Here is a 56489-nt window from a genome sequence, read left to right on the forward strand (position 1 = left end):
CGAGGCGCTGGCCGATCTCGACCTCTACGGTGTCGTCAATTGCGGCGGGTTCGGCGGAGAGATCGCGACGCCGATGGAGACCGATATCTCCGTCTTCGACAAGGTCATCTCGATCAATGCGCGCGGCGCGCTTCTGGTGACGAAATACGCCTCTGCCTCGATGATCCGGCTGGGCAAGGGCGGCGCAATCGTCAACGTCTCGAGCCAGGCCTCGCTCGTAGGATTGCGCGGGCACATCTCCTACGGATCGTCCAAGGCCGCACTCGACAACATCACGCGCGTCTCGGCACTGGAGCTCGGGCAATACGGCATCCGCGTCAACAGCGTGAACCCCACCGTGGTGATGACCCCGATGTCGGCATGGTACTGGGGCCGCCCCGATGTGCAGGGGCCGTTCCTCGAGACGATGCCGCTCGGGCGGTGGGCGACCGAGGACGAGATCGCCGCCCCGATCGTCTTCCTGCTGTCGGACGGCGCGTCGATGATCTCGGGCGTCATGCTTCCGATCGACGGCGGCTTCACCGCCGTCTGAGACCGCCAGCCCCGCGCGCTCAGTCGCGATGCGCGGGGCTGATCGGCTCCGATCCGACCGGCGATTTCGGGGCACCGGGCCGGTCGCCCGAAGCCTCCTCCGGCATACGGATCAGCGGCACCGCCCGCCGCACTAGGTCGCGCGCCGGCAGGTTGTCATGCGCAGAGAGCGCATCGAGGAATTGCCGCCGCATCCGCGGGTCCCAGAAATCGTTGATATGCGCGGCAAGCCCCTCCAAGGCCTCGGTTTCATCCGCCTTGCTCTCCATGAAGAGGCTGATCTGGTTCGCCATGCCGACGAGCTTTTCGGGTCGCATGCCTCCCTCCCTATTCGGCCGCGTGAGTGATGCGCCGGGCCGCATCCGCGTGGTCGGAATAGCTTTCCTGCCAGTCGCTCGGCCCGTTCGAGGGCGCGACCTGCACCGCCGTCACCTTGTATTCGGGACAGTTCGTCGCCCAGTCCGAATTGTCGGTCGTGACGACGTTGGCCTGCGTGTCGGGATGATGGAAGGTCGTGTAGACCACGCCCGGCGACACCCGGTCGGTGATCTTCGCCCGCAGCGTCGTCGCCCCCGCGCGGGACGCGATCCGCACCCAGTCGCCGTCCCTGACGCCGCGGGTCTCGGCATCGTGGGGATGGATCTCGAGCACGTCCTCGTCGTGCCAGACGACATTCGCCGTGCGCCGGGTCTGTGCGCCCACATTGTATTGCGACAGGATGCGGCCCGTCGTCAGCAGCAGCGGATATCGCGGCCCGCTGCGCTCCTCGGTCGCGACATAATCGGTGCGGATGAACCGCCCCTTGCCGCGCACGAAGCCATCCACATGCATCATCGGCGTACCCTCAGGATGCGCCTCGTTGCAGGGCCACTGGACCGATCCCTTCTCCTCCAGAAGATCGTAGGTCACGCCCGCGAAGGACGGCGTCGTCGCCGCGATCTCGGCCATGACCTCGCTCGGGTGGGTATAGCCCCAATCGGTGCCCATCGCGGCGGCGAGCATCTGCGTCACCTCCCAGTCGGCATAGGTCGCGCGGGGGGCCATCACGCGGCGCACCCGGTTGATCCGCCGTTCGGCATTGGTGAAGGTCCCGTCCTTTTCGAGGAAGGACGACCCCGGCAGGAAGACATGCGCGTAGTTCGACGTCTCGTTGAGGAAGAGGTCCTGCACGATCACGCAATCCATCGCCGAAAGCGCCGCGACCACGTGGCTCGTGTCCGGGTCGGATTGAACGATGTCCTCGCCCTGGCAGTAGAGCCCGCCGAACGACCCCTCCAGCGCGGCGTCGAACATGTTGGGGATCCGGAGGCCCGGCTCGGGGTCGATCTCCACGCCCCAGCGGCTCTCGAAGATTTCGCGCACATCGGCGTTCTTCACGTGCCGATAGCCCGGCAGCTCGTGCGGGAAGGACCCCATGTCGCACGAGCCCTGCACGTTGTTCTGGCCCCTCAGCGGGTTCACCCCCGCGCCCTCGATCCCGACGTTGCCGGTCAGCATGGCGAGGTTCGCGATCCCGATGACGGTGGTCGAGCCCTGGCTGTGCTCGGTCACGCCCAGCCCGTAATAGATCGCCGCCCGTCCCCCGGTCGCATAGAGGCGCGCGGCCTGCCGCAGCGTTTCGGCCGGAACGCCGGTGATGGCTTCGGTCGCTTCGGGCGAATGACGCGGATCGGCGATGAACTCCGCGTAATCGGCATAGGCGTCGGTATCGCAGCGCGCGTCGATATAGGCCTGGTTCTGCAGCCCCTCCGTCACGATGACATGCGCCATCGCCGAGACGACGGCGACGTTGGTTCCGGGCCTGAGCGGCAGGTGATGGGCCGCCTCGACATGCGGCGTCTTGACCAGATCGATGCGCCGCGGGTCCACGACGATCAGCTTCGCGCCCTGCCGCAGACGTTTCTTCAGGCGGCTGGCAAAGACCGGATGCCCGTCGGTCGGGTTGGCCCCGATCACCAGCACCACGTCCGTCTGTTCGACCGAGTCGAAATCCTGCGTTCCGGCCGATGTGCCGTAGGTCTGCCCGAGGCCATAGCCGGTCGGCGAATGACAGACCCGCGCGCATGTATCGGTATTGTTGTTGAGGAACACGCCCCGCGCGAGCTTCTGGACCAGGTAGGTCTCCTCGTTCGTGCAGCGGCTCGAGGTGATGACACCGATCGAGCGGCGACCCTTCTCGGCCTGGATGCCCTTGAGGCGTTTCGCCGCGAACCCGAGCGCCTCCTCCCACGAGACCTCGCGCCATGGCTCGTCGATGCGGTCGCGGATCATCGGCGACAGGATGCGGTCCGAATGTTCGGCATAGCCATAGGCGAAGCGGCCCTTGACGCAGGAATGGCCGCGATTGGCCTTGCCGTCCTTGTAGGGCACCATGCGCACCAGCTCGTCGCCGCGCATCTGCGCCTCGAACGAACATCCCACGCCGCAATAGGCGCAGGTCGTCACCACGCTGCGTTCGGGCGTGCCGATCTCGACCACGCTCTTTTCCACCAGCGTCGCGGTCGGGCAGGCCTGCACGCAGGCCCCGCAGGAGACGCAATCCGACGACAGCATGTCGTCGAGCGACGTGCCCGCCGAGACCCGGCTGTCCCAGCCGCGCCCCGCGATGGTTAGCGCGAAGGTGCCCTGCACCTCCTCGCAGGCCCGCACGCAGCGCGAGCAGACGATGCATTTCGACGGGTCGTAGTCGAAATAGGGGTTCGACGTATCCTTCGGCATGTAGAACGGGTTGTGCTCTCCGGCCGTGTTGCGGATCTGGAAATGCGTGCCCTTCTCGGCCACGCTGTCATAGCGCACGTCGCGCAGGCCCACGGCCCCCGCCATGTCCTGAAGCTCGCAATCGCCGTTCGCGGCGCAGGTCAGGCAGTCGAGCGGATGGTCGGAAATATAGAGCTCCATCACCCCCTTGCGCAGCTTCTTCAGCCGGTCGGTCTGCGTGCGCACCACCATCCCTTCGGCGACGGGCGTGGTGCAGGACGACGGCGTGCCGTTGCGGCCTTCGATCTCGACCAGACAGAGCCTGCAGGACCCGAACGCGTCGAGCATGTCGGTCGCACAGAGCTTCGGCACCTGGATCGAGGCCTCCGAGGCCGCGCGCATGATCGAGGTTCCGGCGGGCACCGTGACCTGCGCGCCGTCGACGGTGAGCGTCACCATCGTCTCGGACGTGCCGCGCTTGGTGCCGTGATCCGTGCTGCGGGACAGGGGAATGGTCATTCTGCGGCCTCCCTTCGGGATGCGGGATGGAAGTCGTCCGGGAAATGGCGCAACGCGCTCATCACCGGGTAGGGCGTGAAGCCGCCGAGCGCGCAGAGCGAGCCCGCCGTCATCGTCTCGCACAGATCCGTCAGAAGCTCGGTCGCCTCCGCATCGCCCGCGCGGATGCGGTCGATCGTCTCGACGCCGCGCACCGCGCCGATGCGGCAGGGCGTGCACTTGCCGCAGCTCTCGATCGCGCAGAACTCCATGGCGAAGCGCGCCATCTCGCCCATGTCGACGGTATCGTCGAAGACGACGATCCCCGCATGGCCGATCAGGCCGCTCTTCGACGAGAAATCCTCGTATCCGAACGGCGTGTCGAAGAGCTCGCGCGGGAAATACGCCCCGAGCGGCCCGCCCACCTGCACCGCGCGCACCGGGCGGCCCGACGCCGTGCCGCCGCCGATCGTGTCGACGATCTCGCCCAGCGTCATGCCGAAGGCGATCTCGAAGAGCCCGCCGAACTTCACGTTGCCCGCGATCTGCAACGGGATCGTGCCGCGCGATTTGCCGATGCCGTGCGCGGCATAGGTCTCGCCACCCTCGGCCAGGATATAGGGCACGGTGGCGAGGCTTACGACGTTGTTGACCACCGTAGGCCGCCCCATGAATCCCTCGAGCGCCGGAAGCGGGGGCTTCGCACGGACCACGCCGCGCTTGCCCTCGAGGCTGTTCAACAGCGACGTCTCCTCGCCGCAGACATAGGCCCCCGCGCCCACGCGGATCTCCATGTCGAAGGCCTGCCCCGATCCGAGAATGTCGCGCCCGAGCACGCCGTTCGACCTTGCGATTGCGACGGCGTCCTGCATCACGCGGATCGCGTCGGGATATTCGCTCCTCAGATAGACATAGCCCTGCTCCGCCCCCGTCGCGAGGCCGGCGATCGCCATCCCCTCGATCAGCGTGAAGGGATCGCCCTCCATGATGATGCGATCGGCAAAGGTGCCGCTGTCCCCCTCGTCGGCATTGGCCACGATGTATTTCCGGGGGCCTTCGGCATTGGCGACGGTCGTCCACTTGATGCCCGTCGGGAACCCCGCTCCGCCGCGTCCGCGCAGGCCCGAAGCCGTCACCTCGTCGAGGATCGCCCGACGCCCGGACCGGATGGCGTTTCTCAGGCCCTTCAGCCCCCCATGCGCCTCGTACTCCCGCAGATCCAGCGGGTCGATCACGCCGCAGCGCGCATAGGTCAGCCGCGTCTGCAGCCGCATCCAGTCGATCTCGTCCACCGGACCCAGCGCCTTGGGATGCGCGTCGGGATCGGCGAGCAGCGCCTCGACCTCGTGTGCCTCGACGGGTCCGAAGGCATGGCGCACTCCGTCGCGCTCCATCTCGACCAGCGGCTCGAGGAAGATCATCCCCCGCGTGCCGGTCCGCGTCAGCCGGATATCGGTGCGCGCCGCGATCGCGTCGGCCACCGCATCGGCCCCCAGCGACCGCGCCGCCATGTCGCCCGGCACGAAGATCCGGGTCACGCCCCCGAGCCCCGCCATCAGCCGAGCTCCGACAAGAGGCCCGCGATCCGGTCGGCATCAAGCCGTCCTGCGGGGCGATCGTCGATCGTCGCGTTGGGTCCGCTCGCGCAGAGGCCGAGGCAATAGACCGCCTCGAGCGTCACACGGCCATCCGCGCTCGTCTCGTTCCAGCCGAGCCCGAGGGCGCGCTGCGCCCCTTCCTCGACGGCGAGGCCACCGCGCGCCTGGCACGCCTCGGACCGGCAGACCCTCACGATGTGCCGGCCGCGCGGCTCGGTATGGAAATCGTGGTAGAAGCTGACGACGCCGTGCACTTCGGCCCGGCCGATGTTCAGCGCCTCGGCGATGGGCTGCATCGCCGTCTCGGGGATGTGGCCGAACCGCGCCTGCACGTCGTGCAGGATCGGCAGCAGCGGCCCCTCCTTCGTGGCGTGGGCGCGGACGATCTCGTCCACGGCAGCCGCGACCTCGGTCACACTGGGTTGCGTCATCTCTCCTCCCTCGATGACCGTCCGCGTCGGACAGGCTCCCGCCCCGCCCGAAGCGATTGTAAATTGAGCCTAGTCAGTCGCCCCCGCCTGCGCAATCGGCGGGGGCTCCCGTTCACGTGAAGAGCGCCGAGGCCCGGATCAGCGTCATCACCACCCCCCAGAGAAGCGGGATGCCGACAAAGGCCCAGGCCAGCGCGATCGTCGCGGTGCTCGTGGTATTGCTCTCGGACATGTCTGATCCTCCTCAGGCGGTCTTGGCGTCGGCGGGCAGGTGGTGCTTCTCGTCCACCGGACCCATCAGGAAGTTGAGCACGAAGCCCACGGCCAAAAGCCCGGCCATGATGTACATCGTGACCGTGTAGGCATCGGCCGGCGCCACGCCCGAATTGATCTGGAACTCGCGGATATAGTTGACGAGGACCGGACCCAGCACGCCCGCCACCGACCACGCGGTCAGCAGACGCCCGTGGATCGCGCCGACGTATTTCGTCCCGAACACGTCCCTGAGATAGGCCGGGATCGTCGCGAATCCGCCGCCATACATCGACAGGATCACCGCGTAGAACACGACGAACAGGAAGACCGACCCGACATTTCCCGTCCACGGCACCGCCGCGTAGAGCACGATGCCGAGCGCGAAGAAGATCATGTAGGTGGTCTTGCGCCCGATATAGTCCGAGGTCGACGCCCAGAAGAACCGTCCCAGCATGTTGAAGAGGCTCAGAAGCCCGACGAAGCCCGCCGCGGCGGCCGCCGTGATCGCGCCCGGGAACATCTCCTGGATCATCAGCGAGGCCTGGCCCAGAACCCCGATCCCCGCCGTCACGTTGAGACAGAGAACCCCCCAGAGCAGCCAGAACTGCCGCGTCTTCATGGCCTCGTCGACATGGACATGCGCCGTCGTCATCATCCGGCTCGACGTCCTGGGCGGCTCGTAGCCTTCGGGCTTCCAGCCTTCGTCGGGCACGCGCACGATGGTGGCCCCCACCATCATGTAGGCGAAATAGATGATCCCGAGCGCCAGGAACGCGCCCGCGACGCCCACCTGCGCCATGAGGAAGACCGACAGCGGCGAGGCGATGAACGCGCCACCCCCGAACCCCATGATCGCCATTCCCGTGGCCATGCCCGGACGGTCCGGGAACCACGTCATCAGCGTCTTGACGGGCGAGATGTAGCCAAGCCCCAGCCCGCACCCACCGAGCACGCCGTATCCCAGATAGACGAGCCAGAGCTGGTGCCACAGGATGCCCACCGACGCCACGACGAAGCCCCCGCCGAACAGCGCCGCGGCCGTCGCCATCGTCTTGCGCGGGCCGACCCGCTCGACCCAGGTGCCGCCGAACGCGGCCGCGAGCCCGAGGAACACGATCGAGATCGAGAAGATCCAGCCCACCGCCGGAATCGACCAGTCTCCGGGCGCCGATTCCGCCCCGCCGATCAGCCGCGTCATCGGCTCGTTGAACACCGAGAAGGCATAGACCTGCCCGATGCACAGATGCACGCAGAGCGCCGCCGGCGGCACGAGCCACCTGTTGAAGCCCGGCCCGGCCACAATCCTCTCGCGCGAGAGCCAGCCGCCCCCGCGATCCATCGTCGTCGTGCTCGTCATTCGTATCCTCCCCTGCGCCGCTCCGTCCCGTCGACGCGTGGGGAATGCTTGCCGGGAAAGATCCGCCCTAGCAAGCGCGCCATGGTCGGGCGATCCGTCGCATCGCCCGTCCGCGTGGCCCGCGGGACACGCTCAGGCCCGGGCGAGCTGCGCGCCCCGCTCGCGGAAGATCGAGACCGCGATCGCCGCACCGGCGAGTGCGGCGGCCGCGAAGGTCATGAAGGCGAGGTGGAACCCGCCCGCCTCGATCAGCGGCTGCGTCAGGATCGGCGAGATGAACTGCCCGATGAAGAGGCTGAAGGTCAGCGCGCCCGACGCCATGCCGTGATGGCGCGCCGGCACCGCGTCGAGCGTCGAGCTCAGCAGCGTCGGCACGATCAGCCCCGGCCCCATCCCCACGAGAAGCGATGCCGCCGCGATCACCGGGACCGGCTCGGCATAGCTCATCAGCAGGAAGCCCGCGGCCAGCAGCGCGAACCCCGCCCCGAGCACGCCCCCACGACCGAGCGCCACCCGCAGCTTCGGATAGACGATCGAGATCGCGCCCGCCGCGAAGGTCACGCAGACCATCATCAGCGCGGCCGTGCTCGGATCCGTATGGCCAAGCTGCGCAAGGTAGAACGCGATCTGCGTCGGCAGGATGTAGAAGGTCGCGAATGTCAGCGCCAGCAGGACGAGGCCGAGGCCCAGCACCATCTGCCAGCCCTCCTGCCCCGCATCGTCGGCGTGATCCGTCACGGCCGCGGCTCCGCCCTTCGGCTCCTGCAGGCAGGCATAGAGGATCGGAAGATAGACCAGCCCCACGAGGTAGAGCCCGAACGGATAGAAGGACGACATGTTGGCGAGCTGCCCCGCCACCGCGATGAAGACCAGTCCACCGAAATTGATGAAGGTCATCTGCATCGCCATGAACCGGCCGCGCTCGGCCCCGTGGAAGAACTGCGCCACCAGCGCGGTCATCGCCGTCATCAGCATGGCGACCCCCACCCCGAGGACGAGCCGCGTGCCCAGCAGGATCGGCAGCGTCGGCGCCCAGAGCCCCGAACTGCCGGCCGCGCCGAAAAGCGCCGCACCGGTGATGAGCATGGTCTTGCGGCCCATCCGGTCGACGAAGAACCCCGCGAAGGGGGCCGTCAACGCGACCGTCAGCGACGGGGCCGTGATCAACAGGCGGGTCAGAAGGTCCGCATTGGGCGTGGTCGAGAAATAGGACGCGATCCCCGGAAGGCCGGGGCTGATGATCGAATTGGACATGACCGTCAGCGTCGCGGCGAGCAGCAATGCGACGGCGCGACGGTCCTTGAGAAGGGAACCCATGAAGCACACCTGTATCGGAACGGATATTACAATTTACAAAATATGTAAGTTGTAGGAAAGAGCAATCCGCAAAGCCATGTGACCAGAGGGATACCGCCATGCCGCGAACGGGACTGGCCCCGGAAGAGCTCAGACGCCGCGCGATCGAGGTCGCCAACCGGCGCATCAAGGCCGCGGGCTACGCCAAGCTGCGCGTCACCGACATCGCGGCCGAACTCGGCGTGAGCCATGCGGCGCTCTATTCCCACTTTTCGGGCAAGGAGGACATCCTCGATGCCGTGGTGGGCCATTGGCTCGACGTCTCGCAGGACGACCTGCGCGCCGCCGTCACAGGCCCCGGCACACCCGAAGAACGTCTGGAGGCGTGGCTCATCCAGCGCTTTCGCCTGAAACGCGAAGCGGCGGTGAAGGATCCCGAACTCTACCAGGCCTATTGTCAGGCCTCCGACCGGCTGCGCGAGGTCGTGCAGCGCCACAAGACGATCTGGCGCGATCAGATCGCGGTGCTTCTGGTGCAGGCGATCCCGGATCTGGCCGATCCGACCCATGCCGCGCGGCTGGTGCAACTCGCCATGTTCGGCTTCGACCATCCGCGACTGGTGCTCATGCATCTCAACGCCGAAGCGGACGAGGTCGAGGCCAACCTGCGCGAGGTGCTCCACACGCTCATCACCGGCCTGCGCGCCACGGCATGAGCCGCCCTCAGCGCTCCTTGCAGAACGCCTCGTAGAGGGCGGCCATCAGCACCTCGAGATCGGGATCGCCGATCCGGTAATGGATCGTCTGGCCCTCGCGCCGGGTCTCGACCATCCCGGCCTCGCGCAGCCGCGCGAGGTGCTGGCTCAGCGCGGATTGCCCCAGCCCCACGGCCGACTGGAGCGACCCCACAGACCGCTCCCCCTTGGAAAGCTCGCACAGGATCAGCAACCGCTTCGCATTGGCGACAAGCGACAGCTTCGCGGCCACGTGATCCGCCCGCTCCCTCAGCAGGGCAAGGGAGCCTTCCGTGTCGATTCCGGTCATATTAGCATTGACTGATTTAGCATGCTCTAATACATATCCCCCGTACCGATCCGGGGCAAGCCCGATCGCGACAGGAGGACGAGGATGGATACCGGAACCGCGACCGCCTTCACGCCCTGGGCCTCTCTCGGGGGCGGCATCCTGATCGGCCTCGCCGCCGTGATGGTCATGGGCCTTTTCGGCCGGATCGCCGGGATTTCGGGGATCACCTCGGCCAGCCTCGGCGCGTTGCTGCGGATGCCCGGCGCGGCCGGGGACCGGGACTGGCGGATCGCCTTCGTCCTGGGGCTCGTGGCGGCCCCGCTCGTCCTTGCCCTCATGGGCGCGACCGTCACGCAGACGCTCCCCCCATCGCTTCCCGGCATGGCGCTTGCGGGTCTCCTCGTGGGGACAGGCACCGCGCTCGGCTCGGGCTGCACCTCGGGGCACGGGGTCTGCGGGCTCGCGCGGCTGTCGCGGCGCTCTCTGGCGGCCGTGGCGACGTTCATGGCCGCCGGGTTCGCGACCGTCTTCGTCCTGCGCCACGTCCTGGGGGGCTTCTGACGATGCGGACGCTGTTGGGCTTCCTCTCCGGGCTGGTCTTCGGCCTCGGCCTCGTCGTCTCCGGCATGTCGGACCCCGCCAAGGTCCTGAACTTCCTCGACCTCGCGGGCCCGTGGGACCCGAGCCTCGCCTTCGTCATGGCGGGTGCGACGATCACCGCCTTCATCGGCTACCGCATCGTCTGGCGTCGGCCCGCCCCCGCCTTCGAGCCCCGGTTCGAAATCCCCGGCCGCGTCCGCATCGACACCCCGCTGATCCTCGGCGCGTCGCTCTTCGGCATCGGCTGGGGGATCGGCGGCTTCTGCCCCGGCCCCGCCTGGACGGCCCTGCCGCTTCTGGCCCCCGGCACGCTGGTCTTCCTGCCCGCCATGCTCGCCGGGCTCTGGATCGGCGCGCGGGCCCGATCGCTCCCCATCCTGGCACCGAAAGAGGCCTTCCGATGAGCACGTCGTCGCACCGCCCGATCGTCCGCCATTCGCCCTCGCGCGGGGCCGAAAGCCCGGATGTCTGGGGTCTTTACGAGCCCGATACCGGATCGATCCAGTATGTCTGCGCCGATCCCGCCACGCGAAAGGCCGCGCTGATCGACGTGGTCTGGAACCTCGACCCCAGGAGCGCCCGCTTCTCGAGCCGGAGCATGGACCAGGCGCTCGACCTCGTGCATGAGAACGGGCTCGAGGTCGCCTGGGTGCTCGACACGCATCCCCATGCCGATCACGTCATGGCCTCCGCCCGGCTGAGGGACCGCACCGGCGCGCCCAACGCCATCGGCGAGAAGGTCCGCGACATCGCCCGCCTTTGGGCCGATCTCTACAACCTGCCCGACGCCTTCGATCCCGACCGCGATTTCGACCGGCTCTTCGCGGCGGGCGACACCTTCGCGCTCGGCGAGCTGACGATGCGGGTGACGCTTTCGCCCGGCCATACGCTGGGCTCGATCACCTATCATTGCGGCGATGCGGCCTTCGTCCACGACACGCTGATGCAGCCCGATACCGGCACGGCGCGTGCCGATTTCCCAGGCGGCAGCGCGGCCGATCTCTGGGACAGCATCTCCGACATCCTCTCCCTCCCGCCCGGGACGCGGCTCTTCGTCGATCACGATTACGGCTCCGAGGATCGCGACACCCCCGAATGTGAGGCGACGGTCGCCGAGCATCGCGCCCGCAACCGCCACGTGAGAGACGGCACCATCCGCGAGGACTGGATCGCCCTCCGGGAGGAGCGCGACGCCATTCTTCCCCTGCCCGACCGGATGCTCGCAGCCCTCCAGGTCAATCTTCGCGGCGGACGCCTTCCCCCCGCCGAGGCGGATGGCCATGTCTATCTCAAGCTTCCCGTGAACCGTTTCTGAGGAGACCCCGCAATGCCTCTCACTATGAAGGATCTCGTCGCCGAGGCCCGCAGCCGCATCTCGGCGGTCTCGCCCGAAAACGCCCGGGAGGGCGCGGCGAAGGGCGACCTCATCCTCGACGTGCGCGAACCCGCCGAGCTCGAGACGAACGGCCGCGTCGCGGGCGCGCATCATATCCCCCGCGGGGTGCTCGAGACGCGCGCAGACGCCACCGCGCCCACCGCCGATCCGCGCCTGACCGATCTGCCCGAAGGGGCCCGCATCCACGTGCTCTGCGCCTCCGGCGGCCGCGCGGCGCTGGCCGCCGACACGCTCGGCCGGATGGGCTACGACGCCGATCTGATCGAGGGCGGGATCGGCGGCTGGAAGGCCGCAGGCCTCCCCGTCGAAGGCTGACCGGCCCCCCGCCGATCCGCGATCGCAGCGGCGGGACGCCCTGCTCTCACGCCTTCAGCCAGTAATCCTCGGCGATGGACCGGTTCCGGTCGAGCATCGCCTCCATCGCGGTCCGCGCGGCCTCGGGGTCGCGCGCCGCGATGGCGTCCGCGACGGCGATATGCCCCTCGCGGCTCACATCCTCGGTGTCGGGATTGACCACGCCGAACTCATAGGACACGCGCAGCATCGTCAGGATGATCTGCCGCATCTGCCGCATCACGTTGTTGCCCGTCATGTCGAGCAGCGTGACGTGGAACTGGCAATCGGCCGCGAACAGCGCCTGGATATCCACGTGGCCGGGATGGATCGCCCGCGCGGCCGCACTCAGCTCGCGCAGCTGATCCGGTGTCGCCCGCAGTGCGGCGAGGGCCGCGGCCGCTGGCTCGATCGCCGATCGAAGCTCGGTCGTCTCCGCAAAGATCCGCCTGATCCGCGGATGGGCCGGGTCGTGCCATTCCACCACGTCTCCGTCGAGGAAATTCCACTCCTCGATCGGCCGCACCCGCGTCCCGTATCGCCGTGCGGTCCGCACCAGACCCTTTCCCGACAGCACCTTGATCGCGTCGCGGATCGTCGCCCGGCTGACCCCGAGCGAGGCCGCCAGCTCCTCCTCGGTCGGCATGACCTCGCCCGGCGGATAGGCGTCGTTGGCGATGCGGTGGCCCAGCACCTCGACCGTGCGCTTGGCCGCCCCCGTGGGCAGCGGCGAGGCGAATTCCGTCGGGATCCTCAGATCGAGATGCCTGCGCGCGGGCCCCGCCGCGGCGTCGCGTGAAATGTCCAAGGCGTGATCTCTCTTTACATATGATCTAGAAGGCGTCACCGTGCTTCATGTAGCGCCACAAGGCCTGCACTGGCAACGCACCGCCATCGAACGGGGGCCACACCCCGCGCCGGCCGTTGCCACCAGAGGGAGGAGGAACCCATGACCACCAAGAGCGCTTTCAGCGCCGCGATACTCGTCGCGGCCACCTGCATCGCCGGGGCGTCGCATACCGAGGAGATCAAGTTCGGCATCGGCATCCCCGAGGGCGATTTCCCGGAATACAACGCCCTCGTCCGCTTCAAGGAATATGTCGAGTTCAAGACCAACGGCGACATCACCGTCCGGCTCTTTCCCAACAACCAGCTGGGCGGCGAACGCGAGATGATCGAGATGGTCCAGCAAGGCAGTCTCGAGCTCAGCTTCCCCGCCGACGGCGCGATGAGCGGCTTCTACCCGCCCATGCAGGTCTGGTCGATTCCCTACCTCTTCGAATCCGCCCCCGTGGCCTGGAAGGTCCTCGAAAGCGACTTCGCCGAGGACATGAAGGACGACATCCTCGCGACGACGGGCATCCGCGCGCTCGCCTTCTCGCAGAACGGCTTCCGCTCCTTCACCAACAACGTCCGTCCGCTGATCGACCCGTCCGACATGGAGGGGCTCAAGATCCGCACGATGGAAAGCCCCGTCTACATGGAGCTCGTCAACGCGCTCGGCGCGACGGCGGTGCCGATCAGCGGGGCCGAGGTCGTCATGGCCCTGCGCCAGGGCGTGGTCGACGGACAGGAGAATCCGCCCGCGGTCGTCTATGGCGGCGGTCATGGCGAGGTGCAGCGCTACTACACCCTCAACGAACACACGTTCGGCCTCCACGTCATCATCGCCAACGACGACTGGTTCACCTCGCTCGATCCGGGACACCAGCAGGTGATCCAGGATGCCGCGATGCTGATGGCCTGGACCGAGAACCTCCAGAAGACCGAAGGCGACTGGCGCTTCAGCCGCCAGCTCGAGGACGAACTCGGCATGGAGATCCACGTCTCCACCCCCGACGAGAAGGCCGCCTTCAAGGAGATCACGCAGCCGCCGGTGCTGGAGTTCATCCGCGAGAACGTGGGCGACGACCTCGTCGACCGACTGATCGAGACGGTCGACCGGACCAAGTCCGAGATCTACGGCGGCTGACCGCGTCCGTCGTCCGGCTCGCCGGTCCCGCACCGGCGGTCCGGGACATGCGGGCCGGCATCACCCGAGGGGGCGGAAATGACGCGGATTGCCATCCTGATCGCGCGGGCGCTCGCCCGCAGCACCGAAATCGTCGCGGGCCTGCTGATGATCGCGGTGACGCTGCTCAATCTTACGCAGGTGGGCGGCCGGTATTTCTTCGGCACCGGCTTCAGCTGGACCGAGGAGGTCATGCGCTATTCGATGATCTGGCTGATGATGCTGGGCAGCGTCGCCTGCATCTTCCGGGTCGAGCATATGGGGATCGAGGCGCTCGAGACGATGGTGCCGCCCGCGCGCGCCCGCTTCGTGAAATCCGCGCTCTACTCGGTCGCCGCGATCTTCTGCGTGGTCATCCTCGCTTACGGGCTGCCCCTCGCGCTCAGGAACGCGGCACAGATCGCGCCCGCCTCCGGCATTCCGATGATCGTCCCCTACGCGGCCCTTCCCGTGGGCGCGGCGCTCATGCTGGTGCAGATCGCGCTCAGCTGGATCACCGGCTTCGAGCCCGAGGTCGACGGCCCGGTCACCGACGCCATGCGCGCGGACGACACCGGGGCCGCGCGATGATCTGGGTCGCCATACTGGGGCTCTGCCTGCTCTTCGCGGGCATTCCCGTGGCCTTCGCGCTGGGGCTCGCGGGCATGCTCGGCGTCTGGCTCGCCGGCATTCCGATGAGCGTCACGGCCACGCGGCTCTTCACCGGGGTGGACAGCTTCGTCTTTCTCGCCGTGCCGTTCTACATCCTCGCCGCCGAGATCATGAGCCAGGGCGGCATCACCGCCCGCCTCATCTCCATCGCCTCGGCCGCGACCCGCTGGCTGCGCGGCGGGACGGCCTTCGCCAATATCGGCACCTCGGTCCTCTTCGCCGGGATCTCCGGCTCGGCGGTGGCCGATGCCGCGGCCCTCGGGCGGGTCTTCACCGACGAGATGCCAAAGGAAGGCTACAGCCGCGAATATTCCGCGGCCGTTACGGTCGCCTCCTCCATCATCGGGCCGATCATCCCACCCTCGGGCCTTGCCATCATCATGGCGGCCGTGACCGGGCTCTCCGTCATCGACCTCTTTCTCGCCGGCATCCTTCCGGGCCTGCTGATGGCCGCGTCCTGCGCGGTCGTCGTCGCCATCGGCGCGATCCGCGGCACGGTGCCGAAGCCGCGCCCCATGGCTCCGACCCGCGACGGCGCGCTGCGGATGCTGGTCGAGGCGGTGGCCGTGGTGACGCTTCCGATCATCATCATCGGCGGCATGATCGCGGGGATCTACACCGCGACCGAGGGCGGCGGCGTGGCAGTGGCCTACGCGATCTTCCTGTCGGTGGTCGTCTTTCGCGCCATGACACTCGAGGGGCTCTGGCTGTCGTTCCTGCGCGCGGCGCGGACCTCGGCCACGATCTACCTTCTGGTGGCCGCGGCCACGATCCTGTCCTACGCGCTCAACCTGCTCGGCATCGCGTCGTGGGTGACCGCGGCGGCCGGCCTCTTCGAGGGCAATCCGATCGCCTTCCTCTTCGCGGTGGCCGGGCTGATGCTGGTGCTGGGCACGTTCCTCGACATCGGCGCCGCGATCCTCATCTTCGCGCCGCTGCTGATGCCGGTGGTCTACGATCTCGGGATCGACCCGATGCAGGCGAGCATGGTGATCATGCTGACCCTTGCCATGGGCCTCGTCACGCCGCCGGTGGGGGTCGTGCTCTTCGTCGTCATGCGTGTGGGCCGCGTGGGGATGTTCCCGCTCATCCGCGCGCTCGTGCCGTTCCTTCTGGCCCAGCTCGCGGCCATCGCGCTCATCTGCCTCATTCCCGGCATCTCCAGCCTTCTGCCCACCCTCCTGAACTGACGCTCAGCCCGTTCCCGACCCCATTTCCGAGAGACACCCATGAAGATCACCGGCATCAGAACCATCGTCGTGAACGCGATCCACAGGAACTGGATCTTCGTGAAGGTCGAGACCGATCAGCCCGGGCTCCACGGCTGGGGCGAGGCGACCCTCGAATGGAAGACCCGCGCCGTCCTCGGCACGCTCGAGGATCTCGAACCCTTCCTTCTGGGCGAGGACCCGCGCCGGATCGAACATGTCTTCGCCAAGCTCACCAAGGTCAGCTTCTGGCCGCTCGGCGCCATCGGCCTCAGCGCCGTCTCGGCCATCGACCAGGCGCTCTGGGACATCAAGGCAAAGGATCTCGGTGTTCCGGTCTGGCAGCTTCTGGGCGGGCGGGTCCGCGACCGCGTGCGGGTCTATACCCACCTGCGCCGCGCCCGGATCGGCGCACAGGTCGCCACCGACGACATCCCCGCCTTCTGCGACGCGGTCGAGGAAACGGTCGCGATGGGATACAGCGCGGTGAAGCTCGGCTTCGTGCCCTATTGCGCCCACGAGGCCCCCCTGCCCGACCTCCTCCATGTCGAGAAGCTCGCGGTCGCCGTGCGCGAACGGGTGGGCCCCGACATCGCCATCATGACCGATTTCCACGGCCGCCCCGCCTCGCCGGACGTGGCCAAGGCCTTCATCGACGTCATCGCGCCCATCCGCCCGCTCTTCGTCGAGGAACCGATCCAGCCCGGCGACGCGCGCGCCATGGCCCAACTCGCGCGCCGCGTGGACTGCCCCATCGCCACGGGCGAGCGGCTCTTCACGCCCGGCGAATTCGCCGAGCTCGCCCGCCACGGGGGCGTCGCGCATGTCCAGCCCGATCTCAGCCATTGCGGCGGCCTGACCGGCGGGCGCAGGATCGCGGCCATCGCCGAGGCGGGTCATATGGGCATCGCGCCGCACAATCCGATGGGCCCCGTGGCCGGTGCCGTCGCGCTGCATTTCGACGTCGCCACCCCGAATTTCGTCATCCAGGAAGAAGCCGTCGGCCTCGTCCCCTGGTTCGACGAGATCTTCACCCACCCGCTCGCGCTCGAGGACGGGTGCTGGGCCGTGCCCGAAGGGCCGGGCTACGGGCTCGAGATCGACGAGGCCGCCGCCGCGCGCCATCCGTTCGAGCCCGAGATCGTCCCAGCCCTCGACGCGGTCCTGCCCGACGGCACGATCGCCAACTGGTAGCCCGCCGAGAGGCCAGCCCAAGGTGACGAACCGGGGCCGGCCGCCGCCTCGCACCCGCGCGGCGCCGTAGAACGCCGCGCCCGTCGCGCTTTCCGGCTCAGCGGAAGTCCCACGCCTCCTGGATCGCCGCCGCCCCGTCCTCGGGCGAGATCGTGCCCTGGGCCAGGTCGGCCGACACGTCGTTCACGGTCGACCCGACGGACACCCCCAGAAGCTGATCGAGGAACACCTGGAAATGCCCCGCATCCGAGATCAGGCCCGAAATCTCGCGGTAGAACGGATTGACCAGATTTTCGGCCGCGCCCTCCACGATCGGCGTATAGACCTCCGCCTCGGCGGCGCGGGCCTGGTTCTCGGGGCTCAGCATGAAGGTCAGGAACTCGACCGCCGCGTCGTCGGCCGTGTTCGAGACCGCCCAGCCGTTGATGCCGCCCAGCACCGCATCCTCGCCGCCCGGCATCACCGGATCCTCGATCACGGGGAAGGTCACGATGGCCAGATCCTTGTCCGGAACGCCCTCCCCGCTGGTCGAACGCTGCTTCGAGGCCGCGTATTCCCAGTCTCCCATCAGGTGGAACGCGCCGCCGCCGTCGCCGAAGAAGCCGCTGGCCGAATCCGCCGTGGTCGCCATGAACCCCTTCTGGAACGGGTCGAGCGCGACCAGATCGGCCATGTCCCGCCCCGCCGCGACGAAGGCCTCGCTCTCGAAATCGTCGCCTTCCATGGCGCCCGCGACCACCCCCGGCCCCCCTTCGCGCAGCAGCAGGTAGCTCCACCAGAAATGCAGCGGCCACTTGTCCTGCCCGCCCGCGACGATGGGGGTGATGCCTGCCGCCTTCACCTCGCCGACCGCTTCCAGAAACTCGTCCCACGTCCCGATCGCCGTGTGATCGACCCCGGCCCGGTCCGTCAGCTCCGTATTCGTCCAGAGGACCACGGCCCGCGCGAAGACCGGCAATCCCACCAGATCCCCGTTCACCCTGTAGGCCTCGACCGCCGCCGGCGGAAAGGTCGCGAGGACCTCGTCCCCCACCAGACCGTCGATCGGCCGCGTGAACCCGGCACCGACCTGATCGACCAGCGTCTTCCCTCCCCAACTGAAGAAGATGTCGGGCCGCGCCTCCGATTGCAGCAGCGTCATCAGCTTCGACTTGTAGGCTTCGCCCGCGTAGTATTCGAACACCACCTCGGTTCCGGGGTGGCTCTCCTCGAAGGCCTCGGCCATCGCGCTGTTGAACGCGGCCTCCTCGTCGCTTGGCTGGACGCGGGCGACCTTGATCTCGGTCTGCGCCTGAACCGCGCCAGCCGCGATCGTCAGCATCGCCGCCCAGAGCGGGCTCGTGCAGCGTGTCGTCATGGTCTCCTCCTCCGCAGGATGTCGTGGGATGGTCCCGACGGCGCGGCTCGTGGCGGCTCCGCCCGGGGACGGCCCGCCCCACCCGGCGCGACCGCTCCTCCCCCCGGGGGAAACCGGCGGCCCGACCGGCCGCGCGTGTCGATGGCGGACGACCCTCCCGGTCTCCGCCACCGAATTTATGGAAGGTTCTAGATCCTACTTAAAGACCTTCTCGATCAGCCGCGCTTGCCGAAGCCGCCCGCCTCGATCGCATGGCGCACCGCAAGCGTGAAGGCCCGCGTCGCCGCCGACGGGGGCCGCGCCGCCGCGAACAGGAAGTTCACCGAACAGGGGATCTCGGGCAGGAAGGGCCGCACCTCCACCTCGTCGCCCAGCTGACCGACGATCGGGAACGGGTTGACCAGCGCCACCCCCAGCCCCGCCCGCACGAATTCGGCGGTCGCGACATTGGTCGAGGCCTCCATGATCGTCTTGCGCGGAACCCCTTCGCGGTCGAACAGCCGGTCCACCACCATCCGGCTCGAATGGCGCCGCGACAGCGAGATGAACGGCTCGTCCGCGAGGTCCTGCGCGTGGATCTCCTCGCGGGCGGTCAGGCGATGGCCGCGCGGCAGCAGGCACACGGCGCTGGTCGAGATCAGCCGCTCCGTCCGGATGCCGTCATGCGCGGGCACCGTGTCCGTCAGACCGATATCGAAGCGGCTCTCGGCGATCCCCGTCATCAGCGCATCGCTCGCGAGGACGTCGAAGACGACGTGCAGATCGGGGTTGCTCCGGGCGAATTCCGCGATCAGCGGTGGCAGGAACCGATGCGCGATAGTGGGCGGGGCGACGATGCCGATCTTGCCCGCATGGGGCTGCCCGCCCGCCCCCGATCCCTGCGCGATCCGGTCGATCGTGTCGAAGACCGGCTGCAGCTGCTCGTTGATCGACAGCGCTTCGACCGTCGGGACAAGACCGCCGCCCGCCCGATCGAACAGCTTCATGCCCAATCTTTGCTCAAGCTGGGACAGTCTGCGGCTCACCGCGGATTGCGAGATGCCCAGTTCCCGCGCCGCGTTGAGTGTCGTGCCGCTCCTGATAAGGGATTGAAGAACCTGCAGTTCCCGCAGCGTTATGCCGGATGGGCTGTCGCGTTCGATCACGTCCGGTCCCTCTTCGAGCGCACCCTATGAGTTAATAGCATAGCATAATTTATTGACATTCGTTTAACGCATAATAGCGTGATTCCAGGAATTTGGTTCCGAGCCGCATGGTTCCCTCGGGCCCGAGATAAAAAAAGACATTCCACAGGAAGGACATCGAAATGAAGGCAGTGGCACTTCCCATGCTGGCCGGACTGGCCGCGGCGGGCTTCGCCCCCGCGATGGCGCAGGATCTCACCGTCGGGCTGAAATCCGAGGCGACATCGATCGATCCGCAATACCACTCGCTCAGCACCAACAACCAGGTGCTCCAGACGATCTTCGAGCCGCTTACCAGCCAGAACGCCGTGCAGGAGCTCGAGCCCCTGCTCGCGACCTCGTGGGAGGCGATCGACGACACGACCTGGCGCTTCGAGCTGCGCGAGGACGTGACCTTCCACGACGGCACGCCCTTCACGGCCAACGACGTGATCTACACCTTCTGCCGCATCCCGCTGGTGCAGAACTCGCCCTCCTCCTTCACGCTCTACATGAGCTCGATTACCTCGATGACGGCCGAGGACGACCACACCATCATCATGGAAACCGCGGAGCCGAACCCGCTCCTGCCGACCGACATCGTCGTCCTGCCGATCCTTTCGGCCGAGACGCTGGGTGCAGAGGACGACATCACCTTCGCCCCGAACGGCGAATGCGAGGGCCTGGGCGACGTGCCGCAATCTCCGGCCTTCAACGACCCCGAGATCGCCGTCGGCACCGGCCCCTACACGTTCGAGAGCTGGAACCGCGGCAATTCCCTGACCCTTGCCCGGTTCGACGATTACTGGGACGGCACCCCCGATTGGGAAACCGTCACCCTCCGGCCCATCACCAGCGACGGTCCGCGCGTCGCGGCGCTGCTGGCGGGCGATGTCGACATGATCGAGAACCCCCCGATCCAGGACGTGCCCCGCATCGAGGAGGCCGGCTTCAAGATCGTCGACTCGCTGTCGAACCGGATCATCTACCTGCACATGTACCAGGACCCCGACGGCGAGGCGCCGAGCATCTCGGGCACCGACGGCGAGAACCCCCTCCTCGATCCGCTCGTCCGCGAGGCGATCTCGCTCTCGATCAACCGCGCGGGCATCACCGAGCGGATCATGGGCGGCTATGCCGAGCCCGCGGGCGAGCTTCTGCCGCCGCCGATGTTCGGCACCTCGGGCCGCGAGGTCGATGCCTACGACCCCGAACGCGCGCGCGAATTGCTTGCCGAGGCGGGCTACGAGGACGGGTTCACCATCACCCTCGGCACGCCCAACGACCGCTACATCAACGACGAGCAGGTGGCTCAGGCCATCGCGCAGATGCTGGCGCAGATCGGCATCACGGTGAATGTCGACGCGATGACGGCGAGCCAGTTCTTCTCACGCCGGAACAACCAGGAATTCCCGCTCTGGCTTGCCGGTTGGGGCGCCTCCTCCGGCGAGATGTCGTCGCCGCTGCGCTCGCTCGTGGCCAGCTGGAACCCCGAGGCGGGGCTCGGCACGACCAATCCCGGCCGCTACAGCAACGAAGAGGTCGACACGCTGGTCCAGCAGGCGATGGCCGAGCTCGACGATACCGAGCGCGAGCGCATGCTGCAGGAGGCCGCGACGATCGCGCTTGAGGATCACGGCATCATCCCGCTTCACTACGAGGTGACGGTCTGGGCGATGTCCGACGATCTCACCTACGAGCCCCGCCGCGACCAGTACACGCTCGTCTCCGAGATCAAGCCGGCGAACGGCCAGGACTGATCCCGCCACCGGCGGCCTGCCCGGGCCGCCGGTCCCTTCCCGATCCCGGTCGTCACAGGAGAGCGGCATGATCGTCTATCTCATCCGCCGCTTCGGACAGAGCCTTCTGGCCATCGTCGCCATGGCGATCCTCGTCTTTCTCGGGGTCTATGCCATCGGCAACCCGGTCGACGTGCTCATCAACCCCGACGCGACCCAGGCCGAGGTCGCCGCGACGACGGCGCGGCTCGGTCTCGACAAGCCGCTCTGGCAGCAATTCGGCATCTTCGCGTGGAACGCGCTGCAAGGCGATCTGGGAACGTCCTTCGTCTACGGGCGGCCCGCGGTCGACGTCATCCTCGAACGTCTGCCCGCCACGATGGAACTGGCGCTCGTGGCGCTGGTCCTGTCGGTGGGCATCGGCGTGCCGCTCGGTGTCTGGGCGGGCCTCAAGCCCGACAGCATGGCCGGGCGCACGATCATGGGCGGCTCGATCCTGGGCTTCTCGCTGCCGAATTTCTGGCAGGGCATGCTGCTGATCCTCGTCTTCGCGGTGCTGCTGGGCTGGCTGCCCGCCGGCGGACGCGGCCAGACGACGGAATTCCTCGGAATGCAGGTCAGCTTCCTGACGCTCGACGGGCTGGCGCATCTGATCCTGCCCGCGATCAACCTCGCGCTCTTCAAGATGTCGCTCATCATCCGCCTGACCCGTGCCAACACGCGCGAGGTCTGCCTGCAGGATTACGTGAAATTCGCCCGCGCCAAGGGCCTCTCCAGCCGACGGGTCGTCATGGTCCACATCCTCAAGAACATCATGATCCCGGTCGTGACCATCATCGGTCTCGAACTCGGCTCCATGGTCGCCTTCGCCATCGTGACCGAGACGGTCTTCGCATGGCCCGGAATGGGCAAGCTGCTGATCGACTCGATCAACCTGCTCGACCGCCCCGTCATCGTCGCCTACCTGATGCTGACCGTCCTCATCATCGTGTCGATCAACCTCCTCGTCGACGTGATCTATTCCCTCCTCGATCCCCGGATCCGCCTGTCGGAGATGAAGGGATGAGCGACGTGACCAACACCGCGATCGACCCCGCCGAAGCCCCCGCCAAGCTCCGCGTCGACAGCCCCCTCAAGCGCGTCGCGCGCGAATTCCTGGGCGATCCGACGGCCGTGATCGGGCTCGTCCTCTTCGTGGCGATCGCGCTCGTCGCGATCCTCGCGCCCTGGATCGCCCCGCAGAACCCTTACGACCTCGCGCAGCTCGACATCATGGATGGCGGCCTGCCTCCCGGCGAGGCGAGCTTCGGGACCGGCATGACCTACTGGCTCGGCACCGACACCCAGGGGCGCGACATGGTCTCGGCCATCATGTACGGCCTCAGGATCAGCCTCTTCGTGGCCTCCGTCTCGCTTGCTCTCGCCATCACGATCGGCACCGTGGTGGGCGTGACCGCGGCCTATTTCGGCGGACGGATCGACAGCCTCATCATGCGGATCGTCGATTTGCAGCTGTCGTTTCCCGCGATCCTCATCGCGCTCATCCTGCTGGCGCTTCTGGGGCGCGGCGTCGACAAGGTGATCCTCGCCCTCGTCATCGTGCAATGGGCCTATTACGCGCGCACCGTCCGCAGCTCGGCCATCGTCGAGCGGCGCAAGGACTACATCGACGCCGCGCGCTGCCTCGCCCTGTCGGACCGGCGCATCATGTTCCGCCATCTGCTGCCGAATTGCGTGCCGCCCCTCATCGTCGTGACGACCGTGCAGATCGCGCAGGCCATCGCGCTCGAGGCGACGCTGTCCTTCCTCGGCGTGGGCGTGCCCATCACCGAGCCCTCGCTCGGCCTGCTGATCGCCAACGGCTACGACTACCTGCTCTCGGGCCGCTACTGGATCTCGATCTTTCCCGGCATCGCGCTGGTGCTGACGATCATCGCCATCAACCTCGTCGGCGACCGCCTGCGCGACGTCCTCAACCCGCGGCTCGACACATGACCCGATTGCTCGAACTCGACGACCTGCAGACGCATTTCGTCACCCGTGACGGCGTGGCCAGAGCCGTCGACGGCGTCAGCCTCTCGCTCGACCGGGGCGAGATCCTGGGCCTCGTGGGCGAGTCGGGCTCGGGCAAGTCCGTGACCGGCTTCTCGATCCTGGGCCTCGTCGATCCGCCGGGCCGCATCGCGGGCGGCCGCATCCTCTTCGACGGCCACGACCTCGTCGCGGGCGGCGAGCGGGCGATGCGCAAGCTGCGCGGCAAGCGGATCGCGATGATCTTCCAGGACCCGATGATGACGCTGAACCCGGTCCTCAGGATCGACACCCAGCTGATCGAGACGGTCCAGGCCCACGATCCCGTCTCGCGCGACAGCGCCCGGCAGCGCGCGCGCGAGGCGCTCGTCCGCGTCGGCATCTCGTCTCCGGACGAGCGGCTGGAAAGCTATCCCCACCAGTTCTCGGGCGGCATGCGACAGCGCATCGCCATCGCCATCGCCCTTCTGCACAAGCCCGACCTCATCATCGCGGACGAACCCACGACCGCGCTCGACGTGACGATCCAGTCGCAGATCCTGTCCGAGATGCAGAAGCTCTGCGCCGAATCCGGCACCGCGCTCATCTGGATCACCCACGACCTCGCCGTGGTCTCGGGCCTCGCCGACCGTCTGGCGGTCATGTATGCCGGCCGCATCATCGAGGAGGGCACGACCGCCGGCATCATCGCCCGGCCGATGCATCCCTATACCAGGGGCCTCATCGAAAGCGTGCCGCAGGGCAAGAAGCACGGCGCGCTCCTCAAACAGATCAAGGGCATGACGCCCTCGCTCCTGAACCTGCCCGCGGGGTGCAAGTTCGCGCCCCGCTGCGGCCGCGCCGATGCCGCCTGCACGCCCGAACCGCCGCTCGCGGACCGCGCCGCGGGCCGCCGCGTGCGCTGCGTCCACCCCCATCTCGACCCCAGCCCCGAGGAGGCCTCCGCATCGTGAGCCCGTCCGCAATCCTCGAAATCGACGACGTCTCCAAGCGTTTCGTGCGCGAACTCGACGCCGCGGAGCGCGTGGCCCGCAAGCTCGGCTCCTCGGTCAAGCCGCAGACCGTCCACGCAGTCGACGGCGTCAGCCTCTCGGTGCGCGCGGGCGAGGTGCTGGGCCTCGTGGGCGAGTCGGGCTGCGGCAAGTCCACGCTCGGGCGCATGGTCGCGGGGCTTCTGACCCCCAGCGACGGCCAGATCCGCTATCGCGGCCGCGACACCGCCTCCCTTTCGGGGGCCGAGGCGCGCAAGGCCGCGCTCGCCGTCCAGATGATGTTCCAGGACCCCATGTCCTCGCTCAACCCGCGCCTGCGCGTGAACGAGATCGTGGGCGAGGCGCCGCGCGTCCACAAGATCGTGCCGCGCGCCGACATCCCCGCCTATGTGGACGACCTGCTCGAACAGGTTGGCCTCGATCCGAGCGTCTCCAGGCGCTATCCGCACCAGTTCTCGGGCGGCCAGCGCGCCCGGATCGGCATCGCCCGCGCGCTCGCGGTCAAGCCCGACTTCCTCGTCTGCGACGAATCCGTGGCCGCCCTCGACGTGTCGATCCAGGCGCAGGTCCTGAACCTCTTCGTCCGCCTGCGCGAGGAATTCGACCTCACCTACATGTTCATCAGCCACGATCTGGGCGTGGTCGAACACGTCTCGGACCGCATCGCCGTCATGTATCTCGGACGGCTGGTCGAACTGGGCGAGGCCGAGGATCTGCTGAAGCGTCCCAACCATCCCTACACCCAGGCCCTCGTGGACGAGATCCCGACATTCGAGACCGAAAAGCGCATCTATTCCGCCATCGAGGGCGAGATCCCCTCCCCTCTCGATCCGCCGCCGGGCTGCCATTTCCACCCGCGCTGCCCCCATGCCCACGAGCGCTGCCGGATCGAGATCCCGGCCCTGAAAGAGGTCGCACCGGGCCGCCTTTCGGCCTGCCACCTGAACGACGCCGCCTGACCCGCGACGAAACACCAAACTCCCCGAGGATTGTCCGATGCAGAATGAAAACCCGATCTGGTCCCATGTCGATGCCCGCGCCGAGGCTTTCAAGGGCCTCGCCGACCGCGTCTTCGACACGCCCGAGATCGCCTATACCGAGACCCGCTCCTGCGCGGCCCATACCGAGATGCTGCGCGAACAGGGCTTCCGCGTGACGGAGAACCTCGCCGGCATTCCCACCGCCGTCATGGGCGAGGCCGGAGAGGGCGGACCGGTCATCGCCATCCTCGGCGAATACGACGCCCTTCCGGGCCTGAGCCAGGCCCCCGGCGAGGCCGCGCCGCGCGCGATCTCCGACACCGGCATGGGCCATGGCTGCGGCCACAACCTTCTGGGCTCCGCGGCCCTCTCGGCCGCCACGGCCGTCAAGGACTGGCTCGCGGCCGAAGGCATCCCCGGCCGCATCCGCTATTACGGCTGCCCCGCCGAGGAAGGCGGCGCGGCCAAGACCTACATGGTCCGCGACGGCCATTTCGACGATGTGGACATCGCGATCACCTGGCATCCGGGCAGCTACAGCGCGGTGGACGACATGCGCTCGCTCGCCAATACGCGGATCGACTTCACCTTCACCGGCCGCGCCGCCCATGCCGCGGGCGCGCCCGAACTCGGCCGCTCCGCGCTCGATTCCGTCGAGCTGATGAATATCGGCGTCAACTACATGCGCGAGCACATGCCGGATGCCGCGCGCGTCCATTACGCCTATCTCGACGCGGGCGGTGCGGCCCCGAACGTCGTTCAGTCCAAGGCGACCGTCCGGCAGCTCATCCGCAGCCCCGATCTGGCCGGCCTCGCCGATCTGGTCGAGCGGGTCCGCGCCATCGCCGACGGCGCCGCGCTGATGTCGGGTACTGAAGTCAGCTCGCGCGTCTTCTCGGCCGTCTCGAACCTCGTCGAGAACCGGCCACTGTCCGAGGCGATGCAGCGCGAATTCGACGCGCTCGGCCCCGTCCCCTTCGATGCCGAGGACATCGCCTTCGCCCGCGAGATGCGCAAGACGATGACGCGCGCCGACATCGCCGACACCTTCCGCCAGGTGGGGGCCAAGCCCGATTACGACCTTCCGCTCTTCGATTTCGTGGCCCCGCTCGACCGGCCGATGACGGGTGGCATGGGATCGACCGATGTGGGCGACGTCAGCTGGGCGGTGCCCACCGTGCAGGCCCGCGTCGCCACCTGCGCCATCGGCACCGCGCTCCATTCCTGGCAGCAGACCGCGCAGGGCAAGACGCCAACCGCGCACAAGGGGATGCTGCACGCCGCCAAGCTGATGGCCGCGACCGCCCGCGCCGCCCTCACCGACGAGACGCTGCGCGCCAATGCCCGCCGCGCGCACGAGGAATTCCTGGCCGAGTCCCCCTACGCCAACCCGATCCCGGCCGAAACCCGGCCCCCGATCGCCGCGGAATAGGACAGGAGGGTCGCGCATGGCCGACACGGACAGCCAGCTCCCTGCGGCCATGGCGCATCTGGCCGACCTCATCGCCTTCGACACGGTCAGCCGCAACTCGAACCTGCCCCTCATCGACCATGTCGAGGCGCATCTCGCGCGCCTCGGCGGCGTCGCCACGCGCCTGCCGGACAAGACCGGCACCAAGGCGAACCTCGTCGTCCGCTTCGGCCCCGAGGACGCCCCCGGCATCGTCCTTTCGGGCCATACCGACGTCGTGCCCGCCCGCACCGGCAACTGGACCACCCCGCCCTTCGAGGCGGTCGAACGCGACGGCCGCATCTACGGTCGCGGGACCTGCGACATGAAGGGCTTCCTCGCCTGCCTCATGGCGATGGCCGAAACGCTCGACGCGACCACCCTCGCGCGGCCCCTCTATCTCTGCTTCTCCCATGACGAGGAGGTCGGCTGCCTCGGTGCCCCCGCCATCGCGCGCCACCTCAAGGCCCTCCCCCATCCCCCCGACCTCGCCATCATCGGCGAGCCGAGCGGCATGGCGCTCGTCACGGGCCAGAAGGGCAAGATCGCCGTGCGCGCGACGGTCACCGGGGCGGGCGGCCATTCCTCCTTCGCGCCCGAACATGTCAACGCCGTCGCATGGGCCGCGCGGGCCATCGCCATGATCGACGACCGCGCGCGATCCTATGTCGAGGACGGCCCCTTCGACCCCGATTTCACCGTCCCCCACGCGACCTGCCTCGCCACGATGATCGAGGGCGGCGTCGCCACGAACGTCACGCCCGACAGCTGCGACTTCACGTTCGAGCTTCGCAGCATCGACGAGGCCGCCGCCCGCGCCGATCTCGAGGCGCTCCAGACCCGCATCCGCGACACGCTCGAACCCGCGATGCAGGCCATCCACCCCGGCACGGGCATCGCGTTCGAGACGCTCTTCTCCTATCCCGCGATGGGCGACGCGACCGGCACGCCGGGTTTCGAGCGTTTGCGCCCCCTCCTGCCCCCCTTCGGCGGCAAGGTCTCCTACGGCTCGGAGGGCGGCGTCTTCGAGATCGAGGGCGGCATCCCCGCGATCATCGTCGGCCCCGGCTCCATCGCGCAGGCCCACAAGGCCGACGAATATGTCGAGATCGACCAGCTCGCCCTCTGCCTCGCCTTCCTCGAGCGCCTGATCGCGGCCGCGAGCAATGGCGCGCGCGCCTGACCCCCCTGCCCCGCCCGTCCGGCGGCTTTCGCGCAATGGGCGATTTTCGCTTGCACGAATCTGCCGCCTTGCCGATAGTCACGGAAACGGGCGATAAAACGCCCAGATCCGTGAACACGGCGCACCCAGCCGGAGCGGATCGCGAGCGGTGAGAGGACGATATGAACCGAAAAGGCGCGCCGAGCGACCTAAATGGAGAGATCCGCGATCACGCGGAGCGTCTCGCGGCGCAGCTTCACGCGCAGCGCGAAAGCCTCTTTCCCCCCGATGCCGACAAGTCCATGCGCAAGTTCACCTCGGGCGAGGCCGCGGCCCTTCTGGGGATCAACGACAGCTACCTGCGCAAGCTCCACCTCGAGGGACGCGGCCCCTCGCCCGAGCTTACCTCCGGCAATCGCCGTCTCTATTCCGCGCATGATATCAAGGACTTGCGCATCCTTCTCGAAAAGACCGCCCGCCGCCCCGGGGATTACCTTCCCGGCCGGCGGGAGGGCGACCACATGCAGGTCCTGGGCGTCATGAACTTCAAGGGCGGCTCGGGCAAGACCACCACCGCCGCCCATCTCGCGCAGCGTCTGGCGCTCAGGGGCTACCGCGTCCTCGGCATCGACCTCGACCCGCAGGCCTCCTTCACCGCGCTCCACGGCGTGCAGCCCGAATTCGACCTCTCGGATGGCGGCACGCTCTACGACGCGATTCGCTACGACGATCCGCGCCCGATCTCCGACGTGATTCGGCCCACCTACATTCCCGGCCTCGACCTCGTGCCCGGCAATCTCGAACTCATGGAGTTCGAGCACGACACCCCCCGCGCCCTGTCGAATGGCGGCGCGGGCCTTTTCTTCTTCCGCGTGCGCGAGGCGCTGTCGCAGGTCGACGACGATTACGACGTCGTGGTCATCGACTGCCCGCCGCAGCTGGGCTTTCTCACCATGTCGGCGCTGTCGGCGGCGACCGGCGTCCTCGTCACGATCCACCCCGAGATGCTCGACGTCATGTCGATGAGCCAGTTCCTCAGGATGACGGCCGACCTCATGGACGTGATCGCCGAATCCGGCGCCGACATGAGCCATGACTGGATGCGCTACCTCCTCACCCGGTACGAACCCACCGACGCACCGCAGAACCGCGTCGTGGCGCTGCTGCGCACGATGTACGGCGATCAGGTCCTGAACGCGCCGATGCTGAAATCGACCGCCATATCGGATGCGGGCCTGACCAAGCAGACCCTCTACGAGGTCGAGCGCAGCGCCTTCACCCGGTCGACCTATGACCGCGCACTCGAAAGCCTGAACGCGGTCAACGACGAAATTTCTCAACTGATTCAAATGTCTTGGGGGCGTTCATGAGCGAAAGCCGCAAGAAGCGCATGTCGATGCTCGACGATCTCGCGTCGGCCGGTCACAAGCAGGCCTCTCCTGCCCCCGCGCAGGCCTCGGGCAACCGCGCGCTCAGGGCCGCGCGCGATGCGGTCGACGGACACAATGTCTGGGACCTCGACCCCTACAGCATCGAGAACCAGCGCCTGAAGGACCGGCTCGAGCCCGGCGACCTCGACACGCTCCGCGATGCGATCGAGACCAACGGCCAGACCGTTCCGATCCTCGTGCGTCGCCATCCCGAGAACTCGCAGCGCTATCTCCTCGTCTACGGGCTTCGCCGCCTCATGGCGATCCAGACCTCCGACAAGGTCAAGACGGTCCGCGCGATCATCGCCAACGTGGACGAGGATGCCGCGACCCGCGCGCAGATCTCCGAAAACATGGCCCGTCGCGACCTGACCTATATCGAGCGCGCCCTCTTCGCGCGCGAACTCATCGACAAGGGCTTCGGCAATCAGGCCCACGTGGCCGAGATCCTGACCGTGACCAAGTCGTCGGTCTCGATGGCTCTGGGGATCGTGGATGCGGTGGGCCGCGACTTGGCCGAGGCAATCGGACCCGCCCCGGGCATCGGCCGCCCCAGATGGGAGGTGCTCGCCAATACCATCTCCGATCACGATCTCGACCGTGATCGCCTGGCCTCCGTGGCCCACCGGGCCCATGGCGATGCCGACCGCGCCGAGGTGCTCGCCGACGCCGCCCGCGAGGAGGAATCGAGCGTCGCGGCCTTCGAGGCGGTGATGCGCGCCCTGCCCCGTCAGGCCCCGCCGCCCAGGCGCCCCACGGCACCCCGGTCGCAGAAGGTCGCGCTCGACTCCGGGGGTGCCGCCACGATCCGGCGCTCCGACAAGGGGTTGCGCCTCGACATTCCCGACGGTCCTTTCGCCGACTGGCTCGAAAGCGACCTGCGGACGATCATCGACGAGCTTCACGCGCGCTACAAGAACCGCGCGGGAGACTGAGCACATGAGGTAAACAGCAGGAGGCACGAACCAGACAGGAAAAAGGTCCCGCAAGACTTTCGCCCCACGAGACCCTCACTTGACGTGTCGCAGCTTCAAGGTAGGGCCGGGCGCTTTCCCTCGCAAGTCCAGAGTGGTTTGCGGGCCCGGATTTTTTTGTCCGTCGTGACATTTTCATGATCTACGAACCCATAACGTCGTTCCGGCGACCGGTGGAGGCTGTCCACCTGCCCAAGGCCCCTGCCCCCGCGCCGGGTGCCCGCGCGGACAAGTGGCAGATCCTGCGCGACCTGACGACGGCGCGCCTCGCCTACGATCTGGGCGACCGCCCCCTGGCCGTTCTGCAGGCGCTTCTAAGCTTTCATCCGGCCGGCGAACTCACCGGCGACGCGCTCATTGTCTATCCCTCGAACAGCACGCTTTGCGAACGATTGAACGGCATGGCCTGTTCGACCATGCGCAGGCACCTTGCGACGCTGCTCGATCGTGGCCTCATCGTCCGCCGCGACAGCCCCAACGGCAAACGCTTCGTGCGCCGCTACCGCGCGGGATCCGAGGCCTTCGGCTTCGACCTCGCCCCCCTCCTCGCCCGCGCAGCCGAATTCCGCCACGCCGCCGAGGACGCCATCGCCGAGCGTGAAGCCCTCGACCGTCGCCGGAGGCAGGTCAGCCTGATGCGTCGCGACCTCGCGGCGCTTTCCGATTTCGGACTCATAAACGCTCCGGACGCCGCGAACTGGACCGAGCTCGCCGACTTGGCCCGCCTCGCCGCACGCGACCTCCGCCGCCGCAACGACCTGTCCGCCCTCGACCGGATCGCCGCCGATCTGCAAGCGGGACTTTACCTCGCAAGGACCGCCCTCGAGCCGGAAACAACAAATCCGAGCATCAATGACCGCGAGATTGAGCACCACCATCAGACATCAAATAAAGAATACTCTGATTTTGACTCTGAGAAGATTGCCAAAACCAATGACCACGATGAGGAAAGCGTCTCTCAACCGGAGACCGAAAGCATAAAGCAAAACGACGAGCGCAGTGCGACACCGGAAGCGATCCCATTGAGCTTCGTACTATCAGTTTGCCGAGAGTTAAGAGCTTTCACCCCGGACCCGATCCGTAACATGGCCGATCTCATCCGCTCGGCGCAGGTGATACGACCCATGCTCGGGATCACGGAAAGCGCGTGGAACGAGGCAATTTCGGCGATGGGCCCGGATATCGCCTCGATAACGGTCGCAGCAATGCTGGAGCGGTTCGAAACCATCAAATCTCCGGGTGCCTATCTCCGTCATCTTTCGCGGAAATGCGCAGGTGGGGAGTTCAGCCCCATCGCGATGCTGGGTGCCATAGAACGATCGCGATGAGGGTCTGGGAAAGTTCACAGCTGTGAACATTTACCCTGATTCCAGAAGTTCACAGCTGTGAACTCTCAGTATCCCGCCGCCCGAGGAACATCTAGACGGCGGGGATGTCTTCAGATCGACAGGCAGATCTTGCCGAAATGTTTGCCGGATTCCTCATGCGCAAAGGCATCCGGGATCTCTGTCAACGGAAAGCTACGGTCGATGACGGGGCGAATGCCGGTACGTTCCATCGCCCTGACCATGTCTTGCTGCATCGTGCGGGATCCGACAATGAGGCCCTGCAGACGTTGCTGCTTGGCCATCAGCTTCGCCGTCGGAACTTCTCCACCGCGGCCGGTCAGAACGCCGATCAAAGAGAGGTGACCGCCAATGCGGGCGGCGTCGATGCTCTGGTCGAGGGTCGCGGGGCCACCGACCTCGACCACGTGATCGACGCCACGGCCGCCGGTCATCTCGCGGATCGTGCTGCCCCATCCGGTATCGTCGCGATAATTGACCGTCCCGGCTGCGCCCATCTCTTCGAGCTTCGCGCGTTTGTCGTCGGAGGACGAAGTCGCGAAGACCCGTGCGCCCATCGCGCGGGCGATCTGCAGTGCCCAGATCGAGACGCCACCCGTGCCGAGGATGAGCACGTCGTCACCGGCCTTGAGGCCGCCATCGACGATCAGTGCGCGCCACGCCGTTAGGCCGGCGGTGGTGATGGTCGCTGCCTCTTCGTGGGACCAGCCTTCGGGGGCGCGGGTGAAGGCGGTGGCGGGCGCGGTGACCATCTCGCGCGCATAGCCGTCTACGCCATCGCCGGGGGTGGTCGAGAAGTCCCCGATCCGGGCCGGGCCATCGAACCATTGGGGGAAGAAGGTCGAGACGACGTGATCGCCAGGAGCGAACTCCACGCCGTCTCCGACGGCCTCGACCACACCGGCACCGTCGGACATGGGAATGCGGCCGTCCTCGGTCTTCATCGCGCCGGAGACGACGCCGTAGTCGTGGAAGTTCAGAGACGATGCCTTGAGCTGGACACGGATCTCGCCGGGGGCGGGGTCGCGGGGGGTGTCGATCTCGTCGATGGACAGGCGGTCGAGCCCGCCGGGGGCTGCTACGCGAATGGCTTTCATGATTTCTCTCCTTGCGGTTCGGGTTGGATATCTATGGCGCGGCGGGGCAGGGGAAAGCATCGTGGCCGGTCGCCGTGGGGTCAGGGACCGGTGGCGTGCGATTGGCGTGAGCCTGTTGCGGGGCTGCACAGGGGCGCAGCAAGGCATCGCGATATGCTGTAGATCACGAAAGCGTTACCACGGGGATTGGCTGTACCGAACCGTGTCATTCGGACCGGTGGAAGATCGACCTCCTCAAATGAACCCCGGTAGCGCTATCAATCCTCTGACTCCGGTGCGGCATCCTGTTCATGGATCGCGGCTCCGTTTCGCGTGTTGTGGCCGCGATGACGGCCGCCGATTGCGTGCCGGAGAGAAGAGGAGAGACCGAGATGAGCGACATGAAGGACAGCCTGAAGACCCTGCACACGCGGGTGATCGACAGCCGCGACGGGTACCGCAACGCGGTCGAGGATATCGACGACAAGGAGGTCGGCGCATTCCTGCATCGCATGATCGAAGAGCGCGAGACCTTTCACGCGCAGATCCACGAGACGCTGCGCGCCGAGGGGATCGAGTTCGGGGAAGGCGGGTCCACGCTTGCTGCCGCGCATCGCGGCCTGATGGACCTGCGCGGGGCGATGTCTTCGGGTGGAACGGGCGTCTATGCCGAATGCGCGCGGGGCGACGAGAAGCTTCTCGAGAGCTACGACGCGGCGATCGAGGCGACCGGCGGCCACCCCGAATGGTCGTTCCTGACCGAGCAGCGCGCCAAGGTCGCGGCCGCCATCGAGGCCGCGAAGGCCAAGGCCTGAGACGGACGGGAAGGGCAGGGGACCTTGGCGGCCCTCAGCCCTTCTCGACGATGCGGACGGGCGTGAAGAGGGGCGTCAGCGCCACGACGAGGGCCACGAGGCTCGCGTAGGAGATCGCGCCCAGCATGGCGGAGCGGTAGGCCCCCGCGTCGCCCACGGGGGCCCCGCCGAGGATCGCGAAGAATATCCCGCCCATGATGGCGATCCCGAAGGCGATGCCGACCTGCCGGATCGCCTGCACGGCCCCCGAGGCCGAACCGGCATCGTCGTCGTCGGCCGCCGACAGCGCCACCTGGAAAAGCGGGGAGACCGTGTTGCCAAGGCCGAAGCCGCCGAGGAAGAACCACGGTGCCATGCGGAGCCACGAGATCTCGTCCCCCATGCCGGCGATGGCCCATGCCTGACCGACGAAGCCCACGCAGATCAACAGTCCGCCGCCCATGACGCGGGGCCGCACCCAGCGCGAGCCGAACCAGCCCGTCGTGGCCGAGGCGAGCAGGACGCCCAGCGGGAAGGGCGTGGTCGTCAGGCCCGATTGCAGCGCGCTGAGCCCGTAGCCGGATTGCAGGTAGAGGGCCATCGTGAAGAAATAGGCGGGCACCGCCGAGAAGAGGATGGCGTTCAGCGTGCCGCCGCTGAGGAACGGGCCCGACCGCGCGAGGCGCATCGGCAGGAGCTGCGGTGCGCCGCGGGCCTCCTGCCGGCGCTGCCATGCGAGGAAGGCCCAGGCGAGGGGGCCCGCTGCGATCACCATGGGCCACATCCATGTGCGCCAGCCGAGGGACGGTGCCTCGACCAGCGGGACGAGGACCGCGAGCATCGCGAGCGCCGCGAGGACGATCCCCACGATGTCGATGCCGAGCCTGCGGTTGCCCTCGGTCTCGGGGACGAAAAGGAACGCGCCGATGAGCGCGAGCGCCCCGAGCGGAATGTTCACGAGGAAGATCGGCCGCCAGGTGAGCCCCATGATGTCGGCCCCGATGAGCAGGCCGCCGAGGATCGGACCCGCCACCGAGGCGAGACCCGCCGTCAGCGCGAAGAGCCCGAAGGCCGCGCCGCGCTGCGCGGGCGGAAAGAGGGTGGGAACGAGGGCCAGCGTCTGCGGCGTCATGATCGCGGCACCGACCCCCTGGGCCACCCGCGCGGCGACGAGCGTGCCGATGCCGGGCGCGAGCCCGCAGGCGAGCGAGGCCGCCGTGAAGAGCACGATACCCCCGACGAAGAGCCGTCTGCGCCCCACCAGATCGCCCATCCGGCCCGAGGGCAGCAGCAGCAGAGCGAAGGAGAAGGTGTATCCCGCGACGATCCATTCGATGAGGTTCGGCGGCGCGTCGAGCTCGGCCTGCATGGAGGGCAGGGCGACGTTCACGATGGTGATGTCGACGAGGTTCATGAAATTCGCGAGCAGGAGGACCGCGGCCGCGGCCCATTTCCTGCCGGAGGAGGCGGCCGCTCCGGTCGCGTCTTGTGTCATGGGGCTATCCGATAATGGGGGGGCGTCCGGGGCCCCTCGGGATCGGATGTGCGCCGATCGGCCCCGGATGGCAAGCCGAGGGCCCCCCGGCGGGGCGGGACCGGTTGTCGCGAGGGCGGGGCAGGGCGGGGCGGTTGCGGTGGAAATCGCGGGATTGCTGCGCCGGACATGATGGGCCGGTCCAAGGTCATGTTTCCGCACAGGTTTCCGGCGAACTCCACAAGGAGCGGTCGGCTTGTGCACAAAAGTATCCCCGCGATATGGGGATAAGGTCGCATGATACGCGAGTAGCCGTGCGGTAATACACGCTTAGCGCGAGTATCGTTCGCGTCGCGGTGATCCGCATCGGCGGGACGGGGATGTCAGCGCGCGGGGCCGGTGCTGCCGCGGATGACGAGCTCGACGGGAATCACCTCGTTATCCTCGTCCTTCTCGTCGAGCGTGCCGGAGAGAATGGCGATGAGACGGGCGGCGGCGGCGCGGCCGACGATCCGACGCGGCTGGCGGATCGTGGTCAGGGCGGGCGTCAGGTGGCGCGAGAGTTCGATATCGTCGAAGCCCGTCACCGAGATGTCGCCGGGGATCGAGAGACCGGCGCGGTGCAGCGCGCTCATCAGGCCGCAGGCCATCTCGTCGTTGTCGCAGACGATCGCGCTCGGCCGGGCGGAAAGGGCCAGGATCCGGGCCGCGGCCGCCTCGCCGCCGGCGAGCGTGAAGTCGCCGCGGAAGCTCCATTCCGCGCGGGGGGCGAGGCCGTGCCTCGCCATCGCCGAGGAGAAGCCCCGTTCCCGGCCGCTCGTCAGGCTGTTCCTGTCGGGACCCGAGAGATGCGCGATCCGGCGATGTCCGAGCTCGACGAGGTGATCGACCACGGCGGCCGTGCCGCTGGCATTGTCCACCACCACGCGCGGCGAGTGGAGGCCCTCGACCACCTCGCAGACCTGCACGACGGGCGGGCATTGCGGCCGCTGGAAGAGGGTCGGGTCGAGACGCCCGTCGAGAATCATCAGGCCGTCGGCCCGCGAGCGGTCGGCGAAGCCGATGAGGCGCCGCCGTGAGCGGATATCGACCTGCGTATCGGCGAGAATCAGGTTGATGTCTTCTTCGTGAAGGACGTCCGACATGCCCGCGAGGATCTCGGAGAAGAACGGATTGGCGAGGTTCGGGGCCAGCACCATGACGCCGCCGGTGCGCTGGCGGCGCAGGTTCCGGGCGACGACATTGGCCGAGTATCCGGTCGCCTGCACCGCCGAAAGCACGGCCGTGCGGGTCTTTTCGGAGACGATCGCCGGATTCGACAATGTCCGGCTGACGGTGGCGGTCGAGACTTTCGCCAATCGGGCGACGTCGCTGATGCGCGCCGTCGGGTGGGGTGTCCGGTCGTTCATCATGCTGGCCCTCGGAAGTTCGTCCCGCACAAGCCGCATAATACCCCCCTTGTAAAGAATTTGGTCCTGTGTCTTGATGATGAAACCGATTACATTTGGCCTGCGGGAGGAAAACGCGGGCCATAGACCTGGGGGGGTTACATGAAGACGATGAAGGGCCCCGGCCTTTTCCTGGCGCAGTTCGCGGGCGACGACGCGCCGTTCGACAACCTGAGCGGGATCTGCCGCTGGGCCGCCGATTACGGATATGCGGGTGTGCAGGTTCCGACCTTCGATGCACGGATGGTCGATCTGGACACGATCGCGCAATCGCGCGGAGCGGCCGAAGACCTGCGTGGCCAGGTGCAGGAGGCGGGTGTCGAGATCACCGAGCTTTCGGCCCACATGCAGGGGCAGCTTGTGGCCGTGAACCCGGTCTACGACCTGGCCTTCGACGGGTTCGCCCCCGAGGCCGTCCGGGGCAATCCCGCCGCGCGGCAGGACTGGGCCGTGGATCAGTTGAAGAAGACGATCGACGCGTCGGCACATCTGGGATTGCGGCAGATCGCTGCGTTCTCGGGCGCGCTGGCTTGGCCGTTCTTCTATCCGTGGCCGCAGCGGCCCGCGGGACTGGTGGAGACGGCGTTCGACGAGCTGGCGCGGCGCTGGCGGCCGATCTTCGACCATGCCGAGGAGAAGGGCGTCGATATCTGCTTCGAGCTGCATCCGGGCGAGGATCTGCACGACGGCGTGACCTTCGAGATGCTGCTGGAGCGGGTCGACAACCATCCCCGCTGCCGCATCCTCTACGATCCGTCGCATTTCGTCCTGCAACAGCTCGATTACCTCGAATTCATCGACATCTATGCCGAGCGGATCGGCATGTTCCACGTCAAGGACGCCGAATACAGGCCGAACGGACGTCAGGGGGTCTATGGCGGCTTTCAGGGATGGACCGACCGGGTCGGCCGGTTCCGGTCGCCCGGCGACGGGCAGGTCGATTTCGGCGGCGTCTTCTCGAAACTGACGCAGCACGGCTTCGACGGCTGGGCCGTGGTGGAATGGGAATGCGCGCTCAAGCATCCCGAGGACGGCGCGAGGGAGGGGGCCGCGTTCACGCGGGACCACATCATTCGCGTGACCGAACGGTCGTTCGACGATTTCGCCGCCGGCGATCAGGACGACGCGGCGAACCGCCGGATGCTGGGGCTGGACCGATGAGCGCGGCACGGCACGTTCCGATCCGCCTGGGGCAGGTCGGCGGCGGCGTGGGCGCGTTCATCGGCGACGTCCACCGGATCGCGTCGCGCATCGACGGCGACTTCACGCTGGTTGCGGGGGCCCTGAGCTCGACCGCCGCGAAGGCGGAGGAGAGCGCGGCGGCCCTCGGGATCGCGCCGGACCGGACCTATTCGGACTGGGCGGAGATGGCGAAGGCCGAGGCCGCGCGCGAGGACGGGATCGAGGCGGTGGCGATCTGCACGCCGAACCATCTGCACGTGCCGGTCGCCAAGGCCTTTCTTGCCGAGGGGATCCACGTGATCTGCGACAAGCCGCTGGCGGCATCGCTCGACGAGGCGCGGGAGCTGCAGGCGGTCGCCGATGCGAGCGACGCGGCCTTCGTGCTGACGCACAATTACTCGGGCTATCCGCTGGTGCGCGAGGCGAAGGCGATGGTCGCGCGCGGCGATCTCGGGCAGTTGCGCGTCGTGCAGGTCGAATATCCGCAGGACTGGATGACCGACGCGGTCGAGAAGCAGGGGGTCAAGCAGGCCGAATGGCGTTCGGACCCCGAACGGGCCGGTCTCGGCGGGGCGACGGGCGATATCGGCACCCATGCCTATCACCTTGCGCGGTTCGTGTCGGGATTGCGGCTGGAGCGGTTGGCCGCCGACCTGTCGGCCTTCGTGCCGGGCCGTGTGCTGGACGACAACGCGCATGTGATGCTCCGCTTCGAGGGCGGCGTGAAGGGGATGCTCTGGTGCAGCCAGATCGCGCCCGGTCACGAGAACGGCCTGCGGCTGCGGATCTTCGGCGACAAAGGCGGGATCGAGTGGTTCCAGGAGGAGCCGAACGTGCTGTGGCACACGACCCACGGAGAGCCGCCGCGGCGGCTGACCCGCGGGGGGCCGGGCACGAACGGGGGCGGGACGCGCATTCCGCCGGGACATCCCGAAGGGTATCTCGAAGGGTTCGCCACCATCTATGCCGATGCCGCTCGGCTGATCCGGGCACGGCAGGCGGGAGAAGAGCCGCCAGAGGGGCTGGATCTGCCCGACATACGCGACGGCGTCGAAGGCGTGGCCTTCGTCGCGGCCTGCGTGCGGTCGTCCGGGCGCGACGCGGCCTGGGTGGAGCTGGACAGATGAGCGCGACCCTTGCCCTGTCGGACGTCTCGAAATCCTTCGGCCCGATCGAGGTGCTGCACGGGGTCGATTTCGACCTGCGGCCCGGCGAGGTCCATGCGCTGATCGGCGAGAACGGTGCCGGCAAGTCGACGATGATGAAGACGCTGGCGGGCTACATCCGGCCGAGTTCGGGCGCGGTGAAGCTCGACGGCGAGGAGGTGCGCTTTTCCTCGGCCAACGAGGCCGAGGCGGCGGGCGTCGTGATGATCCATCAGGAGTTCAACCTCGCCGAGGCGCTGAGCGTCGAGCAGAACGTGTTCCTTGGCCGCGAACTCAGGCGCGGCTGGTTCCTCGATCACCGCACCATGCAGGCCCGCACGGCCGAGTTGATGGAGACGCTGGAGGCCGGGGTGTCGCCCACGGCCAAGGTGTCGGGCATTTCGGTGCCGCAGAAACAGATGGTCGAGATCGCCAAGGCGCTGTCGCGCAACGTGCGCGTGCTGATCATGGACGAGCCGACGGCGGTTCTGACCGGGGCGGAGGCGGAGGTTCTCTTCCGTCAGGTCCGGCGGCTGCGCGAGGACGGCGCGGCGATCCTGTTCACCTCGCACAAGCTCGACGAGGTGAAGACCATCGCCGACCGCGTGACGGTGCTGCGCGACGGGGCGGTCGTGGCGCATGGCCCGGCGTCGGAATTCAGCGAGGACGAGATGGCCCGCAAGATGGTCGGCCGGGAGATGTCCGCCCTGTTTCCAACCAAGCGCCGCGGCGGGGACGAGATCGTCCTCGAGGCGTCGGAGGTTTCGGTGCCCGGCCGCGTGAAGACGGCGTCCTTCGTCCTGCGCAAGGGCGAGATCCTCGGGATCGGGGGGCTGGTCGGGGCCGGACGCACGGAGCTGATCGAGGGGATCGTGGGCCTGCGCCCGCGCACCGGAACCGTGCGGCTGAAGGGCGAGACCCTGCCCGCCGACGTGGCGGAGGCGCGCCGTCGCGGCCTCGTCTACCTGACCGAGGACCGCAAGGGCGCGGGTCTCCTGCTTGAAAAATCCCTGCGCGAGAACCTGACCCTTCCCGTGCTGCATCGCTATGCGCATCCGCTGATCGACCGAAAGGCGGAGGAGAAGGCGCTCGACCGGGCCATCGCCGATTACGACATCCGCGCGCCGCGGCGCGACATGGCGGTGGGCAACCTGTCGGGAGGCAACCAGCAGAAGCTGCTTCTGGCGAAGACGCTTCTGGCCGATCCCGACGTCGTGGTGATCGACGAGCCGACGCGCGGCATCGATATCGGGACGAAGGGGCAGATCTACGAGCTGATCCACAAGCTCGCCGAGGGGGGCAGGTCCATCATCGTGATCTCGTCCGAGATGCCCGAGCTGATCGGCCTCTCGGCGCGGGTCTACGTGATGCACGGGGGACGCATCGCCGGCGAGCTCGAGGGCGAGCAGGTCAACGAGGACAACATCATCCGCCTGGCCACCGGCCTCGGCGGGAACGGGGAGGAAGCGGCATGAGCAGTGCCACGACGCAAGGCGCCCGGACGGGCGGATGGAAGGTCGACCTTCATGTGCTGGGACCGATCCTGGCGCTGGTCGCCCTCATCATCATCGGCATCATACTGAACCCGAATTTCCTGAGTTACGCGAACATCACCAACGTGCTGGCGCGGTCGGCCTTCATCGGCATCATCGCGGTGGGCATGACCTTCGTCATCACGGCCGGGGGGCTGGACCTTTCGGTGGGCTCCATGGCGGCGTTCATCGCGGGCCTGATGATCCTGGTGATGAACACCGTCCTGCCGATGCTGGGCGAGGGGGTGTCGGTGATCGGGGTCGGGATCGTCCTCGCGCTCGTGGCGGGACTGATCGCGGGCGCGGTCAACGGACTTCTCGTGACGCGGGCGGGGATCGAGGCCTTCATCGTGACGCTCGGGACGATGGGCATCTACCGGTCGCTCGTCACGTGGCTCGCGGACGGGGGCACGCTGAGCCTCGACTACGCGATGCGCGAACTCTACCGCCCGGTCTATTACGGCGGGCTCTTCGGCATATCCTGGCCGATCATCGTCTTCGCCCTGATCGCGATCGGGGGCGAGATCGTCATGCGCCATACGCCCTTCGGACGGCATTGCGCCGCCATCGGGTCGAACGAGACGGTCGCGCGCTATTCCACCGTTCCGGTGAAGCGCGTGAAGACGCTGACCTACGTGCTTCTGGGATTCCTCGTCGGGATCGCGGTGATCATGTACGTGCCGCGCCTGGGCTCCGCCTCGGCGGCGACGGGCCTCTTGTGGGAGCTCGAGGCGATCGCGGCGGTCATCATCGGGGGCACGGTCCTCAAGGGCGGGTTCGGCCGGGTCTGGGGCACCGTGGTGGGTGTCCTGATCCTCAGCCTGATCGGCAATATCCTGAACCTGACCGACATGGTCAGCCCCTACCTCAACGGTGCCATTCAAGGCGTCATCATCATCCTCGCGGTGGTCCTGCAAAGAAAGGGCACCGCGGACTGACGGCAGATTCAACGGGAGGACCCACATGAAACAACTTCTACTTTCCACGGCGATCGTCGCCCTCGCGGGGCCCGCGCTCGCGCAGCAGACGATCGGCGTCTCGATCCCCGCGGCCACGCATGGCTGGGCCGGCGCGCTGAACTTCCATGCCGAGGAGACGGTGAACCGCCTGTCGGAGGAATACGAGGATCTCGACTTCTTCCTGACCACGACCCCCGATCCGGGCACCCAGGTCTCGGATCTCGAGGACATGGTCGCCACGCGCAACATCGACGCGCTCGTCGTGCTGCCCTTCGAGAGCGATCCGCTGACCGGACCGATCCAGCGTATCGCCGAGAACGGCACCTGGGTCACGGTGGTCGATCGCGGTCTGAGCCAGGACGGGATCGAGGACCTGTACGTCGCGGGCAACAACGAAAGTTTCGGCCGGATCGCGGGCGAGTATTTCGTCGAGAGCCTCGAGGAGGGCGACAAGGTCGTCGTGTTGCGCGGCATCCCCACCACGATCGACAACGAGCGTGTCGAGGCGTTCCAGGCCGCGCTCGACGGATCGGGCATCGAGATCCTGGCGATGGAACACGGCAACTGGAGCCGCGACGACGCCTTCACCGTGATGCAGGATTTCCTGTCGCGCTATCCCGAGATCGACGCGGTCTGGGCCAGCGACGACGACATGGCCATCGGTGCCATCGCCGCGATCGAGCAGGCCGACCGGCAGGAGGACATGTGGGTCGTGGGCGGTGCCGGCATGAAGGAGATGGTCCGCCGCGTGGCGGACGGAGATCCGATGGTCCCCGTGGACGTGACCTATCCGCCCTCGATGATCTCGACCGCCATCGAACTGACGGCACGCGCCGTGATGAACAAGGGGCTGCCGGTTTCGGGAGATTTCATCATCGCGTCGGAGCTGATCACGCCGGAGAACGCCGAGTCCTACTACTTCGAGGACAGCCCCTACTGATCCGCGGAGAGGGGCCGGCCCCGAGGCGTCGGCCCCTGTTCCACCCCTGTGAAAGTCAACGGTTACGATAACCGGGAGGATACGATGAAGACCACGATACTCGCCGCACTTCTTGCCGGGACCACCGCGCTTCCCGCGCTGGCCCAGGACGACCTGCCCATCGCCGCCCAGATGTACACGCTGCGCGATTACGGCACGCTGGAGGAACAGCTTCAGGCCGTCGCCGATGCCGGCATCACCCATATCGAGACGTTCGGGATGGAGGAGAACGACCTGGACGCATTCGCCGCCGCGCTCGACGAGCACGGGATCGAGGTGATTTCCGACCATGCCTCGATCGACCGTCTGCGCGACGATCTGGACATGGTGGTCGAGATGAACCGTGCGCTCGGCAACGACACGATCACCGTTCCCTATCTGGCCGAGGAGATGCGCCCGACCGATGCCGAGGGCTGGACGGAATTCGGCGAGGAGCTGGCGGGATATGCCAGCGAGCTTGCCGAACAGGACATGCGCCTCGCCTATCACAACCACGATTTCGAGCTGGTCGAGTATGACGGCACGACCGCGCTGGAGATCCTGTTCGAGGCGGCGGGGCCCGATGTGTTGTCGGAGCTCGATCTGGCCTGGGTGGCGCGCGGCGGTCACGACCCGGCGGAAATGCTGACGACGCTCGGCGACCGGGTCTTCGCGGTCCATGCCAAGGACAACGCGCCCGAGGGCGAGAACGAGGACCAGCGCGGCTTCGCGGCCGTGGGCGAGGGTGTGCTCGACTGGGATTCGATCCTCGAGGCCGCCAACGAGGTCGGCGTCGAATGGTACATCATCGAGCACGACCAGCCCGCGGATGCGGCGGGCCAGATCGCGACGGGTGCGGAGTACCTGCGCGAGGCCCTGCCGAAGGCGATGTCGGGCTCCTGACGGACCCTCTCGGCACCGGGCGCTGACCGCCCGGTGCCGTCATCAGACACCGCATGAGGGAGGAGAAACTCATGTCGCGAACCGAATTGAACCGCCGCGCGCTCATGCGAGCCGCAGCGGCAGGAGCGATGTTGCCCGCGTTCTACCCCGGCATGGCCCGGGCGCAGGAGGCACAGGAGGGATCGGCGGCCTACGGCCATTCCGTCGCGAGATGGACCTTCGGGTCGCTCGAACTGCCGGCGCTCTGCGATCTGGCGAAGCGCATCGGATTGCAGGCGATCGACCTCGTCGGCCCCGAGGACTGGGGCACGCTCAAGGCGGCGGGGCTCGACTCGTCGATGTGCAACGGGGCGGAGCCGAACCTGACCGACGGGTTCGCCGATCCGCAATTCCACGGCGATCTGGTCGAGAGCTACCGCAGGCATATCGACCTGGTGGCCGATGCCGGATACCGCAACCTGATCCTCTTCAGCGGCAATGCCCGCGACATAGATCCCGGACGCGGTCTCGCGAATGCGGAGGCCGGCCTGAAGGAGATCCTGGGACAGGCCGAGGATCGCGGCGTCGTCCTGACGATGGAGCTTTTGAACTCCAAGGTCGATCACCCCGATTACATGGCCGACAATTCGGCATGGGGGGTGGAGCTCTGCCGGCGGCTGGGGAGCGAGAACTTCAGGCTGCTCTACGACATCTACCACATGCAGATCATGGAAGGCGACGTGATCCGCACGATCCGCGACAGCCACGACTGCTTCGGACATTACCACACGGCCGGCGTCCCCGGCCGGCACGAGCTGGGCGAGGCGCAGGAGCTTCGCTATCCGGCCATCATGCGCGCGATCGCGGAAACCGGCTTCGACGGTTACGTCGCGCAGGAATTCATTCCCACAAGCGAAACTCCCGACGACGCGGCTGCGGCGCTCGAGGAAGCCGTGCGAATCTGCACGGTCTGAACAGCCAGAGGAGGAAGTCACATGGCAGACAACATGCATTACGACGCCATCGTCGTAGGATCGGGCATCAGCGGCGGATGGGCCGCGAAGGAGCTGACCGAACGCGGCCTCAAGGTCCTGATGCTCGAGCGGGGACGCAACATCGAACATGTCGCCGACTACGTGAACGCGTCGAAGGAATCGTGGGACTATCCGCATCGCGGAACGGCCACGGTCGAGATGGAGGAGAACTATCCCGTCCTGAGCCGCGACTATCCCCTGAACGAGCAGACCTACGGCATGTGGGCGAACGAGCAGGAGAACCCCTATGTCGAGGCCAAGCGGTTCGACTGGTTCCGCGGCTACCATGTGGGTGGACGCTCGCTCATGTGGGGGCGGCAGAGCTATCGGCTGTCGGATACCGACTTCTCGGCGAACGAACGCGAGGGGATCGCGACCGACTGGCCCATCCGTTATTCCGACATCGCTCCCTGGTACGACCACGTGGAGCGGTTCGCCGGGATCTCGGGCACGAGCGAAGGACTCGACATCCTGCCCGACGGCCAGTTCCTGCCGCCGATCCCGCTCAACATCGTGGAAAAGGACGTGGCGGCACGGCTGCGCAAGGCCTTCGGCGGCAAGCGCTACCTGATCAACGCGCGCGTGGCCAACATCACCGAGTCGCGGCCCGAACAGAACCGCGTGGCCTGCCAGTACCGCAACAAGTGCTGGCTGGGCTGTCCCTACGGCGCCTATTTCAGCACGCAGGCGGCGACGCTTCCTGCGGCGATGGCGACGGGCAACCTGACGATGCGGCCCTTCTCGATCGTGAAGGAGGTCCTCTACGACAAGGACGGCAAGCGCGCCCGCGGGGTCGAGATCATCGATGCCGAGACGAACGAGACCTACGAATACACGGCCAACGTCGTGTTCCTGAACGCGTCCTCGTTCAACTCCACATGGCTCTTGATGAATTCGGCCAACGATGTGTGGGAAGGAGGCCTTGGATCGTCGTCGGGCGAGCTCGGCCACAACGTCATGGACCACCATTTCCGCGTCGGCGCCGAGGGCCGCGTCGAGGGATACGACGACAAGTACTATTACGGCCGTCGTCCGGCGGGCTTCTATATCCCGCGCTTCCGCAACATCGACGGCGAGGAGCGTCCCTATACCCGCGGCTTCGGCTATCAGGGATCGGCGAGCCGGCAGGGCTGGCGGCGCGAGGTAGCCGAGCTCAACATCGGTGCCGACATGAAGGAGGCGCTGTCGAAGCCGGGTGACTGGACCATCGGCATGACCGCCTTCGGCGAGATGCTGCCCTACCACGACAACTTCATCGCGCTGGATCGGGGAACGACCGACAAATGGGGCCTTCCGGTCCTGTCGATCAGCGTGGACCTGCACGAGAACGAACGCCGCATGCGCGAGGACATGAAGCAGGATGCGGTCGATATCCTCGAAGCCTCGGGCGTGGTCGACGTGAAACCCACCGAGAGCGACTACGCCCCGGGGATGGGCATCCACGAGATGGGCACGGCGCGGATGGGTCGCGATCCGGAAACGTCGGTGCTGAACGGCAACAACCAGGTTTGGGACGCGCCCAACGTCTATGTCACGGACGGGGCCTGCATGACCTCGGCCAGCTGCGTGAACCCGTCGCTGACCTACATGGCGCTGACCGCGCGGGCGGCGGATCATGCCGTCAAAAGCCTCAAGAACGGAGATCTGTGATGAACCGACGCGAACTTCTGACCATGATCGCCGCGGTGACGGGCACGAGCATGATGGGCGCGCACCGCGCGTTCGCCTATCAGCCGACACCCGTGGGCGAGAACCTCTTCAGCGAGGCTGATGCCGAATTCCTCGACACGGTCGCCGAGACGATCATCCCGGCCACCGACACGCCCGGTGCGCGCGAGGCTGGCGTCGGCGCGTTCATGACGGTCTATGTGAGCGACTGCTATACCAGCCGGGAGCAGGCGAACTTCAGGGAGGGGATGGAGCAGATCCGCACGCGGGCCGAGACCGACTACGGCAAGCCGTTCGAGGAGATGTCGACGGAGGAGCGGCAGGAACTGCTCCAGACGGCGGCGGACGAGGCGCGCGCCTTCACCTCGAGGCGGATGGCCGAGCTCGAGGAACGGCGCGAGCAGTCGATCGACCAGCAGAGCGCGGCCGACACTGCGGCGGACGAACAGCCCGAGGAGGCGGCCGAGCCCGAGATGCACTGGTTCACACCGATCCAGCAGCTCACGCTTTTCGGTTTCTTCACCTCCGAGGTCGGCGGGACCGAGGTGCTGCGCTACGAACAGGTGCCGGGCGAGTATATCGGCGATCTCGACTATGACGGAGGGCCCGCCTGGGCCACGTGACGGCACCCCGGAAGGGGCCGCGCGCCCCTTCCGCAAACTTATCGGGAGGAACACCATGATCTTGAGAATGACGGCGATCGGCGCGTTGGCCCTGGCGGCCCCGCTTCACGCGCAGGAGATGACGGACGCGCAACGCTCGGAGGTGACGGAACTCTGGGAGCCGGTTCCGGAGGTGATCGAGGCACCGGCGGATGCGCCGCCGTCTGATGCCATCGTCCTTTTCGGCGGCGAGAGCCTCGACGCATGGGAGAGCGTGGATGGCGGTCCGGCGGAGTGGATCGTCGAGGACGGCGCGATGCGGGTGAACCGCGGCAGCGGCGGGATCCGCACGACGGAAAGCTTCTGCGACGTGCAGCTGCATGTGGAATGGCGTTCCCCGCCCAATGACGAGGGGCACGAAGGGCAGGATCGCGGCAATAGCGGCGTCTTCCTGCAGGAACGCTACGAGGTTCAGGTGCTCGACAGCTACGAGAACCCGACCTATGCGAACGGGCAGGCCGGGTCGATCTACAAGCAGCACATACCGCTGGTGAACGCCTCGCGTGCCCCCGGCGAGTGGCAGAGCTATGACATCATCTTTACCGCGCCGGAATTCGGATCCGACGATCGGGTCGCGGCTCCGGCACGGGTGACCGTGCTTCATAACGGTGTGGTGGTTCAGAACGACGCGGAAATCCAGGGCGGCACGGTCTGGATCGGCGCGCCCTCCTACGCGGAGGCGCATGATTGCGCGCCGATCTCGCTGCAGGACCACGATTCGGATGTCGCCTATCGCAACATCTGGGTGCGGGAGCTGAACTGAGCGGCATCGAGACGGCCGGTTCCGCGACGGGGGAGGGGGCGGGTTCGCCCCGCCCCCGCCGAGGGTCCGTCGTTGCATTCCGGACAGGATACGGCAAGGCGGGGCGTCCCGCCTTGCCGCCCATTCAGGCCTTGAGCTGTTCGAGACCCGATGCGTCGAGACGCTCGACCAGGGCGTCGAACATCGTGTCGACATCCGAGATGCTGTTGTAGAGCGGATGCGTGCTGACGCGGAAACCGACGACGGAATCGGGGATGTCGCGGGCGATGGACGGCTCCGAATGCCAGCTGATCGTCCGGATGTAGATCTTCGGATCGCTCATCGCGCTGAGTTCGTCGCGGATGCCGTTCATGGCGGTTTCCATCTCGGAGAATTGCGACGGATCGTCCTTGGCCGCGAGGGGGTTGAACGCGGTCAGGAATGTCGCGAATTCCGGCTCGGGGTTCTTCTGCACCCAGAGCGCGGCTTCGCCCCATTTGTCGGCCACCCGGTCCTTGAGGTGATTGCCGAGCATCACGCCCTTTTCGTAAATGCGCTCCAGACCGATGCGGTCGAAGAAATCCGCGCTGTCGACCATCGCGTAGAGCGCGGGTCGGTTGTATTCGCCGCGGGCCTGCATGAAGGACGGATTCCAGTCGCGGTTTCCGAGCTGGCTTTCGCGATATTGTCTGAGATTTCCCGAATAGAAGGGCGGCAGGTTCTCGCCGGAATTGCGCACGTAGAGAATGCCGGTTCCGGGCCCGCCGCAGAGCCATTTATGGCCTGCCCCCGCGATGAAATCGGCCCCGTAATCGTGACAGTTCACGGGCAGCATGCCCCAGCCATGGGCACTGTCGACGATGACATAGGCACCGTTCGCGCGGGCGAGTTCCGTCAGCGCCTTGACCGGCAGTCTCAGGCCGTTCTTGTAGGGGATCTCGCTGAAGGCGAGATACTGCTTGTTGCCCTCGCCCAAGGGGCGGCTGAGGGCGGGCTCGAAGAGGGCCAGGATGTCGTCCACCGTCATCGATGCGTCGACGGTCTTGGGAATGGTGACCACCTCGACCTCGACATCGTGGGTGTCGCGGGCCCAGCGGATCGGGTTCAGCATTCCGGAATGTTCAAGATTGGTGGTGACGATCCGGTCGCCGGGCTGCCACGGCGTTCCGCCGATGACGATGTTGCAGCCGTCGGACGTGTTGTAGGACAGCATGATCTCTTCGGGATCGGCGCCGTACATCTCGGCGATCCGTGCCTGGCGGGCATCGATGGGATCGTCGTCGCCGCCGCCCGCGAAGATGTCGGGATAATCAGCTTCGAGATTGTCGCGCCAGTTGAGCGGATCGCTCGACTTGTAGTGATTGTAGACGGCGAGATTGTTCTGCACGAAAGCCGGCATGGACCCGGTCGTCCCGGTGTTCATGTGGATGTAGTTGTCGAGGTTGAACGCGGCGCGCACCTCGTCCCAGAAGGCATCGCTGCCGGGCTCGGCACCGATCGTCGGCGGCGCGAGGAGTTCGGTGCCGGTCATCGGCGCGCGGCTTGCCGTTTGCGCGGCGGCGGGCCGGGCCGTGAGGGCGGCGGACCCGGCGGTAAGGGTCGCGGTCGCGAAAGTTCCGGTCGCGATGGCACCGCCGGCGGCGCCTTTGAGGAAATGTCGTCTGCTGGTTTCGGTCATTCGGGAGGTCCTGGAAAGAGAGATCGGCCGTCGGGCGGCCATTCGCGCAACGATCAGCGTGCGGCGATGACGGAGATTTCGACGAGGACGGGGGCGTCCTCGGTGCTTCCGGGCAGCGCACCGACCTCGACCGCGGCACGTGCGGGCGGCGTCCAGTCCTGATCGGTCCAGTAGGGGCCGTAGACGGTGTTGAAATCACCGTAATTCCCGAGATCCGTCAGGAAGACGGACGCCATCACGACATTCTCGAGGGTCATGCCGGCCTCTTCGAGAACGGCGCTGATATTGTCCATGACGATCCTGGTCTGATCCATGATGTCGTCGGTGCCGTCGCTCGCCTCGGCGGGGATCGCGCCGTCGACATAGGGGATTTGACCGGAGACGTAGAGCGTGTCGCCGACCATCATGCCCGGCGAATAGGGCGCGATCGGAACGATCCCGTCGGGATAGACGCCTTCGGCACCGACGCCGCCGTCCTGTGCGATCGCCGAGGTTGCAAGGAACAGGAAGCCGGCGGCTGCGGAAAGCGATCGGGATCTCATTTCAACGTCCTTCATTCTCTATCTGTGGAGTGTCCGGGCATCCCTCGCGGTTGAGCTGAGGAAGGCAATGCTCGCGGTGAAAGGGTTCCGCAGAGATGCGGCTGAAATCTGGCAGGGGCCTAAAATTGAACCCGCCTGCCGCGTGTCGGATGAATAAATGGGCCGAAAATCGACGCGCGGATCGCTGGAGAGCGGGTCAAGTGGGGCGGGGAGGCTGGCCGGTCACCCGGGCATTGTCACGACGCCCGGAAATGTCCATACAAGGTTGGGCGGAGTGGAGAATCCCAAATGATAACGGCCGAAAAGTCCTATGAAGATGTGTATGGACATAAGGTTGGTTTCGGCCTGCGGCCGGCAGTCATCCTGATCGATTTCGCGCATGCGTATTTCGATCCGGGCTGCCCTCTCTTCGCGGGAGTGGACGACGCCCTTGCCTCGGCCCTGAGAGTGAGGGAGGTCGCCCGGCAGGTCGGGGTTCCGATCGTGCTGACCGAGGTCTCCTATCCGGCGGGGGGCGTGGATGGGGGCCGCTTCTTCGAGAAGGCCAGACCGCTCGAGGCGTTCCTGCCCGGACGCGAGACGGCGCGCTTCGCGGACGGGCTTGTGCCGCAGCCGGGCGAGATCGTCGTGACCAAGCAATATCCGAGCGCGTTCTTCGGCACCTCGCTCGCCTCGACGCTGACCGCGCTGGGATGCGACAGCGTGCTGCTCACCGGTCTGACGACATCGGGTTGCGTCCGCGCCTCCTGCGTCGATGCGATGAGCCACGGATTCCGGACGCTGGTGGTGGAGGATGCCTGCGGCGACCGGCACGAGGACCCGCACCGGGCGAACCTGTTCGACATGAACGCGAAATATGCGGATGTCATTCGCGAGGAGGCGGCGACCGAATATCTCCGGTCGCTCGTCTCATAGGTCAGGCCATGCGGCAGGCCGTCTCGAACGGCAGGCGCGGCAGGCGGTCGTAGACCTGGGCCGGGTCGCCATAGCCGAGATTGCAGAGGAAGTTCGCCTTCCAGCCGGTGTCCGACAGGAACGCGTCCTCGACCTGTGCGGCATCGAAGCCCGACATCGGCCCGACATCCAGTCCGAGCGCGCGGGCGGCCAACATGAGGTAGCCGCCCATCAGCGTGCCGTTGCGGAACGCGGTCTCATAGGCGACCTGCTCGGAGCCGGTGAACCACGGGCGGGCATCGGTATGGGGAAAGAGTTCGGGCAGGTGATCGTAGAATTTCGGGTCGTAGGCCACGATCACGCAGACCGGCGCGGTCATGGTCTTGTCGAGATTGCCGCCCGATAGGGTAGGGCGCAGTTTTTCCTTACCCTCCTCGGAGCGGACGAACACGAACCGCCCCGGCGAGCAGTTCGCCGAAGTCGGTCCCATCTTCAGGATGTCCCAGAGATTGTGCAGAACATCGTCCGGGACAGGCCGGTCCTGCCAGCCGTTCTGGCTGCGGGCGTCGAGGAAGAGGCGGGAGAGTGTCTCTTCCGAGAGGTCTTGGTAGGTATCGGGCATTGTGGTTCCTTGCCGGTCGTTCAGCTGAGGGCCGTGGCGGCCACGGGGCGTATTGCGGCGATCCGCTCAAGCGTTTCGGCGAAGGCCGCCACGCGCCCTTCGGCCCCGTGCGGGCCGACGATCTGCACCGACAGGGGGCCTGCGGATGTCGCCGCGATCGGCAGCGACAGCGCGGGCAACCCCAGGATCGAGGCAGGACGCGTGAAGCATGTAAGCCCCGAAACCACGCGGTCCACGTCGGCCCCGCCACCGACATCGACGGCCGCGGCCGGGGGCGGCACGTCCACGAGGGTCGGCATCAGCATGAGGTCGGCCCGCGTGAAGTATTCGGCGGTACGCTCGCGGGCGAGGGCGCGGATCTGGCGTGCGCGGAGATATGCGGCCGCCGGTATCGCCGCCGCCTGGACCAGCCGTCCGCGCACCTGCGGCCCGTAGCTGTCGGGCGCGGCACGGAGCCTGTCGGCATGAACGGTGGCGGCCTCGGACATGGCGATGACGTTCGCCGGCTCGACGAGGCCGGCGAAGAGGTCGGCGGGCACCTCCGAGAGCGTGTGGCCGGCCGCCTCGGCGGCGCGGGCGAGATCGGTCAAGGCGGTCTGCATTCCGGGCGAGGCCCCGTCCATCATCAGCCCGACGCGGAGCGGGCGGCCATCCTCGGAAATGTCGCGTCCCATGACGAGCCCCAGCACGAGCCGGGCGCAGGCGACGGAGGCGGCGAGGGGGCCGATGCAATCCTGCGTCCATGACAGCGGCATCGCATCGCGGTTCGAGACAGATCCCTGACCGGGCTTGAATCCGACCACGCCGTTGCAGGCGGCCGGGATGCGGATCGACCCGCCCGTATCCGACCCGAGCGCCGCCGGAACGAGGCCGGAGGCCACGGCGACACCCGACCCGCTGGAAGACCCGCCGGGGATCGCGCCCTCGACGGTGGGATTGCGGGGCAGGGGGTGGTGGGCGTTGTGCCCGGTGGGGCCCATCGCGAACTCGCTCATCCGGAGGCGGGCTATCTGGGTCTGGCCCGCGGCATCGAGACGGCGCAGCACGTCGCATGTCCGGGTGGCGATCCGTTCGGCGGAGGGATGCGCGCCCATGCCGACGGCCTCTCCGCGGCGGTCGAACATGTCCTTGTGGGCGAGGGGAATGCCCGCGAGAGGTCCGGTGCCGGTCGATCGGTGATCCTCGACGACGGCCGCCACGGCGGAATGGCCGGTGGCGCGACGTCGCGCCTCGGCCGCGAGTTCGGCGGCCGAGACCTCGCCCCGATCGAGACGGGATCGTAGGACGGAGACGGTATCGAGGGGGGGAAGGGTCATGCGCTCGGGTCCTCGAAAGGGGGTGGGACGGCGAGGCCGTCCTCCGTTCGGATCAGCGGGTGGTTCCAGACCGCCTCGAGGCGTCGGAGCTGATCCTCGAAGATCGCCCGTTCCTCGGGCTTGGGCGGGCGGCCGAGCATCCAAGCCAGCGGGTCCATGCCGGTCATCCGAAGCTCTGGGGCGCGCGCCCGCGCACGAGTTGCGAGAGGGAGACCGCCACCACCAGCGCCCCGCCGTAGAAGAGGCTCTGAACGTAGGCATCCGCCCCGAGCATGGTGAGCCCGGTGATCCCGGTGATGAGGAAATAGACCGCGAGCAGCGTGCCCAGCGGGTTGAACCGCCCGGGATAGAGCGTGGTCGCACCGAGGAAGGCCGCCGCGAAGGCCGGCAGCAGAAGCGATGCCCCGGAATTCGGATCGGCCGAGCCGGTCATCCCGGCATAGAGCACGCCCGCGAGCGCCGAGAGCGTCCCCGAGACGACGAAGGCGGATGTCCGGACGCGGTCCACCCGGACGCCGTTCAACCGCGCCACGTCACGTCCGCGCCCGGCAAAGAGGAGCTTGCGGCCCGTCACCGTGAATTCGAGGACCCACCACATGACAAGCGCCAGCGCGAGGCCGTAATAGAACGCCATCGGGATGCCGAAGAGCCGGTCGATCACCACCCGTTCGACCAGCGCCATGGAGACGCCGGAAATGGTGCGGCTGTTCGAGATCGAGAGCGTCAGCCCGCCGAGGAAGGTGCCGACGCCGAGCGTCACGATGAGGGAATGGATCCGGAAGTAGAGAATGAAGAACGCGTTGATCGCCCCGACGATCGCGCCCACCGCGAGGGCTATCAGGATCGATCCGACGATCGGCAGGCCCAGCTGGACGTTGGTGACGGCGATCAGCATGGACGAAAAGACGAGGACGTTCGCCGCCGAGAGGTCGAAATCCCCGGCGGTCAGGGGGACCAGGATGGCGAGCGCCAGCACGACCAGAACGGCCTGCGACCCGAACATCGAGCTGAAGGTCCGCCAGTTGAGGAACGTGTCGGGGATGGCGAGGGCGAAGGCGGCGACGAGGAGCGCCCATGCGCCCAGAAGGGCGAAACGCTCGATCTCGGTCTTCCAGGCGATCGAGCGCCCGGGCGGGGGGATCTCGGTGGACGAGGCGGTCATGCGGGTACCTCCGTTCGCGCATCGGGTTCGGGGGGAGCGAGGCTGGCCCGCGCGATCGCCTCCTTGGTCAGGGCGGGGCCGTCGAGGATCGCGTCGGGCCGTCCGCGTCTGAATACGATCACGCGGTCGCAGATCTGGGCAAGCTGTTCGTGGTCGGTGGACGAGACGAGGATCGCCATTCCGTCGCCCGCGGCGGCATCGAGCGCGGCGAAGATCTGCTGCCGTGCCCCGTAATCGACGCCCTGCGTCGGCTCGTCGAGGCAGAGAAGCTGCGGGGCTTCGGCCAGCCATTTTCCCAGCAGGACCTTCTGCTGGTTGCCGCCCGACAGGTTGCCCAGATTGGCCGCCGGGTTCGCCGGCCGCACGTCGTGGGTTGCGATCAGGTCCTCGGTCGCGCCGCGCATGGCGCCGGGGCTCAGCCGTCCGAACCGGCGCAGTCGCGGCAATGCGAGAAACGTCGCGTTCTCAGTGACCGACAACGACCCGATACCGGCCTGCCCCATCCGGTCGCCGGGCAGGAGACCGATGCCGGCCGCTTGCGCCGAGGCGGGCTGCAACCGGGCGATATCGTGGGTGCGACCGTTCAGCGTCAGCCGTCCGCGGCCGGGCGTTGCGCCGAACAGCAGGTAGGGAATATCGGCGAAACCCGATCCGATCAGTCCGGTGACGCCGACGATCTCGCCCGGACGGATGGCGGCGTCGAAACGCGCGCAGCGGCCGCCCGTCAATCCGTCGATCCGCAGGACCTTTTGCCCGGAGGGCCTGCGGGGCGCGCGGGCATAGGCCGCGATCGAGCGGCCGACGATGGTGTCGAGAATCTTCTGGCGGGAGGTCTCGTCCGTGCGCATCACGGCGGTCAGTCGTCCATCCCGCATGATCGCCACGCGGTCGGTTATGTCGAGCACCTCGTCGATATCGTGCGTGACGATGATGACCGACGCGCCGGTCTTGCGGATCCGGCGCAGGAGACCGAACAGCCTTTCCACGTCATCGACGGAAAGGAACGGCGTCGGTTCGTCCAGGACCAGGATCCCCTCGCCGCCGCGGCCCGCATCGGACCGGCGAAGCTCGGCCACGGCCCGCACGATTGCGACGTAGGCCCGTTCGACGGGCGAGAGGCTGGCGACATCGGCCATCGGGTCGATCGACAGGCCGAATTCGTCCATCAGGCGGGCGATCCTCGCCCGCTCCGTCCGCCAGCGGATGCCGTAGGGGCGTCGGCTCTCGTCCGAGACGATCATGTTGTCGGCGACCGACAGTGACGGGATCAGCGCAAGGTGCTGGTGAACGAAGGCCACGCCCATCCTGCGGATGCGGGCGGGGTCCAGAGGCAGAGGGAGATCCTCGCCCCACAGGCGGACGAGCGATCCGGCATTCGGGGAATTGAACCCGGCGAGGACCTTGATGAGCGTGGATTTTCCGGACCCGTTCGCGCCCAGAAGGCCAAGGATCTCTCCCCTTCGCAAACCGAGCGAGACGTCCTTGAGCACGTCCACGGACCCGAAGGACATCCGGATGTTGCGCATTCGCAGGATATCCGCATCGTGAGGGGGAACGACGGGCGGGGCGAGATCGACCACCGTCATCCGTTCAGTCCAGCATCCACAGGCGGCGGAACCCGTCGATATGGGCGTCGCCGTAACCGCTGTCGAAATCGGCGGGAATGCCGGCCGTCTCGATGTTCGTCTCGTCGAAGACGAGAAGCGGAATGCCCAGCGTTTCGGGAACGTCCATGTCGCAGAGCAGCCGCATCTGGGCGTCGATGGCCGCATAGCCCGCCCAGCCGAGGCTTTCGCCGACATCCATCTCGACCGTCCCCTCGCGCACCATGTCGAGGACGAAGGGCGTGCCGTTGAAGCTTGCCACCGGCACGTCCGCTGCGGCGATCCGCAGAGCGGGCGTCACGAACTGGGTCATGCTGTCGTAGATCGGCAGGATGTAATTGATGCCGGGATTGGCCAGCAGGGCCGACTGGACGCCGGGCGTGATGCGGGTGGCCCATTCCGCCAGCGGAACATTGAGGTATTGCTGTCCGCAATCGGGGCAATATTCGGCGAGCTGGGTCTGGATGGCCTCGACGAACGGGATCGACGGCAACACGTCGTCCGATCCGATGATCAGGACGTCGGGCGCACCGTCGGTCTGTACATAGGCCCAGGCCGCGAGAAGCCTGCCGACATCCGAGAACGGGACCTTGGCGGAGGCATCGACGTAATCCTCCTGGGTTTGCGTGTCGTCGTAGAGATGCGTCGTGCTGACCTTGAGCCCGGCCGCGCGCGCCTCCATGAGCTGGGGTGCGATGACGGCGGGATTGAGGCCGCCTGCGACATCCACGAGGTCGTAGCCCTGGGAGACGGCCTGGTTCACGCCCTGGATCCACGCATCCGACCCGCCCTGGTTCTCCCATAGGGTGAATTCGAACCCGACCTCGTCGGCGGCGCGCGACATCGCATCCGAAAGGGCAACCATGAACGGGATCGTCATGGAGACCGGCACCGAGAAGATGCGCTTGTCCGCCATGCAGGCCCGGGCGTCGAAGGGCTCTCCCATCGCCTCGAATTGCGGGATCTGGCGGTGTCGTTCGACGAGCGCTTGCGCGTCGGACATCGCGTCGGCGGACGCGATGCCGGGCAAGAGGATCGTGGCGGCGGTCAGGAGACGAGGGAATGTCATGGCGAGGTTCCTTCCGAAAAGTCCCTGACCACGAGTTTGTATGGACATAGTATCCGAGATAAGATCCGTTTCGAATTACCGACGGGTGATGCCCCCAAACGACGATTATTTGCGCAGATCGGACGGCGAATGCTCAATCAATGCAATGATCGGACATTTCAGGTGCGTGTCGCCTGTTTCCAGCCGAGGATTCCGCCCAGCAGGCCCGCGCTCGCGAAGATCGCGAAACATGCGGGATAGCTTCCGACCGAGCTGAACGTCAGTGCGAAGATCGAGGGGCCGAGAATGGCGCCTATGAAGGTGTAGGCCAGGATCGCACCCGTCACCGCGCCGATCTCAC

The 56489-nt window shown here is 67.2% G+C and carries 54 protein-coding genes and 1 pseudogene (2 of these 55 cut by a window edge); 32 read left to right on the plus strand and 23 right to left on the minus strand.

Annotation, left to right across the window (positions count from 1 at the left end; all coding sequences use genetic code 11):
- Nucleotides 1-532, plus strand: partial view of an SDR family oxidoreductase gene (locus RVY76_RS16625; RefSeq protein ID WP_317377452.1) — the 3' portion only. It extends 197 nt beyond the left edge of the window; 532 of the gene's 729 nt are visible here — the last part of the coding sequence; the start codon falls outside the window, past its left edge; it ends in the stop codon at nucleotides 530-532.
- 19 nt (nucleotides 533-551) lie between these two features.
- On the opposite strand, the gene RVY76_RS16630 is transcribed toward RVY76_RS16625, so the two are convergent.
- From RVY76_RS16630 to RVY76_RS16655, 6 genes are all read right to left on the minus strand, one after another.
- Entirely contained in the window at nucleotides 552-848 is a 297-nt protein-coding gene (locus RVY76_RS16630; protein WP_317377454.1) for a formate dehydrogenase subunit delta, read from the minus strand.
- A 10-nt stretch (nucleotides 849-858) separates the two neighbouring features.
- Nucleotides 859-3747, minus strand: a complete 2889-nt coding sequence (fdhF, locus tag RVY76_RS16635; RefSeq protein ID WP_410796056.1) for a formate dehydrogenase subunit alpha — start codon at nucleotides 3745-3747, stop codon at nucleotides 859-861.
- The gene (locus tag RVY76_RS16640; RefSeq protein ID WP_317377456.1) at nucleotides 3744-5282 is read right to left on the minus strand and encodes an NADH-ubiquinone oxidoreductase-F iron-sulfur binding region domain-containing protein; all 1539 of its coding nucleotides are present in this window, start codon (nucleotides 5280-5282) and stop codon (nucleotides 3744-3746) included. The genes fdhF and RVY76_RS16640 overlap by 4 nt, the downstream gene beginning before the upstream one ends.
- Nucleotides 5282-5755 (minus strand): formate dehydrogenase subunit gamma, encoded by a 474-nt coding sequence (locus tag RVY76_RS16645; protein WP_317377457.1) that lies wholly within the window; start codon nucleotides 5753-5755, stop codon nucleotides 5282-5284. Before RVY76_RS16645 ends, RVY76_RS16640 begins: the two co-directional genes overlap by 1 nt.
- 244 nt (nucleotides 5756-5999) lie before the next feature.
- Complete coding sequence (locus tag RVY76_RS16650; protein WP_317377459.1) at nucleotides 6000-7367, minus strand: OFA family MFS transporter; 1368 nt, start codon at nucleotides 7365-7367, stop codon at nucleotides 6000-6002.
- 132 nt (nucleotides 7368-7499) lie between these two features.
- Entirely contained in the window at nucleotides 7500-8684 is a 1185-nt protein-coding gene (locus tag RVY76_RS16655) for an MFS transporter (protein ID WP_317377460.1), read from the minus strand.
- Between the two features lie 98 nt (nucleotides 8685-8782).
- Here RVY76_RS16655 and RVY76_RS16660 point away from each other — a divergent pair, with 98 nt between their 5' ends.
- On the plus strand, nucleotides 8783-9379 hold the full coding sequence (locus RVY76_RS16660) for a TetR/AcrR family transcriptional regulator (protein WP_317377462.1): 597 nt from the start codon (nucleotides 8783-8785) through the stop codon (nucleotides 9377-9379).
- A gap of 7 nt (nucleotides 9380-9386) precedes the next feature.
- Here the strand turns inward: RVY76_RS16660 and RVY76_RS16665 are convergent, their stop codons facing one another.
- On the minus strand, nucleotides 9387-9707 hold the full coding sequence (locus RVY76_RS16665; protein WP_317377463.1) for a metalloregulator ArsR/SmtB family transcription factor: 321 nt from the start codon (nucleotides 9705-9707) through the stop codon (nucleotides 9387-9389).
- An 84-nt stretch (nucleotides 9708-9791) separates the two neighbouring features.
- Between RVY76_RS16665 and RVY76_RS16670 the strand changes: the two genes are divergently transcribed.
- Genes RVY76_RS16670 through RVY76_RS16685 form a run of 4 tightly spaced genes read left to right on the plus strand, consistent with a single transcriptional unit; the run spans nucleotide 9792 to nucleotide 12000 of the window.
- Nucleotides 9792-10250, plus strand: coding sequence for a YeeE/YedE family protein (locus tag RVY76_RS16670; RefSeq protein ID WP_317377465.1), 459 nt, complete (start codon nucleotides 9792-9794; stop codon nucleotides 10248-10250).
- 2 nt (nucleotides 10251-10252) lie between these two features.
- Nucleotides 10253-10693: a DUF6691 family protein gene (locus tag RVY76_RS16675; RefSeq protein ID WP_317377466.1), complete on the plus strand. Its 441-nt coding sequence runs from the start codon at nucleotides 10253-10255 to the stop codon at nucleotides 10691-10693.
- Entirely contained in the window at nucleotides 10690-11604 is a 915-nt protein-coding gene (locus tag RVY76_RS16680) for an MBL fold metallo-hydrolase (RefSeq protein WP_317377468.1), read from the plus strand. Before RVY76_RS16675 ends, RVY76_RS16680 begins: the two co-directional genes overlap by 4 nt.
- 12 nt (nucleotides 11605-11616) lie before the next feature.
- Complete coding sequence (locus RVY76_RS16685) at nucleotides 11617-12000, plus strand: rhodanese-like domain-containing protein (RefSeq protein ID WP_317377469.1); 384 nt, start codon at nucleotides 11617-11619, stop codon at nucleotides 11998-12000.
- 46 nt (nucleotides 12001-12046) lie between these two features.
- Here the strand turns inward: RVY76_RS16685 and RVY76_RS16690 are convergent, their stop codons facing one another.
- Nucleotides 12047-12826 carry a FadR/GntR family transcriptional regulator gene (locus RVY76_RS16690; protein WP_317377471.1) on the minus strand — a complete coding sequence of 260 codons (780 nt, stop codon included), beginning with the start codon at nucleotides 12824-12826 and terminating at the stop codon, nucleotides 12047-12049.
- Nucleotides 12827-12967: 141 nt separating this feature from the next.
- On the opposite strand from RVY76_RS16690, the gene RVY76_RS16695 reads away from it, so the two are divergent.
- From RVY76_RS16695 to RVY76_RS16710, 4 genes are all read left to right on the plus strand, one after another.
- A complete protein-coding gene (locus RVY76_RS16695) occupies nucleotides 12968-13990 on the plus strand; it encodes a TRAP transporter substrate-binding protein (protein WP_317377472.1) in 1023 nt (340 codons plus the stop codon).
- A gap of 78 nt (nucleotides 13991-14068) precedes the next feature.
- Nucleotides 14069-14599 (plus strand): TRAP transporter small permease, encoded by a 531-nt coding sequence (locus tag RVY76_RS16700; RefSeq protein WP_317377474.1) that lies wholly within the window; start codon nucleotides 14069-14071, stop codon nucleotides 14597-14599.
- Nucleotides 14596-15870 (plus strand): TRAP transporter large permease, encoded by a 1275-nt coding sequence (locus RVY76_RS16705; protein WP_317377476.1) that lies wholly within the window; start codon nucleotides 14596-14598, stop codon nucleotides 15868-15870. The genes RVY76_RS16700 and RVY76_RS16705 overlap by 4 nt, the downstream gene beginning before the upstream one ends.
- A 39-nt stretch (nucleotides 15871-15909) precedes the next feature.
- Nucleotides 15910-17082 carry an enolase C-terminal domain-like protein gene (locus tag RVY76_RS16710; protein WP_317377477.1) on the plus strand — a complete coding sequence of 391 codons (1173 nt, stop codon included), beginning with the start codon at nucleotides 15910-15912 and terminating at the stop codon, nucleotides 17080-17082.
- Nucleotides 17083-17179: 97 nt separating this feature from the next.
- On the opposite strand, the gene RVY76_RS16715 is transcribed toward RVY76_RS16710, so the two are convergent.
- From RVY76_RS16715 to RVY76_RS18730, 3 genes and pseudogenes are all read right to left on the minus strand, one after another.
- Nucleotides 17180-18439 carry an ABC transporter substrate-binding protein gene (locus tag RVY76_RS16715; RefSeq protein WP_317377479.1) on the minus strand — a complete coding sequence of 420 codons (1260 nt, stop codon included), beginning with the start codon at nucleotides 18437-18439 and terminating at the stop codon, nucleotides 17180-17182.
- Nucleotides 18440-18654: 215 nt separating this feature from the next.
- On the minus strand, nucleotides 18655-19425 hold the full coding sequence (locus RVY76_RS16720; RefSeq protein ID WP_317377481.1) for a LysR substrate-binding domain-containing protein: 771 nt from the start codon (nucleotides 19423-19425) through the stop codon (nucleotides 18655-18657).
- Between the two features lie 9 nt (nucleotides 19426-19434).
- Nucleotides 19435-19584, minus strand: a pseudogene (locus tag RVY76_RS18730) (LysR family transcriptional regulator); the annotation flags it as partial.
- A 161-nt stretch (nucleotides 19585-19745) separates the two neighbouring features.
- Between RVY76_RS18730 and RVY76_RS16725 the strand changes: the two are divergent.
- From RVY76_RS16725 to repC, 10 genes are all read left to right on the plus strand, one after another.
- Nucleotides 19746-21362: an ABC transporter substrate-binding protein gene (locus RVY76_RS16725; protein WP_317377482.1), complete on the plus strand. Its 1617-nt coding sequence runs from the start codon at nucleotides 19746-19748 to the stop codon at nucleotides 21360-21362.
- A gap of 67 nt (nucleotides 21363-21429) precedes the next feature.
- Complete coding sequence (locus RVY76_RS16730) at nucleotides 21430-22407, plus strand: ABC transporter permease (RefSeq protein ID WP_317377484.1); 978 nt, start codon at nucleotides 21430-21432, stop codon at nucleotides 22405-22407.
- Entirely contained in the window at nucleotides 22404-23336 is a 933-nt protein-coding gene (locus RVY76_RS16735) for an ABC transporter permease (RefSeq protein ID WP_317377486.1), read from the plus strand. The genes RVY76_RS16730 and RVY76_RS16735 overlap by 4 nt, the downstream gene beginning before the upstream one ends.
- Nucleotides 23333-24325, plus strand: coding sequence for an ABC transporter ATP-binding protein (locus RVY76_RS16740; RefSeq protein WP_317377488.1), 993 nt, complete (start codon nucleotides 23333-23335; stop codon nucleotides 24323-24325). Before RVY76_RS16735 ends, RVY76_RS16740 begins: the two co-directional genes overlap by 4 nt.
- A complete protein-coding gene (locus tag RVY76_RS16745; RefSeq protein WP_317377528.1) occupies nucleotides 24319-25323 on the plus strand; it encodes an ABC transporter ATP-binding protein in 1005 nt (334 codons plus the stop codon). The genes RVY76_RS16740 and RVY76_RS16745 overlap by 7 nt, the downstream gene beginning before the upstream one ends.
- A gap of 37 nt (nucleotides 25324-25360) precedes the next feature.
- The gene (locus tag RVY76_RS16750) at nucleotides 25361-26776 is read left to right on the plus strand and encodes a M20 family metallopeptidase (RefSeq protein ID WP_317377489.1); all 1416 of its coding nucleotides are present in this window, start codon (nucleotides 25361-25363) and stop codon (nucleotides 26774-26776) included.
- A 16-nt stretch (nucleotides 26777-26792) separates the two neighbouring features.
- Nucleotides 26793-27977, plus strand: a complete 1185-nt coding sequence (gene argE, locus RVY76_RS16755) for an acetylornithine deacetylase (RefSeq protein WP_317377491.1) — start codon at nucleotides 26793-26795, stop codon at nucleotides 27975-27977.
- A 161-nt stretch (nucleotides 27978-28138) separates the two neighbouring features.
- On the plus strand, nucleotides 28139-29326 hold the full coding sequence (gene repA, locus RVY76_RS16760) for a plasmid partitioning protein RepA (RefSeq protein ID WP_317377493.1): 1188 nt from the start codon (nucleotides 28139-28141) through the stop codon (nucleotides 29324-29326).
- The gene (gene repB, locus RVY76_RS16765) at nucleotides 29323-30321 is read left to right on the plus strand and encodes a plasmid partitioning protein RepB (RefSeq protein ID WP_317377495.1); all 999 of its coding nucleotides are present in this window, start codon (nucleotides 29323-29325) and stop codon (nucleotides 30319-30321) included. Before repA ends, repB begins: the two co-directional genes overlap by 4 nt.
- 176 nt (nucleotides 30322-30497) lie before the next feature.
- Nucleotides 30498-31688 (plus strand): plasmid replication protein RepC, encoded by a 1191-nt coding sequence (gene repC, locus RVY76_RS16770; protein WP_317377496.1) that lies wholly within the window; start codon nucleotides 30498-30500, stop codon nucleotides 31686-31688.
- A gap of 110 nt (nucleotides 31689-31798) precedes the next feature.
- Here repC and RVY76_RS16775 read toward each other — a convergent pair whose 3' ends face one another.
- The gene (locus RVY76_RS16775; RefSeq protein WP_317377498.1) at nucleotides 31799-32803 is read right to left on the minus strand and encodes an NAD(P)-dependent alcohol dehydrogenase; all 1005 of its coding nucleotides are present in this window, start codon (nucleotides 32801-32803) and stop codon (nucleotides 31799-31801) included.
- Between the two features lie 371 nt (nucleotides 32804-33174).
- On the opposite strand from RVY76_RS16775, the gene RVY76_RS16780 reads away from it, so the two are divergent.
- Entirely contained in the window at nucleotides 33175-33597 is a 423-nt protein-coding gene (locus tag RVY76_RS16780; protein WP_317377500.1) for a DUF2383 domain-containing protein, read from the plus strand.
- A 34-nt stretch (nucleotides 33598-33631) separates the two neighbouring features.
- Here the strand turns inward: RVY76_RS16780 and RVY76_RS16785 are convergent, their stop codons facing one another.
- Together RVY76_RS16785 and RVY76_RS16790 are read right to left on the minus strand one after the other, a co-directional pair.
- A complete protein-coding gene (locus RVY76_RS16785; protein WP_317377502.1) occupies nucleotides 33632-35071 on the minus strand; it encodes an MFS transporter in 1440 nt (479 codons plus the stop codon).
- Nucleotides 35072-35433: 362 nt separating this feature from the next.
- Entirely contained in the window at nucleotides 35434-36498 is a 1065-nt protein-coding gene (locus tag RVY76_RS16790) for a LacI family DNA-binding transcriptional regulator (RefSeq protein ID WP_317377503.1), read from the minus strand.
- 102 nt (nucleotides 36499-36600) lie between these two features.
- Between RVY76_RS16790 and RVY76_RS16795 the strand changes: the two genes are divergently transcribed.
- The 10 genes from RVY76_RS16795 (at nucleotide 36601) to RVY76_RS16840 (ending at nucleotide 47283) form a co-directional block, all read left to right on the plus strand.
- Nucleotides 36601-37659, plus strand: coding sequence for a sugar phosphate isomerase/epimerase family protein (locus RVY76_RS16795; protein WP_317377505.1), 1059 nt, complete (start codon nucleotides 36601-36603; stop codon nucleotides 37657-37659).
- Nucleotides 37656-38807: a Gfo/Idh/MocA family oxidoreductase gene (locus RVY76_RS16800; RefSeq protein WP_317377507.1), complete on the plus strand. Its 1152-nt coding sequence runs from the start codon at nucleotides 37656-37658 to the stop codon at nucleotides 38805-38807. Before RVY76_RS16795 ends, RVY76_RS16800 begins: the two co-directional genes overlap by 4 nt.
- Nucleotides 38804-40300 (plus strand): sugar ABC transporter ATP-binding protein, encoded by a 1497-nt coding sequence (locus tag RVY76_RS16805; RefSeq protein ID WP_317377509.1) that lies wholly within the window; start codon nucleotides 38804-38806, stop codon nucleotides 40298-40300. The genes RVY76_RS16800 and RVY76_RS16805 overlap by 4 nt, the downstream gene beginning before the upstream one ends.
- Nucleotides 40297-41295: an ABC transporter permease gene (locus RVY76_RS16810; RefSeq protein WP_317377511.1), complete on the plus strand. Its 999-nt coding sequence runs from the start codon at nucleotides 40297-40299 to the stop codon at nucleotides 41293-41295. The genes RVY76_RS16805 and RVY76_RS16810 overlap by 4 nt, the downstream gene beginning before the upstream one ends.
- 25 nt (nucleotides 41296-41320) lie before the next feature.
- Nucleotides 41321-42256, plus strand: a complete 936-nt coding sequence (locus RVY76_RS16815) for an ABC transporter substrate-binding protein (RefSeq protein WP_317377513.1) — start codon at nucleotides 41321-41323, stop codon at nucleotides 42254-42256.
- Nucleotides 42257-42340: 84 nt separating this feature from the next.
- Nucleotides 42341-43177, plus strand: a complete 837-nt coding sequence (locus RVY76_RS16820) for a sugar phosphate isomerase/epimerase (protein WP_317377515.1) — start codon at nucleotides 42341-42343, stop codon at nucleotides 43175-43177.
- A 71-nt stretch (nucleotides 43178-43248) separates the two neighbouring features.
- Nucleotides 43249-44130: a hydroxypyruvate isomerase family protein gene (locus tag RVY76_RS16825; RefSeq protein ID WP_317377517.1), complete on the plus strand. Its 882-nt coding sequence runs from the start codon at nucleotides 43249-43251 to the stop codon at nucleotides 44128-44130.
- Between the two features lie 21 nt (nucleotides 44131-44151).
- On the plus strand, nucleotides 44152-45840 hold the full coding sequence (locus RVY76_RS16830) for a GMC family oxidoreductase (RefSeq protein WP_317377519.1): 1689 nt from the start codon (nucleotides 44152-44154) through the stop codon (nucleotides 45838-45840).
- Nucleotides 45840-46481 carry a gluconate 2-dehydrogenase subunit 3 family protein gene (locus RVY76_RS16835; protein WP_317377196.1) on the plus strand — a complete coding sequence of 214 codons (642 nt, stop codon included), beginning with the start codon at nucleotides 45840-45842 and terminating at the stop codon, nucleotides 46479-46481. The genes RVY76_RS16830 and RVY76_RS16835 overlap by 1 nt, the downstream gene beginning before the upstream one ends.
- A 55-nt stretch (nucleotides 46482-46536) precedes the next feature.
- A complete protein-coding gene (locus RVY76_RS16840) occupies nucleotides 46537-47283 on the plus strand; it encodes a DUF1080 domain-containing protein (RefSeq protein WP_317377198.1) in 747 nt (248 codons plus the stop codon).
- A 124-nt stretch (nucleotides 47284-47407) separates the two neighbouring features.
- Here RVY76_RS16840 and RVY76_RS16845 read toward each other — a convergent pair whose 3' ends face one another.
- Nucleotides 47408-48940 (minus strand): aminotransferase class V-fold PLP-dependent enzyme, encoded by a 1533-nt coding sequence (locus tag RVY76_RS16845; protein ID WP_317377200.1) that lies wholly within the window; start codon nucleotides 48938-48940, stop codon nucleotides 47408-47410.
- A 53-nt stretch (nucleotides 48941-48993) separates the two neighbouring features.
- Nucleotides 48994-49482, minus strand: a complete 489-nt coding sequence (locus RVY76_RS16850; RefSeq protein WP_317377202.1) for a RidA family protein — start codon at nucleotides 49480-49482, stop codon at nucleotides 48994-48996.
- Between the two features lie 288 nt (nucleotides 49483-49770).
- On the opposite strand from RVY76_RS16850, the gene RVY76_RS16855 reads away from it, so the two are divergent.
- Nucleotides 49771-50397, plus strand: coding sequence for an isochorismatase family protein (locus RVY76_RS16855; protein WP_317377204.1), 627 nt, complete (start codon nucleotides 49771-49773; stop codon nucleotides 50395-50397).
- 1 nt (nucleotide 50398) lies between these two features.
- Here RVY76_RS16855 and RVY76_RS16860 read toward each other — a convergent pair whose 3' ends face one another.
- The 7 genes from RVY76_RS16860 to RVY76_RS16890 form a co-directional block, all read right to left on the minus strand.
- Nucleotides 50399-50998 (minus strand): malonic semialdehyde reductase, encoded by a 600-nt coding sequence (locus RVY76_RS16860; RefSeq protein WP_317377206.1) that lies wholly within the window; start codon nucleotides 50996-50998, stop codon nucleotides 50399-50401.
- A 20-nt stretch (nucleotides 50999-51018) separates the two neighbouring features.
- On the minus strand, nucleotides 51019-52314 hold the full coding sequence (locus RVY76_RS16865) for an amidase (RefSeq protein ID WP_317377208.1): 1296 nt from the start codon (nucleotides 52312-52314) through the stop codon (nucleotides 51019-51021).
- A complete protein-coding gene (locus RVY76_RS16870) occupies nucleotides 52311-52472 on the minus strand; it encodes a hypothetical protein (protein ID WP_317377210.1) in 162 nt (53 codons plus the stop codon). The genes RVY76_RS16865 and RVY76_RS16870 overlap by 4 nt, the downstream gene beginning before the upstream one ends.
- A 5-nt stretch (nucleotides 52473-52477) precedes the next feature.
- Nucleotides 52478-53476: an ABC transporter permease gene (locus RVY76_RS16875; RefSeq protein ID WP_317377212.1), complete on the minus strand. Its 999-nt coding sequence runs from the start codon at nucleotides 53474-53476 to the stop codon at nucleotides 52478-52480.
- On the minus strand, nucleotides 53473-55056 hold the full coding sequence (locus tag RVY76_RS16880) for a sugar ABC transporter ATP-binding protein (protein ID WP_317377214.1): 1584 nt from the start codon (nucleotides 55054-55056) through the stop codon (nucleotides 53473-53475). Before RVY76_RS16880 ends, RVY76_RS16875 begins: the two co-directional genes overlap by 4 nt.
- Before the next feature lie 10 nt (nucleotides 55057-55066).
- Complete coding sequence (locus RVY76_RS16885) at nucleotides 55067-56149, minus strand: sugar ABC transporter substrate-binding protein (protein WP_317377216.1); 1083 nt, start codon at nucleotides 56147-56149, stop codon at nucleotides 55067-55069.
- Between the two features lie 158 nt (nucleotides 56150-56307).
- On the minus strand, nucleotides 56308-56489 hold the 3' portion of the coding sequence (locus RVY76_RS16890; protein ID WP_317377218.1) for an MFS transporter. It continues 1042 nt past the right edge of the window; 182 of the gene's 1224 nt are visible here — the last part of the coding sequence; its start codon lies off the right edge, out of view — the gene reads right to left on this strand; it ends in the stop codon at nucleotides 56308-56310.

Origin of the sequence: Palleronia sp. LCG004 (assembly GCF_032931615.1) — a bacterium.
Classification (GTDB): Bacteria; Pseudomonadota; Alphaproteobacteria; order Rhodobacterales; family Rhodobacteraceae; genus Palleronia.

Coding starts and splice junctions, on each gene's coding strand:
- RVY76_RS16830 (WP_317377519.1), top strand. CDS start 44,152: ATGGCAGACAACATGCATTACGACGCCATCGTCGTAGGATCGGGCATC.
- RVY76_RS16680 (WP_317377468.1), top strand. CDS start 10,690: ATGAGCACGTCGTCGCACCGCCCGATCGTCCGCCATTCGCCCTCGCGC.
- RVY76_RS16825 (WP_317377517.1), top strand. CDS start 43,249: ATGTCGCGAACCGAATTGAACCGCCGCGCGCTCATGCGAGCCGCAGCG.
- argE (WP_317377491.1), top strand. CDS start 26,793: ATGGCCGACACGGACAGCCAGCTCCCTGCGGCCATGGCGCATCTGGCC.
- RVY76_RS16640 (WP_317377456.1), bottom strand. CDS start 5,282: ATGGCGGGGCTCGGGGGCGTGACCCGGATCTTCGTGCCGGGCGACATG.
- RVY76_RS16800 (WP_317377507.1), top strand. CDS start 37,656: ATGAGCGCGGCACGGCACGTTCCGATCCGCCTGGGGCAGGTCGGCGGC.
- RVY76_RS16740 (WP_317377488.1), top strand. CDS start 23,333: ATGACCCGATTGCTCGAACTCGACGACCTGCAGACGCATTTCGTCACC.
- RVY76_RS16700 (WP_317377474.1), top strand. CDS start 14,069: ATGACGCGGATTGCCATCCTGATCGCGCGGGCGCTCGCCCGCAGCACC.
- RVY76_RS16685 (WP_317377469.1), top strand. CDS start 11,617: ATGCCTCTCACTATGAAGGATCTCGTCGCCGAGGCCCGCAGCCGCATC.
- RVY76_RS16735 (WP_317377486.1), top strand. CDS start 22,404: ATGAGCGACGTGACCAACACCGCGATCGACCCCGCCGAAGCCCCCGCC.
- RVY76_RS16885 (WP_317377216.1), bottom strand. CDS start 56,149: ATGACATTCCCTCGTCTCCTGACCGCCGCCACGATCCTCTTGCCCGGC.
- RVY76_RS16850 (WP_317377202.1), bottom strand. CDS start 49,482: ATGAGATCCCGATCGCTTTCCGCAGCCGCCGGCTTCCTGTTCCTTGCA.
- RVY76_RS16730 (WP_317377484.1), top strand. CDS start 21,430: ATGATCGTCTATCTCATCCGCCGCTTCGGACAGAGCCTTCTGGCCATC.
- RVY76_RS16710 (WP_317377477.1), top strand. CDS start 15,910: ATGAAGATCACCGGCATCAGAACCATCGTCGTGAACGCGATCCACAGG.
- RVY76_RS16650 (WP_317377459.1), bottom strand. CDS start 7,367: ATGACGAGCACGACGACGATGGATCGCGGGGGCGGCTGGCTCTCGCGC.
- RVY76_RS16725 (WP_317377482.1), top strand. CDS start 19,746: ATGAAGGCAGTGGCACTTCCCATGCTGGCCGGACTGGCCGCGGCGGGC.
- RVY76_RS16835 (WP_317377196.1), top strand. CDS start 45,840: ATGAACCGACGCGAACTTCTGACCATGATCGCCGCGGTGACGGGCACG.
- RVY76_RS16785 (WP_317377502.1), bottom strand. CDS start 35,071: ATGACACAAGACGCGACCGGAGCGGCCGCCTCCTCCGGCAGGAAATGG.
- RVY76_RS16860 (WP_317377206.1), bottom strand. CDS start 50,998: ATGCCCGATACCTACCAAGACCTCTCGGAAGAGACACTCTCCCGCCTC.
- repB (WP_317377495.1), top strand. CDS start 29,323: ATGAGCGAAAGCCGCAAGAAGCGCATGTCGATGCTCGACGATCTCGCG.
- RVY76_RS16670 (WP_317377465.1), top strand. CDS start 9,792: ATGGATACCGGAACCGCGACCGCCTTCACGCCCTGGGCCTCTCTCGGG.
- RVY76_RS16655 (WP_317377460.1), bottom strand. CDS start 8,684: ATGGGTTCCCTTCTCAAGGACCGTCGCGCCGTCGCATTGCTGCTCGCC.
- RVY76_RS16715 (WP_317377479.1), bottom strand. CDS start 18,439: ATGACGACACGCTGCACGAGCCCGCTCTGGGCGGCGATGCTGACGATC.
- RVY76_RS16705 (WP_317377476.1), top strand. CDS start 14,596: ATGATCTGGGTCGCCATACTGGGGCTCTGCCTGCTCTTCGCGGGCATT.
- repA (WP_317377493.1), top strand. CDS start 28,139: ATGAACCGAAAAGGCGCGCCGAGCGACCTAAATGGAGAGATCCGCGAT.
- RVY76_RS16695 (WP_317377472.1), top strand. CDS start 12,968: ATGACCACCAAGAGCGCTTTCAGCGCCGCGATACTCGTCGCGGCCACC.
- RVY76_RS16720 (WP_317377481.1), bottom strand. CDS start 19,425: ATGAAGCTGTTCGATCGGGCGGGCGGCGGTCTTGTCCCGACGGTCGAA.
- fdhF (WP_410796056.1), bottom strand. CDS start 3,747: ATGACCATTCCCCTGTCCCGCAGCACGGATCACGGCACCAAGCGCGGC.
- RVY76_RS16805 (WP_317377509.1), top strand. CDS start 38,804: ATGAGCGCGACCCTTGCCCTGTCGGACGTCTCGAAATCCTTCGGCCCG.
- RVY76_RS16865 (WP_317377208.1), bottom strand. CDS start 52,314: ATGACCCTTCCCCCCCTCGATACCGTCTCCGTCCTACGATCCCGTCTC.
- RVY76_RS16660 (WP_317377462.1), top strand. CDS start 8,783: ATGCCGCGAACGGGACTGGCCCCGGAAGAGCTCAGACGCCGCGCGATC.
- RVY76_RS16630 (WP_317377454.1), bottom strand. CDS start 848: ATGCGACCCGAAAAGCTCGTCGGCATGGCGAACCAGATCAGCCTCTTC.
- RVY76_RS16750 (WP_317377489.1), top strand. CDS start 25,361: ATGCAGAATGAAAACCCGATCTGGTCCCATGTCGATGCCCGCGCCGAG.
- RVY76_RS16790 (WP_317377503.1), bottom strand. CDS start 36,498: ATGCGGCTTGTGCGGGACGAACTTCCGAGGGCCAGCATGATGAACGAC.
- RVY76_RS16645 (WP_317377457.1), bottom strand. CDS start 5,755: ATGACGCAACCCAGTGTGACCGAGGTCGCGGCTGCCGTGGACGAGATC.
- RVY76_RS16665 (WP_317377463.1), bottom strand. CDS start 9,707: ATGACCGGAATCGACACGGAAGGCTCCCTTGCCCTGCTGAGGGAGCGG.
- RVY76_RS16780 (WP_317377500.1), top strand. CDS start 33,175: ATGAGCGACATGAAGGACAGCCTGAAGACCCTGCACACGCGGGTGATC.
- RVY76_RS16845 (WP_317377200.1), bottom strand. CDS start 48,940: ATGACCGAAACCAGCAGACGACATTTCCTCAAAGGCGCCGCCGGCGGT.
- repC (WP_317377496.1), top strand. CDS start 30,498: ATGATCTACGAACCCATAACGTCGTTCCGGCGACCGGTGGAGGCTGTC.
- RVY76_RS16875 (WP_317377212.1), bottom strand. CDS start 53,476: ATGACCGCCTCGTCCACCGAGATCCCCCCGCCCGGGCGCTCGATCGCC.
- RVY76_RS16870 (WP_317377210.1), bottom strand. CDS start 52,472: ATGGACCCGCTGGCTTGGATGCTCGGCCGCCCGCCCAAGCCCGAGGAA.
- RVY76_RS16815 (WP_317377513.1), top strand. CDS start 41,321: ATGAAACAACTTCTACTTTCCACGGCGATCGTCGCCCTCGCGGGGCCC.
- RVY76_RS16675 (WP_317377466.1), top strand. CDS start 10,253: ATGCGGACGCTGTTGGGCTTCCTCTCCGGGCTGGTCTTCGGCCTCGGC.
- RVY76_RS16810 (WP_317377511.1), top strand. CDS start 40,297: ATGAGCAGTGCCACGACGCAAGGCGCCCGGACGGGCGGATGGAAGGTC.
- RVY76_RS16820 (WP_317377515.1), top strand. CDS start 42,341: ATGAAGACCACGATACTCGCCGCACTTCTTGCCGGGACCACCGCGCTT.
- RVY76_RS16775 (WP_317377498.1), bottom strand. CDS start 32,803: ATGAAAGCCATTCGCGTAGCAGCCCCCGGCGGGCTCGACCGCCTGTCC.
- RVY76_RS16795 (WP_317377505.1), top strand. CDS start 36,601: ATGAAGACGATGAAGGGCCCCGGCCTTTTCCTGGCGCAGTTCGCGGGC.
- RVY76_RS16840 (WP_317377198.1), top strand. CDS start 46,537: ATGATCTTGAGAATGACGGCGATCGGCGCGTTGGCCCTGGCGGCCCCG.
- RVY76_RS16855 (WP_317377204.1), top strand. CDS start 49,771: ATGATAACGGCCGAAAAGTCCTATGAAGATGTGTATGGACATAAGGTT.